Below are 56379 nucleotides of genomic sequence, written 5' to 3' on the forward strand. Positions count from 1 at the left end.
CAGCAGGCCGAGCGTCAAATAGCTCAGCAGCATCGACGAGCCGTAGAACCTGATATGGGCAAAGGTGAACGCCGCCATCGAGGCTGTGATCAGGGTCAATGTCACCGTGAGCGTCGAGATGATCAGCGAGTTGCGCAGGAGCTGCCAGTAACGCCCGGAGAACAGGATGTCGGCATAATTCTGCCACTCCCAGTGCGTGGGCCAGCCGAACGGATTGACGCGCAATTCGCCGAGCGATTTGAAGCCGCCGAGCAAGGTCGCGAGCAGCGGCACCAGCACGAAGATGGCAACGATAGCAAGGAACACCGTCTTGAACAGCACGGCGGGATCGAACGGCGCGCGGGTGACCTCTGTACTACTCATCGCGCATGAACCATCTCTTGTAGGTGAAGGCAAAGGTCACGCAGATCACGAACAGGATGACGCCGATGGCGCTGCCATATCCGACCCGCATGCGCGAGATGCCGTTGTTGTAGAGGAAGCTCACCATGGTGTTGGACGAATCCGCCGGCCCCCCGCGCGTCAGCGGCATGACGAGGTCGAACAGCTGCAGCGAGCCGACGATGGCGAAGAACACCGAGAGCCGGATCGTTGGATAGAGCAAGGGGATGACCACATGGCGCAGGGCTTGCACGCGCGTTGCGCCGTCGATCCGCGCCGCCTCGATCAGGCTCTTGTCGAGGCTCTGCAGTGCCGCGATGAACAGCATCATGTGGAAGCCAAAGTACTTCCAGACGATTACGATCAGCACCGCCAGCATCGCGGTGTCGGTCGAGGCCAGCAGATGCGGCGCCTCGGCGCCGAAGGTACGCCAGATCGAGGCGACAAGGCCGTAGTCGCCGTCATAGACGAAAGAGAAGATCAACCCGGTCGCGATCTCGGCCAGGATATAGGGCATAAAGAACAGCATGCGCAGCGCGACCGCGCCGCGAAACTTCTCGGCCAGCATCAAGGCCAGCGTGAGCGCGAGCGGCAGCTGTATCGCGAGCGAGACCGCGATGATCAGCCCATTGTTGCGAAGCGCGAGCCAGAACGCGCGCGTTTCCAGCACGAAGCGATAATTATCGAAGCCGATCCAGTTGGTCGGCCTGCCGAAGCCGTTCCAGCTGAAGCCCGAGTACCAAGCCGCCTCGCCGATCGGCAGCACCACGAACAGCGTGAACAGCAGCAGCGCCGGCGGCAGGAACAAGATCAGCACGGTGAAGCGGCCGTCCCAGCTCGGGCCGCGGACCGCGGCTTGCGGGGCCGTCTCGTCAGCAACGCCCACCGCCGACACGATCGCCATCCGCCGCGCCACCGTCAATTGCCCTGCTTAAACGCGGCTTCGATCGCTTTGGCTGCGTCCTGCGGGCTCATGCTGCCACCGGCGATCTCCGCGGTAACGTCGTTGACGACGCGACCGACCGAGGGACCGAGGCTCTGGTCATAGAAGTTCTGGTGGTAGTTCGACTTGGCGAGATTGGCCGCGATCAGCTTCATAAAGGAATTGTTGAGGCCGGCGTCCGCGCCCTGGACCACGGGGATGATGTAGTTGCCCGCCGCAAGCCGCGTCTGCACGTCCTTGGAGACGAAGTATTTCAGGAAATCGACCGCCTCCTTCGGCGAACCCTTGGTGACCAGCCAGCCGGTGATACCGCCGAGCGTATCCGTTGGCGCGCCCTTGCCGCCCGCGACGACCGGAAAATCGAACCAGCAAATCTTGTCTTCGCTCAATCCGACCTTGTCGGCGGCAAGCGCGCGCTGCAAATGATAGACGGTCGAGATCGCGAGCGTCATCGCGGCCTTGCCATCGCCGAAATAGCCGACGGCCTGCGGGTTCTTGAAGCCGAGAAAACCGTTCTGGAACGGCTGGAGATCGACGAGCTGCTTGAACAGCTCGCCGGATTTCAGGAAGGTCTCGCCGGCGAAGCCACCGTTCTCGCCGCGCAGCGCCGCGTCGAACGCCGCCTTGCCGCCAACGCGAACTGCGAGATGCGTCCAGTAGAAGTGCAGCGGCCATTTGTCGGCGCCGCCGACCACGATCGGGGTCACGCCTGCTGCCTTGAGTGTCTTCACCGCGGCGAGCAGATCATCCCACGTCTTGATGGCCGCCGAATCGACCTTCGCTTTGGCCATCAGCTCCTTGTTGCAGAGGAAGCCGACCTGCGACAGCGCGGTGGGCAGGCCATAGACGCGGCCATTGCTGGTGAATGCGGCAAGCGCTGCCGGCGTGAGGCTATCGCTATAGCCTTTCACCTGATCGGTGATGTCGTCGAGGACGCCGGCCTCGATCTGCGTCTTCAGGACGCCACCGGCCCAACTGTAGATGATGTTCGGCCGATCCTTGGATTGCAGGATGGTCGGCAGCTTGGCCTTGTAGGCCTCGTTCTCGAGGAACTGCATCTCGACTTTGACGCCCGGATGCGACGCCTCGTAGCTGCGCGCGACCTCCTCCCAGATCTTCACCTGGGCTGGATTGGCCTCGATGTGCAGCCATTTCACCGTGGTGTCGGCTGCAGCAACGTTGGCGCCAAACAGGCATGCGGCGGCGGCGAGTCCCAGCTTCCCGAGCAGTCTCATCACATCCTCCCAATCGGCTCTTATTCTTTGACTGCAATCCTGCCTTCAATTTTTGAGGTACGCAACTTAAAATCTGACCTATGCACCTCACGCAAGGAATGGCTAAGGTCCGGAAAAGAGTCGGGGCGGCCCATCGCGCCGCCCGCAACAAACTGGGAGGTGCCCATGGCTGCCATCTATTCCGACCTCGCCGGCAAGGTCGTGCTCGTCACCGGAGGCGCGGCGGGAATTGGCGCTGCGATCGTGAGGCGCTTCGCGGAGCAGAAATCCAAAGTGGTGTTCTTCGACATCAAGGTCGAGGAAGGGCAACGCCTGGCGCGCGAACTGTCGGATCAAGGTCTCAGCGCGCACTTCCAGCACGTCGACCTGACCGATATCCCCGCGCTACGCGCCGGCGTGACGCAGGCACGCGAGGCGCACGGCGCGATCAACATCCTGATCAACAATGCCGCGCATGACGAACGGCACAAGACCGAAGAGATGACGCCGGAATACTGGGATGACCGCATCGCGGTGAATCTGAAGCACCAGTTCTTCGCGTCGCAAGCCGTGCTGCCGGACATGAAGGCCGCGAATGCCGGGGCCATCATCAATTTCGGTTCGGTGTCGTGGATCGCCGGACAAGGCGGCATGGCCGCCTACACCGCCAGCAAATCAGGCGTGATCGGCCTGACGCGCTCGCTGGCGCGCGACTACGGTCCCTACAATATCCGCGTGAACGCGATCGCGCCGGGCTGGATCATGACAGAGCGCCAGCTCGAGAAATGGATGACGCCGGCGGGCGAGATCGAACTTCAGCAGCGACAGTGCCTGAAGCGCAGGCTGGTGCCGGACGAGGTCGCGAAATTCACCGTCTTCCTCGCCTCCGACGAGGCCTCCGCCTGCACCTCTCAGCACTACATCGTCGATGGTGGCTGGGTGTGATGCTTTGAGGATGGCGGGCGCACCAACTTCAAGCCGGGACGCTTGATGATGAGGCGTGTTGACTTGTCAGCGGATTCAACAGTTATTCCGACAAACGTCCCGACAACGTCAAAAGGTGGCACCATGATCAAGCGCGTCCTACCGTATGAGGGATTGCTCCACGAGGTTGTCGAGCACAACGGCGTGCTCTACATCGGCGGAATTGTCCCTGAGGACACAAGCCTGGATATGGCCGGCCAAGCAAATGATGTACTTGGCCAGTTGTCGCGCTTGCTCGAAACCCTCGGATCTGACCGGTCACACGTCCTCCAAGTGACAATCTTCGTTACGAAGCTCAGCGAGAAAGCCGCATTCAATACGGCCTGGAAAGCATGCTTCGCGGAGTCTTCTCTACCGGCGCGCGCAGTGATCGGAGTGGCCGACCTCGGTCCCGGCGTCAAGCTCGAGATGACCGCAATTGCGGCTCGTCGAGCTTCGAGTTGAAGGCGCTCATTTGATCCGAGACGAACGGCCCGACGAAATCACCGTCACCAACGGCCGGCATACGCCGAAGGCGCGGCAATCCGCCGGCATCCCGGTGGTAAGGCCGCAATTTCAAGCTGGTCCGTCGTCTTGCTCGAAAACGCCCTCCACTCTGGGGTGAAGCAACGCAGCAAGCTTGCCGACGTCCGCAAGCTCGTCCAGCGAAAGGACGATGCGCTCGATCTCGGCCTGCCGCTCGGAGTCGATCAACCCGCGCGTGAGGTGACGGTACTTGGCCACTATTTCAGCACTGCTCATCGGCTGCAGGATAGCGCGCGAGGCCTGACGCTCCGCCTCCAGCACCTGTCCATCAATGAACTCCACCCGCAGCCGGGTCTTGCCGCGGGCCAGTGGCCCGGCCCGGTCGAACTCGGGATCATGGTGCGCAGTAATGCGGGGGATCAGCGACCAAACGTCATCCTGATTGATCCGCTGCGGAGCGAACTGCTGAACCAGCGCCTCGCCATCGAGAACCGCGACGGCAAGCGCATAGCCAAGGTTCATTTGGGCCGCGATCGGCGTCACGGGACGTTCGAGTTGCCACCAGCCATGATGATAGACGGCATGGGAGACGTAGACGTCGATACACTTGATCTCCTGTGCGCGAAGCGCGCGCTCGTTGTTGATTTCAAACAGGGCATCAAGCGGCGCATGCAGGCCGCCCATCGCAGCGTAGGGCTTGATCACGATACGTTCGGTTTCCCAATGCATGCCGAGACCGGCTGCGATCTGGGTCGCGTCTGGCGCGTGGCCTTCGCCGAACGTCGACAGGAAGCCACCATACTCGCGCTCGAAGACGCGTTTGATGCCGGTGTAGCGGCCTGCCGCGAGATAGGCCGCGTAGAGGCCGTTGCGGGCGCTGAAACCGTGATGCATGCGCTTCGACATGGCCTCGAACTGGGCAGCCATGAGGCCGGCCGACTGTGTCGCGGCAAGACCGAGCGCATCCTCGAAGCCGGCAGCGTCGAGGCCGAGCATGACACCGGCTGTGGCTGCGGCGGCATGCGTGCCGAACACCGATCCCGAATGCCAGCCCCGCGACAGCATTTCGCCGCCATGAAGCGCAAGGCCGACCCGAGGTCCGACCTCGAATCCGGCGATGATCGCGAGCAGCGCCTGCTTTCCGTCCAACCCGGGCGTCTGGTCCGCGCAAGCGAACAGCACAGGCAGAACCAGCGATGCGGAATGAAGCGGCGCACGGGGATGATAGTCGTCGAGTTCGAACCCCTGAATGAACGTGCCATTGAGCAACGCTGCTGCCGGGGCCGTGGTCGTGCGGTCCCAGCCGATAATCCCGCATGCGCCCCTCCCCTCGAGACCAGCGACGATCTCGACGGCTCTGCGCGACCATGGAAGCTGCGCACCGACGATGGCGCAAGCGATGCCATCGAGCATGATGTGCTTAGCGCGCTGCTGCACGCTCAACGGAACGTCTTCGAGCCGAAGATTCTGTAGCCAGGTCGCAAGGCGTCCTGTTACGCCCTCTGGATTTGTGGCCGGCCTGCGAACTTTGGTCGTGTCGTTCATTCTTGCGAATCCTTACATGTTGGCGACCTAGGCAGGCCCCTTGGCTTCGTTTCCGTCGATTGCCTCTATCGGCGCTCGAATGTCCCATCCAGGCGCCCTCGCGCGATCACGTTGCCGGCAAGCGCGGCCAGCAAGTACTTTCGATCAGGCGGACGACCGAATGCGAGCTTCCGGCGCAGCGCCAGTATTTGGAACACGTAATTGTGCGGACCGTGAGCAGGCAGCGCTCGCGGCCCGGCATAGCCTATTCGCCGGAAACTGTTGTAGCCGAGCATTACGCTTGCGGACGGCAATTCAGAGAGCGCGCCTTCGGCGAAACCAGAGACATTGCACGGAATGCCGGCGGCAACGGCGTGCACGAACGGACGCGGCAGCGGCGCGTCGGGATCCTCGAAGATGAGTGCCAATTCCGCAGCCTCCCGGGGCACGCCGCTCCACGCGAGCGCCGGCGATACGTTGTCGCCAACTCCTGAGCCAGCGTAACGAATCGGGATGGGACCGCCCGCTGAGAACGACGGACTTGAGACGGCGATCGATGCCGGTGCGCTCGCGATCGAGGGATGATACCACGCAAGCTTCGGCTCACCGGCGCGGACATTGCGCAGCAGGCGCCCAAGCAAGCTGGTTACACTCATGGTCAAATTCGCGGTTCCTTTTGCTCGACAAGTTTTCGGAGGACTGAGACTCAGGCCGCGGGCAAGTCCCAGATCCATGACCTGCTTTCGCGGTCCATCGTTTGCCACGCGATGATTTCGCTTCTCTGTCTAAGCGTGAGGCCGATGTCGTCGAGACCTTCGATCAGGGCCTGCCGCCGCGAGGCGTCGAGCGCGAAGGTCAGTTCGTCTCCTTCGGCGGTCTTGATCGAGCAGTCGACGAGATCGACGCTCAGCGGCGCCTCGTCGGCGGACGCGGCGGCAAGCCGCCTGACATCCGTTGCGGGAAGCACGACCGGAAGCAGCCCGTTCTGAAAGCAGTTGTTGTAGAATATGTCGCCAAAGCTCTCCGCGATGATGCAGCGTACCCCACGCGCCATCAATGCCCATACCGCGCCCTCGCGCGACGAGCCGCAGCCGAAATTTGCGCCGGCGATAAGTATCGGCGCGGCGCGGAACGCGGGCCGATTGAGCACGAAGTCGGGATCCTCAGTCCCGTCCCGGCGGAACCTCAAGGCTTCGAACGCATAACGGCCGAGCTGTTCGCGCTCGACACTCGTCAGCCGTTCGATCCGGATGATGACATCGGTATCAACATTGTCGCGCGGCAAATGCGCCGCCGGCCCTACGACCTTGCTGAATGGCTGCATCTCAAAGCCTCCTCACATCAGTGATCGTGCCGCTCACCGCGGCGGCCGCGGCCATTGCCGGGCTCGCAAGATGGGTGCGGGCGCCCGGCCCCTGCCTACCGACGAAGTTGCGATTGGAGGTCGAGACGCAGCGCGCGCCGGACGGCACCTGCTCCCCGTTCGCCGCGACGCACATGCTGCAGCCCGGTTCTCTCCATTCGAAACCGGCTTCTCGGAAGACGGCATCAAGTCCCTCGGCTTCGGCCTCGCGCTTGACCGCCTCCGAGCCGGGGACGATCCAAGCGTTCACCCCCTCTGCCACGCGGCGGCCGCGCGCGACCTTCGCAGCCTCGCGAAGATCGGAAAGGCGCGAATTGGTGCAGGAACCGATGAAGACCCAATCGACCTTCGTCCCTTCGAGAGGACGCCCGGGCGTCAGTGCCATATAGTCGAGGGCCTCGCGCCAGGCCTGCCGATGCGCGGAGTTGGAAGCAACGGCAGGGCTTGGCACCGGCTGATCGATGGCAATCACGTGTTCGGGACTGGTACCCCAGGTGATCGTGGGCGCGATGTCCTCGGCACGAACCACCTCATCGCGATCGTATTGCGCATCCGCATCGGCAGGCAGCGACTGCCAATGCGTCAGCGCCCGTTCGAAAGCCTCTCCCTTCGGCGCGAACCGGCGTCCATCCACATAACGGAACGTCGTCTCGTCGGGTGCTACGAAGCCGATCTTCGCACCCAGCTCGATCGAAAGGTTGCAAATCGTGAGCCGTCCTTCGACCGGCATGGCTCGGATCGCCTCGCCGGCATATTCTACGGCGTACCCCGTTCCGGCCGACGCGCCGATCCTGCCGATCAGATGGAGGATCAAATCCTTAGGCGCAACACCTTGGCCAAGCCTGCCCTCGAAACGCACGCGCATTGCTTTCGGCTTACGCTGCCGCAGCGTCTGGGTCGCGAGCGCATGGGTCAATTCAGACGATCCGACGCCGAAGGCCAATGCGCCGAGGCCGCCATTGGTGCAGGTGTGACTGTCGCCGCAAATCAGGGACACGCCGGGCAGCGTGATACCGAGCTCGGGGGCCATCACATGCACGATGCCCTGACCGGGCTGGCCGAGCTCGAAATAGCGAATACCGGCCTTCTGCGACAGTTGCTTCAGCCCGGCCCAAAGCCTGGCCCCCGGTTCGTAGGTAGTTCCGCTCCGGCCGTTCGCCGTGGAAACGGCATGATCGGGGGTCGCGAATGCGAGTTCGGGATTGGCAACAGTGAGCCCTTTCTCCATGAGCGAGAACAATCCGGCGGTCCCAGACAGATCGTGCAGCAGATGTCGATCGATATGAAGCAGCGACCAGCCGTCGCCGAGATCGGAAACGACGTGCAGGTCCCACAATTTATCGAGAAGCGTCTTGTTCTGAGCAAGCCAGTTCACGCAATCACTCCGCAGCTTGGTCGGCGCTATCGCGAAATCGAGTAGCAAGCGCGATCCATTCGTCCGAACCCAGGCGGCGGAAACGCTCGCTCACGGGCAGGCTGCCTGCCGCGCTTGGCGGAGCGTTGCTCTCCTTCACACTGCGCAAGGCGGCCATGCTTGCCTCAGCCACCGCAACCAGAAGCAGGCTTGGCAGGATGGCGAGCCTGTAGCCCATGGCTTTTGCAGCGGCAAAATCGATTTCCGGGGTCTTGCCGCCGCGAACGACGTTGAGGAGACAGGGTCCATTGACCCGCTGAGGCACGGCTTGCAGTTCCTCCATGGTTTCGACGGCTTCAACAAAGGCCATGTCGGCCCCGGCCTTCATCGCCGCATTGGCGCGCCTGATCGCTTCATCGAAGCCTGCGACCGCACGTGCATCGGTCCGCGCGATGATGACGAAATCCGGGTCGCGCCGGGCGGCGACTGCGGCGCGGACCTTTGCGAGATATTCGTCGATCACAATGATCTCCTTGCCGTCGAGATGGCCGCATCGCTTCGGCGCCACCTGATCCTCGATATGGATTCCGGCGACCCCGCTGGCCTCGTATTCGCGCACGGTGCGCGTTACGTTCAGCTCGTTTCCGTAGCCGGTATCGGCGTCGGCGATCACCGGAATAGCGACCGAGCGCGCCAGGGTCGTCGCGTTGGAGACCATCTCGGTCATTGTGAGCAGGCCGAAATCCGGATAGCCCAGCGTGGCCGCGGTACCCGCTCCGGTCATATACACGGCCGGATAGCCGCTCGCCTCAACCAGCTTCGCGGTCATCCCGTCGTAGGCACCAGGCGCGATGACGATGTCCGTGCCGGCCAGCAGTTGCCGCAGTCGAGCGGTCGTTTTCATGATGGGCTCCCTTACTTTGATCGTGCTGAAGCGAGGATAGGCAGATCGTCGGTTCGCGCGGGTTCGTCGGCCGCTGCTGGCTCGTCCTCGCCCGTTAGCGCTTCGAGAGACTGTCCGCGCGTTCTCGGCCCGAGCACGCCGACGGAAACCGCCACGACGCCCATGCATCCCGCTATCAGCGTCAGGGCCGAGGAGACGCCGCCGCTTGCCAGCGCGAAGGAGATCAGGAAGCCGCTAAAAATTCCGGATACGCGGCTTGCCGAGTAGACGAAGCCGATTGCAAGGGCCCGGACCCGCGTTGGATAGAGTTCGGACTGGTAGGCGTGGAAGTTGAGCGACATGATTGTCGCGCCAAGGGTGACCAGCGATCCACACAGGATGATCGCACCCGCTGCGCGCACTTGCGCGAAACCGAGGCCGGCAAGGGCCACCAGTACCGCAGCGCCGACGATCTGCCATTTGCGCTCGATGCGGTCGGCGAAGGCAAGGGCCACAAGCGGTCCGAGTGGGGTCACCAGCGCGATGAAGAGCGTGTATTGAAGACTATGCGCGAGCTGGACGCCCTGATGCATCAGGAAAGTCGGGACCCAGTTCGAGAAGCCGTACAATCCGACCGACTGCGCCACATGGAACAACAGCAGCATGATGGTGCGACGGGTGTATTTGCCGCTCCAGATTTCAGCGAATCGTCCCCTGGAATGGTCGAGGCGATGGAGCACGGGAAGATCGAGGGGCTTTCCGTTCTCAATGACGACCCGATGCTCGATCTTATCGACGATCTCCTTGGCCTGCTCGATCCGACCGACGCTTGCAAGCCAGCGGGGGCTCTCGGGCAAACCATAGCGAATGGCCCAGACCGCCACCGCGCCGGTTGCCCCGATCAGCAGCACCAGCCGCCAGCCATCGATCCCAAAAGGAGCCAGCGGCACCAGTAGCCATGCCAGCAGTCCGACCACCGGAACCGCTGAATAGGTGATGGCTTGATTGACAGCGAAGGCGCGGCCCCTGACTTGCGGGGGAACCAGCTCACTCAAATAGGCGTCCATGGTGACGAGTTCGACGCCGAGCCCGATCCCCGTAAGCATGCGCCAGAGGTTCAATCCCGTGGCATCGGTCTGCAATGCAGTTATCGACGCGCAGGCGCAATACCACAGCAGCGAATAGGTGAAGACGGCGCGGCGGCCGCATTTGTCGGCGATGAAGCCGAAGATAAAAGTCCCGATGAACAAGCCGGCGAAAGTCGCCGCGATGTAGCCCGCGATCCCGTCGAACGCCAGAAATGATGCCGAGGTCTCCTTGAGGATGCCGCTGCGTACGATTCCGGGGATCACGTAGGCGGTCGAAAATAATTCGTAAAACTCAAAGAAGCCGCCAAGCGAAATGAGGATCACAAGCTTCCATATCGTTCGCGTCGCGGGCAGCCGGTCCATGCGAGCGGCCAAGATTGCGCGGTCATCCTCCCCGATTGGTGGAAGGTTCTGCTTCTGCATATGCGCTGCCTCCATCGCTCTCTCCCCGAGTTCTCTTGCTTATTCGTACTGAGGTCATAACGTTATGATGATGGAAAATCAAGCGCGGATGTGCTAGGCTGCAGCGAGTTCGGGTTCGGATTGCTATCTTCATGAATAATCAGATCAAAACGGATGTACTGCTCGCGCGCGCGCCTGGCACGGCGCTACATCGGCAGCTCTTCGTTATCCTGCGTGACCAGATCCTGCGTGGCCTGTACCCGCCGGGCACCGCCATTCCAAACGAGGAGGCGCTTGGCTCGGAATTCGACGTCTCGCGAATTACAGTCCGCCGCGCCGTAGCCGACCTCGAGAGCAGCGGCTTCCTGCACAAGCGGCATGGACGCGGCACCTTCGTCAGTGACCGGCTTCCTCTGGCCCGCCCGTCGGCGACTCTGAGCCTGCTCGATTCACTGCGGAAATCGGCGACCGAAACACAAGCCGAAGTGCTCGGCGTCGAAACCGCCGCGCCGCCCGCCGATATCGCGCGCCAGCTTGATCTCGTCGACGGCATGGCCGCCGTTCATGCCGTTCGATTGCGCCGGCGTCAGGCAACGCCCGTCATGGTGACCGAAGCTTGGGTCCCCGAGGCCATCGGGCACGGCATCACACGACGGGAGCTGCAAAAGCATGCGCTTTACGAGATTCTGATCGCGCAGGGTATCCGCTTCGGACGCGTGGTGCAGGAAATCAGCGCGGTCGCCGCAAATCCCTTCTATGGCAAGCTGCTGAACACCGAGCTCGCCGCTCCCTTGGTGAAGGTCACCCGGCTGCTTTACGACGTCAAACGCCGCCCCGTACAGCACCTGACCATTCACATCTCGCCTGAACGCAGCCGCCTGTTGATGGATGTCTCGATCGACAACGTAAACACGCTTGCGGCCGGCTCGATCTTTCACGATCTCGATGCCGGCCTCTTACCTGACGGCAAACCATGAGGTGCGGATCGACACCACGGACTTCCTCCGCGACCATCTTGCGAAGACCGGTCGATGCAATCGGGATTTGTCAGAATAGCCGCTGACCGCCTGTCGGATTGGCAGCTGCGAGATTGTCCCTAAGCTATTGAAAATTTGGTGGGCGCACCAGGGCTCGAACCTGGGACCCGCTGACTAAGAGATTAAGGTCCGCTTCCAGCGGTCACGTCCGCCACGCGTTCCAGCTTTTGCAAACACCTAGTCGCGCGGACCACGGCCGGCATGTCCTCGTCGGGAAAATTCGTCTTCCAGTCGGTAACGCCGACCTCACCGACATACATGTCGCCTCTGGAGTCCAGCGCGATGCCGTGCGGCGCGAGGAATTTTCCGCTTGCAATGCCGGGGCCATCCTCGCCGCCGAGCCGCGCGATGCGCTTTCCCTTGGCGTCAACGATCGACAGCCGCGGGCCGAGATTGGGCACCTTGCGGTTGACCGGCATGGCGGGGCCGAGCTCGCCGACCACGAAGGTCGGGTTCTTGCCGCCACCGCAGCAGCACAGCGCACAGGGCCGGTGCAGGTTGTTCCACTGCGTCTCATATCGGCCGTTGCCGTCGAACACCTGCACGCGATGGTTCTCGCGATCGGCGACATAGACCCAGCCTTCGGCATCAGCGACGACATTGTGCACGATGTTGAACTGGCCAGGATCGGTGCCAGGCGCGCCCCAGCTCTTGATCAGCTTGCCGTCTGGCGTGAATTTATGGATGCGGGCGTTGCCATAACCGTCTGAGACGTAGATATCGCCCTGCGGCGACAAAGCCGTGTGGGTGCAGCGATGGAAGGGATTGCCGCTCATGAAGGCTGTCGGCTTTTCCGGGACGCCAATCGTCAACAGCACCTTGCCGTCGGTCGTGCATTTTCGCACCGTGTGGTCGCCGTCATCGGTGCAGTAGAGATTGTCGTCGGCATCGATATGCAGGCCGTGGGCGCGGGAGAACAACCCCTCGCCCCAGCTGCGCAGAAAATTGCCGTCACGGTCGAGCACGACCATCGGATGGGCGCCGCGGTTGAAGACGTAGATGCGATCCTTGCTGTCGACGGCGACGGAGGCGACGTCGGTGAGCTGCCAGCCATCCGGCAGCTTCGCCCAATTGTCGACGACGCGGTAGCGGTGCTCGCCAGAGCCGAGAATGGCTGCCACCCGATCTCCCATCATTGCGGTGTACGACGCGGGGGCGGCTAGCCGAACGTGCAGCCCTTGGATTCCAGCACCTTGCCGATGCCGGAGAGTTCGAGGATGTCGCCGCCGGCCTTGAGCGCCTTCATCACGCCGGCTTCCTTGTCCTCGCGCGCCGCCGACTTGACGCAGACGTCCGCGATGTTCTCCTTCCGCACGATCACGACGCCGTCGTCGTCGGCACTGACGATATCGCCGGGGCGGACGGCAATGCCGCCGATGACGATCGGTTGATTGATGGTGCCAAGCGTCTCCTTGACGGTGCCTTTCATGCAGAGACCGTAAGAGAAGACGTTGAAGCCGGTGTCGCGCACCGCAAGGCCATCGCGAACGCCCGCGTCAGTGACCAGGCCGACGATGCCCTTGGCAACGCAGGCCGTCGCCAACACCTCGCCGAAACCGCCCTGCTCGGGATGATCGCCCGCGCTCACCACGAGCACGTCGCCGGGCTTGGCTAACGAAATCGCCGTGATCAGCATCATGTTGTCGGCTGGATGGCAACTCACCGTCAGCGCCGGTCCGCAGGCGCGCATCCCGGAATAGATCGGCTTGATGCGGGACGTCAGCGCGCCAGATCGCCCCTGCGCCTCATGAAGGGTGGATGGAGGAAACTTCTTGATGCGGTCGACAAGCTCGGCGGCGGGCCGATCGAATGTCCTGATCACATGCACCATGATAACCTCCTTGCGGTCGCGATCTCCGTTACACCTCCATAGCCAACCGCCTCGAGGCAGCAAATTCAGATTTTAGGATTGCCGCATCGTGTTTCGTTATGGCTCGTCCTTCGGCTCAACCAGAGGCGACGTTGGGCCGTCCGTGACGATGGCAGAAGGGCCGAGGTGGAGATCAAGCGGCCCCCACGTCTTGACGATGATCTCGAGCAGGATCTTGTAGACAGCGAATGCCGCATCAGACAACGCAGCGTTGTCGGAAATGCATAATGACATCTGCTGCGAGGCCGACGGTGCATTGATCCGCCGAATGCAGAGTTCGTCGAGGTTCGGTAACTCCTTTGCGATCGACATCGGCAGCACTGCCGCCCCCACTCCGGCTGCAATCGCCGAAGAGAGGGTCGATTGGGAATGGATCTCGGCGACGATGCGCGGGCGAAGTCCCACCTCGGCGCAGACCCGTTCGACCGTTTGTCGCAGGAAAGATTCCCGATACGGAAGAAGCAGGTCGAATTGCGCGACCTCCGCCGCCGAAACTTCCTCCAGAGGCATTTGCTCGGGATACATGGTGCGGGGCGCGACAAGATAGAAATACTCACGCATCAGCGGCTTGTAATCGAGGCCGGTCACCGGGCGATCGCCGTAGAGGACAGCCATATCCATGCTCCCCTTCAGCATCATCTCGCTGAGCATGACCCCGGAGCTGTCGTAAATGTGCGGCACGATGCCGGGATAGCGTTCACGCACCTGCATCAGCAGCGGGGTCGCCAGCAATGCCGCCGAACTGAGCGGAGCCAGACCGATCGTCACGTTGCCGGTCAGTTCCGGCTTGTTGTCCAGAATGGTGCGCCTGGCCTCTTCGATCTGCCGCTGGATCGACTTGGCATAGCGATAGAGGATTCGTCCGGCCTCGGTGGGCTTGACGCCACGGGCGCTGCGGTCGAGCAGCTTGCACTTGAAGTCCGCCTCCAGGCTCGCAATGTGCTGGCTCAGGGCTGGCTGGGCGACATTCAGCACCTTCGCCGCGCTCGTCATGCTGCCGAGATCCACGACCTTGATGAAAGCCTCCAAGCGTTTCGTATCCAATACGGCGTCTCCAGATAGGGAGCAGTCCAGCAGCAATAGGCTGAAGCTATGGGATCAGAAGGAATTCTTCTTACCACTGGGAACTTGAGGGGCCTATAGCTGGTGCTGAACTCGTCCGCCGCTCGCGTTGCAGCCGAAGCCGCCAGCGGGTCGGACGGTAGCAGAGGAGCCCTCGCGGATGGGATTTTCGGACTATCGGACGGCCCTGGTGACGGGCGCATCCTCTGGAATAGGGGCTGCGACGGTTCGCCGCCTGCGTGCGGAAGGGCTCGAAGTCTACGCCGTGGCCCGCGACGCCACACGCCTGACCGCCCTGTCTGCGGAGACCGGATGCCGCCCCTGCGCCGTCGACATCAGCGACCTCGATGCACTTGCGGCACTGGTGAAGTCGGCCGAGTTCGATGTCCTGGTCAACAACGCCGGCCAGTCCCGGCGCGGCAATATCCTGGACACGACACCTGAAGACGTGGACGCACTCATCGACGTCAATCTGCGCGCAGTCCTGCATCTGACGCGACTGATCGTGCCGGGCATGGCGCACCGTGACCGCGGCCACGTCGTCAACATCTCCTCCATCGCTGGCCACTACGCGTTTGGCGGCGGAAACACCGTGTATCACGCCACCAAAGCGGGCATTCATTCGCTGTCGCAGCAACTGCGCGTCGATCTCTACGGGACCAGGGTTCGTGTCACCGAGATATCGCCGGCCCGGGTCGAGACCGAGGTTTTCGGCCGGCTGCTCGGTGATCTGGCCGAAGCCAAGCGTCGCTTCTTCGACGACTATGATGCACTCCAGCCTGAGGACATCGCTAATTCGATCGCATTCGCGGTCGGATCGCCGGCGCGCATGAATGTCGCCTTCATGGAAGTTCTGCCGACCCAGCAAGTCGTCGGCGGCCTCAATTTTGCACAGAAGAGCCGACCGGCCGAGTAATGCATGAACGCCCCGAACACGATAGGCCGTCAACGCGGAGCGTGACCGTGGACTTCCCCAAGATCGAACAACTTGTGGATCTGGTCGCCCGCTCCTCCATCTCGGAGCTGGAGCTGACGCAGGACGGAACGCGCATCCGCATCCTCAAGCGTCCGTCCGCGGAAGCACCGCCGGTCCTGGCTCCCCCTGCAAGCGGAAGCGGCCCGCAGGCCCCCGCGCCCGATCATCGGGACAGTCCTCCATCGCAGGCAACCGCCGACCTCATCGTGCCCGCGCCGATGCACGGCGTCTTCTACAGGTCCGCGGCGCCGGACGAGCCGGCGCTGGTCGAGGTCGGCGCGAGGATCGAGGCCGGGCAGAAGATTTGCATCATCGAGGCGATGAAAACCTTCATCGACATTGCCGCCGAGGCACCCGGTGTCGTGCTTGCGATCCTCGCCGAAAACGGTGACGAGATCGCAGCCGGCCAGGCGCTGTTCCGGATCGGTCCTGCGGGTTCATCCTGATGTTCGACAAGGTCCTGATCGCCAATCGCGGCGAGATCGCGCTTCGAATCCAGCGCGCCTGTCGGGCCATGGGTCTCAAGACGATCGTCATTCACTCGGAGGCGGACCGCGACGCGCGCTATGTCGCGCTTGCCGACCAGGCCCTCTGCATCGGGCCGGCGCCTGCGAGCAGCACCTATCTCAATATCGCGGCGATCCTGCTCGCGGCCGAAGTCAGCGGCGCCCAGGCGATTCACCCCGGCTACGGGTTTCTATCGGAGAGCGCAGAGTTCGCCGAGCGGATTGCACGCGCCGGCCTCACCTTCATCGGCCCTCCGGCGGACTGTATCCGCACCATGGGAGACAAGGTTGCCGCGAAGCGCGCGATGCGGGCCGCAGGCGTACCTTGCGTGCCCGGTCCGGACAGTGCGTTGCCGGATAATCCCTCGGAAGTGCGCGCGATCGCCCGGGACATCGGCTATCCCGTCATCATCAAGGCCGCCGGCGGCGGCGGCGGGCGTGGCATGCGGATCGTGCGCAGCGAAGGCGCTCTGGACGAGGCGCTGGCGCTGACACGCGCGGAAGCCAGCAAGGCCTTTGGGAACGCTGCGGTCTATGTCGAGAAATTCCTCGAAAAGCCCCGCCATATCGAGATTCAGGTGCTGTGCGATCAGCACGACAACCATCTCTGGCTCGGCGACCGCGACTGCTCGCTTCAGCGCAGGAATCAGAAGGTGGTCGAAGAAGCCCCGGCGCCCGGCATCGACCGCGCGCTGATCGAGCAAGTGGGCGCCAGCTGCGTCGAAGCCTGCCGGCGGATCGGCTATCGCGGCGCCGGCACTTTCGAATTCCTTTACGAGGACGGACAGTTCTTCTTCATCGAGATGAACACGCGCGTCCAGGTCGAGCATCCCGTCACCGAGATGACGACAGGGATCGACATCGTCAAAGAACAGATCCGCATCGCGCGTGGCGAACAGCTCGAGATCGCACAAGGCGACATCGCGCGCGTCGGCCATGCCGTCGAATTTCGCATCAATGCCGAAGACCCCGCGACCTTTGCGCCCTCGCCAGGCACCGTGACACGCTGGGACGTTCCGGGCGGCATCGGCATCCGCGTCGATTCACACATCGCTGCCGGTGCCACCGTGCCCCGTCACTATGATTCGCTGATCGGTAAGCTGATCGCCCACGGCAGCACCCGCGACGAAGCGCTGGCCCGCGCGCGCGTCGCCTTGTCAGAATTACGTGCCGAAGGCATCCGGACCAATGTACCATTGCATCAGGCGATCCTTGCCGATCCAACCTTCTGCCGCGGCGGCTACGACATCCATCATCTCGAGCACTGGATGAATGCGAAGGTGGCCGCGCAATGACGGCGCCCGACCGGCCGCGGATCAGCCTGCTCGGCACATCGGCTCTCCTTTTCGAGGCTCCTGGAGCGTTCGACCTGCCGCATCAGCGACGGATCTGGGCACTGGCGGCCACTGCATCAAAATGGCCAGGAATCCGCGAGGCCATTCCCGGCATCACCAACATGATGCTGACCTTCGAGACCCCTCCCCGCGAGCTCGACACCCTGATCGCCGCGCTCCACGACGGCTGGGACGCGGCGGAAGGGCTCGCGATTGGGGGCCGCGAAATCAGGCTGCCTGTCACCTATGGCGGCGAGATCGGGTCACAACTCCAATCCGTCGCCGAGCATTGCGGCCTGTCCGTCGACGATGTCGTGGCGGTCCACGCCGCGCCGCTCTACACGGTGTTCGCACTCGGCAGCCATCCCGGCTATTGCTACCTCGGCGGCATGGATCCGCGCATCACCATGCCGCGGCGACAGACACCGTTGCAACGTTCCGCGGGCGGCTCGGTGTCGATCGGCGGATCGCAAACCGGTGTCTCGGCCTCGGCCGGCCCCAGCGGCTGGCACGCCGTCGGACACACGAGCTGGACGTTCTTCGACCCGTCCTGGCCGACGCCCGCCGCGCTCGCACCGGGCGATACCATCCGCTTCGAGATCGAACGGGTGATCCGGTGATCGAGATCCTGTCAGTCACAGGTCCCGCCAGCATCCAGGACCTTGGCCGCTTCGACCAGTATCGCTTCGGGGTCGGCACGTCGGGAGCGATGGACGATGTCGCACTGCGCTCCGGCAACATCCTGCTCGGCAACGACGAGAACGCGGCCGGCATCGAGATTCCGATGCTGCCGTTCAGGCTCCGCTTCGGCCGGGACACGGCATTCGCGCTCACTGGCGCCGGGGTCGAGTCCGAGATTGCAGGACGCGCCATCCCATCCTGGTGGCGCTCGCATGGGCGCGCAGGAGACGTTCTGACCATCAAGGCGATGTCCCACGGCGCACGCCTCTATCTGGCCATCAGCGGCGGCATCGACGTTCCTGTCGTGCTGGGCTCGCGCAGCACGCAATTTCGCGGCGAGTTCGGCGGTTTGCACGGGCGGCCGCTTCAGCCCGGCGACGTCCTGCCTTGCGGTGTAGCCACCACGACTATCAGCGAACTCGGGATCGAGCCGGCCGATATCACGCTGGCACGGCCGAACGCCGCTGCGGACGAGACCATTGTCAGGGTTGTTGTCGCCGGCGAATACGACGCGTTCGACGCCGCCACACAGGCGCTGTTCTGGTCCAGCAGCTGGAAGATCACGCCCCAGAGCAACCGCTACGGCTATCGCCTGCAGGGCCCTGCGGTGAAGCCGGTGGCGCCGGTCGAGAAACGCTCGCACGGCATCGTCCCCGGCGTCATCCAGATTCCGCCCAACGGACAACCCATCATTCAGATGCGCGACGCACAGACATCGGGCGGCTATCCGAAGATCGCGACCGTGATCCGGGCCGATCTTTGGCGCGTCGGGCAGGCGCGGCTCGGCAGCAAGCTGCGGTTCGAGCAAACCGCCTATTCCGACGCGCTGGCAGCCGAAGCCGAGATGTCGGCCTATCTCGACCGGCTGAGGACCAATGTGCGTCTTGTCGAGGAAATCAGAAGATGCCGATAGAGATCACCGATATCGAGCGCCTGGCGCAGATTCTCGCAAAGTCCGGCGTCGACACGATCGAGATCGAGGAGCCGGGACTGATACTGAAGCTCGTCGTCGACACCGGTGCCAGGATCGCGGCGTCCGCAACGCCTGCCCCGGCGACGGATCACTCCGTCATCGCCAAAGCCGACGTCGCGGGACACTTCCTTGCGGCCCATCCCTGGCAGGACAAGCCGTTCGTCGCGCCCGGCCAGCGTATCGAGGCCGGCGCGATCGTTGGCCTGATCAAGATCGGCCTGTTGTACGCCCCCATCGTTGCGCCAGCCGCCGGCACCGTCGATGCCGTGATTGCCGAGACCGGCGCCACGGTCGGCTATGGCACTCCGATCGTGCGGATCCGCTCGCTCAACTGAGCAGGACGGTTGCGGGCGTGACCTCGCCGCCGCCCTCTTCGATCACGCGGCGCACCGTGCCGGCAAGATTGACCGATCCGGGCGTGTCGCTGTGGATCAGGATCGAACGGGCCTCGACCTTGATCGACTTGCCCTCAATGGTCTTCACCGTTCCACTATCAAGGAACCGCTTGACGCGTTCCGCAACCGCTTCGGTCGAGGTGATCACCGAGTTGGGAAGCTTGCGCGATACCAGATGACCGTGCTCGTCATAGGCGCGATCGGCCAGGAGCAGCGTCAGAATGCGCAGCCCCACCTTGCGCGCAGCGTGCACGATCGCGGCATCCGGCTGTGAGAACACGATGAAATCGCGATTGATGGTCGCAATCGCGCGGGCGACGATTTCGGCCATATCAGGGTCGGCATTGACCATATTGCCCATCGCGGCGTGGAAGCTGACATGGGTCACGCGATGGCCGGCATTAGCCGCGATCGCCTGCAGGGCGCCGATCTGATAGACCATATGCTTCTCGAGTTCGGCGGCGTCCATCTGGATCACGCGGCGGCCAAATCCAAGCAGATCGGGCAGGCCCGGATGAGCCCCGACCTCGACTCCCTTTTGCTTGGCGAGGCGGACCATGCGATCCATCATGATGGGATCGCCGGCGTGGAAGCCACACGCCACGTTGGCGGACGAGACGATGCCCATCAGCGCCTCGTCGTCGCAGATCCGGTAATTGCCGAAACCTTCGCCCATGTCCGAATTGATGCCGATTTTCATGTTCGCACCCTGCTCTTGTTTTTGCCGACGTCCACTTTTGTTTTGAGCATGATCTTTTCGGAAAACCGCTTCACACTTTTCCGGATCATGCTCTAAAGCGCTCGATAGAGATCCGCGGTCGCGCGCAACTTCACGAGATAATCGCTGACGGGAGCCATGGCCGCGACTGCGTCCTGGTAGCTCACCTCGCTGAAGGCGATGAACGATCCCGGCGTCGCCTGGCCGAGGCGCCAGAGATCGGCCTGGATCACAGCCGCCATCTTCGGATAGCCGCCGGCCGTGTTGGCATCGCTCATCTGGATGATCGGCTCGCCGCCCGGCGGCACCTGCACGACGCCAGGCACGACGCCATGCGAACGCATCTCGACCGGCGCATCCAGGATCAGCTTGTCTCCAGTGAGACGGTATCCACCGCGGTCGCTGCGGGCGCTTATCTTCCACTTGGTGGACCAGAATTTCGCCTGCGCCACCTCAGAAAATAGATCATATTCGCCGGCCCGCATGAGGCGTATCCGCAGCACGCGGTCATCAGCCAGGCCAGATTTTGCGATCGCGACATCCGGCGGCACCGCGCCGAAGTCGAAGCGGTGGCCAGCCTCGTGCGGCGGTGTCCCGACCGGAATGACATCGCCAACCTGCAAGGTCCGTCCCTCGAGCCCGCCGAAGCCAGCCCGCAGATGCGTGCTGCGCGAGCCCAATACGGGGGGAACGTCGAGGCCGCCGCCGAACGTTGCGTAGACGCGCGCGCCGCGGCGCGGCGTCCCGATCGCGAGAATGTCGCCAGCCCGCGCCCGCGTGCACCACCACGGACGAACGGATGATCCGGCCAGCGTCGAGTCGTGATCGGCGCCCGTTAGCGCAAATGTGGCATCGGCCTGGAACCGCAGGCGGAACGGAAAGGTCTGGATCTCGATGCCGGCCGCATTGTCGTCATTGCCGAGCAGCGCATTTCCACCCGCGAGCGCGACGGGATCCATCGCACCTGATGTGCTCACGCCGAAACGACGCGCGCCGTGGCGACCGATATCCTGGATCGTGTTGAAGGCGGCGCTGGTCAGGATCTCGATCACAGCTCGATCCGATCGATCCTGAATTTGACACGATCCCCCGGAAGCATGAGCGAGGGCTGTTCGGACCGCGGGTCGAACATCGCGACCGAGGCCCATCCGATGGCGTTCCATCCATTCGGGCTTGTCAGCACCGCAACGCCGGTCTGCATCCCGCCGATCGTGACCGAGCCTGCGCGCATGTTGAGTGACGGCACGGATTTGCGCGGCATGTAGATGCGCGGATCAAGGCCATGGAGATAGCCGAACCCCGGCGAGCTCGCGACGGCGCAGACGGTGTAATCGCCTTCGCTGTGAATCCTGATAATTTCGCGCGCGGGCAGTCCTGCATGCTGTGCGACCGCCGGCAAATCGAAGCCGAACTCGCCGCCATAGATCACGGGGATTTCGATCACCTTGCCATCGGCCTTGCGGCCGGGCACGCGGTGCCACAGCTCGACGATCTCGGCGCTGAGCATGCCGATATCCGCGGGCGGCTGATCGAATACAAGCATCACATTGGTGACACCGATGACGGCCTCCTGGACGTTGGGCCAGGACGACACTGCATCCGCGAGTGCCCAGATGCGACCCTGCTGAACGAGGTCAAAATCGCCCGGCGCCTCGACCAGCATCGCAAGCGTGCCGATCAGGCTGATCTTCGGGCTTCTCTCGATCGCGCCGACAAGGGGAGCGCTGGGCTGATTAATCGACAAAGGGGCCTCACTGGTCCAACGCCTGTGGCGCCGCCGCCTCCTGTTCTAGCCACACAGTCCAGGCCGATCCAAGACGATGTTCGTCTGCGGGTATAAGTGATGTCGATTGCCCGCGAGACGCCAAGCTCATCCCGAGCTTCACTGACGGGCGATGACGTGATTACTGGGTGCCTCCCACCGCGCGACAACCTCCTCGCCCACCGCGTATCGAAGTCCCGCTTCCTGCGATTGATTCTGCTCGAACACGATGATCTGCCCGCCGCTCGGCGTCTTGAGGTAGTAGTGACTCATGAACCCGCGATAGATGGCCTGGTCGACGCGCGCCGTCACGCTATTTGCGCGCTGCGCTGCCGACGTCTGGCCAACTCTCTCGACGACGATTGCTTCGGGCCTGATCGAGACCATTACGTCGCTCGCCGATACCGGTATCTGATCGACCTGAAGGCTCAATTCGGGTGAGACACGAATGAGAGCGCCGCTTCCGTTACGCTGCTCGATGGGACCCTCAAACAGATTTGACGCGCCGATGAACTGCGCGACGAATTTCGAGGCCGGCCGCTGGTAAATCTCCGTCGCCGAACCGACCTGCTCGAGCTTGCCGTCGCGCATCACCACGATCTTGTCCGCCATGGTCAAGGCTTCGTCCTGGTCGTGAGTCACCATGACGGTGGTCAGGCCGAGCCTGCGCTGAAGCGCGCGCAGCTCGACCTGCATGCTCTCGCGAAGTCCCTTGTCGAGCGCGCCGAGCGGCTCGTCGAGCAGCAGCATCGCCGGTTCGATCACCAGGGCACGGCCGAGCGCGACGCGCTGTTGCTGACCGCCGGAGAGCTGGGCCGGATAACGCTTTCCGAAATTTGACAGCTGGACGAGGCTGAGCGCCTCGCTCACCTTTCGCGCAGCATCGGCCTTGGCGATGCCGCGCATCTCCAGGCCGAACGCGATGTTCTCCTCGACGGTCAAATGAGGAAACAACGCGTAGTTCTGGAACAGCATCCCGACGTTGCGGCGATGCACGGGAACGTCCGTCATCCGTTTGTCGTTGACGAAGACGTCGCCGGATGTCGGACGGATCAGCCCCGCGATCATGCGAAGGCAGGTCGTCTTGCCACATCCGCTCGGACCGAGCAGCGCCACCATGTGGCCCGGCTCGATCGTGAGCGACACGTCGTCGACCGCGACGGTGCGGTTGTATTCCTTGCTGAGGCGATCAAGCCTGACTTCGGAGGACCTCATGGCAACCTGCCTAGCTCGTGAACACCTGATTGTACCGCTCCAGCCAAGGGCCGCGGCGCGGAACGATGAAATTCCAGTCGGGCGTAAACAGCCCGAGATCGGTCGCCTTGGTGTCGGGATAGGCAAGGAATCTGGCTGTCTCCGGCTTGAAGTCGATGCCGCCCACCGAGGGAGCGCTGAGGGTCTGCTCGGACAGCATCTTGGCGACCGAGGGCTCCAGGATGCGGTTGATCAGCGCGCAGGCGAGCTCGGGCTCGGGCGCATTCTTGACCAGCGTCATGCTGTTGATGCCGGTGAACGCGCCTTCCTTCGGGAAGGTCATGTCGATCGGCATGCCCTTCGCCGTGTGCGGATAGATCGCCTTCGAATATTCGATGCCGCCGATCGTCGCCTGGCCCTGGGCCACCTGTAGCACCTGGGCTTCGCTATCGTAGATCGTCAGGACGTTGGGCTTGAGAGCGGCAAGCTTGTCCCAGCCGCTGTCGACCAGATATTGCGCCTCCTTCAGCGGCTTGCCCGTCGTCAGCGCCGTGGCGACGATGAGCATCAGAACGCTCTGGGTGTTCTTGGGCGTGTTCAGCAGGATCTGCTTGCGATATTTCGCGTCGAAGATCTGCTCATAGCTTTCGAGCGGCTTCGTCACCTGCGGATTGATGAACATGGCCGCGCTCGAGATCGAGAAGCCGACGCCATAATCCTCTTCGAAGAGATAGCGCGGATAGACCTTAGCGAGATTCGGAATCTTGGCGGCATCGAGCTTGTCGATCAGCCCTTCTTGCTTGGCCTGGGGGATGCCGACGTCATCCATCATCATCATGCTGAAGCGCGGCGTGTCGCGGGTGGCGCGGAGAGCGGCGATGTTGGAGAGTGTCGCGCCCTCGATCGTGAAGACGCGGCACTTGTACTCGGCCTCGAACTTCGGAATGACCTCCTTCTGGATCAGCTTGCCCAGCGCGGAATTGTAGACGCCGACATGCAGCTGCTTGGCGTCTTGCGCCCACGACCGGCTGATGATGGTCGGGAACGCAATCGCGGATGCACCGGCTTTAATGAGAGTCCTACGTGTCAGCTTCATGAGTCCAATCTCCATCTACCAATGCACATCATGCGGCCAGCGCGCGGCGAAGGCCGACCAGTTTCTCAAGCAGCAGCACGCCAACCATCGCCATCAGGATGATGATCGTCGACATCGCGGGCACGGAAGGGTCAAAGACGTTAACCAGTTGCCGCATCAGGACGAGCGGCACGGGCGAATATTCGGAGTTCGCCAGCCACATCGTGACCGGGTAATTGTCGAAGGACACCATGAAGGCGAACAGTCCGCCGGCGGCGACGCCGGAGGCGATCTGCGGCAGGGTGACGCGCCAGAAGGTCCGCAAACGGTTGGCACCGAGCGTGCGCGCGGCGTCCTCCAGATTCTCGTCCACCAGTTGAAGGCTGGTGACGACGGTACGGATGACATAGGGCGACGTCACCACCACGTGCCCGATCAGCAGATTGAGCCGCGCATCCTGGGAGCCCAGCTTGGTCAGAACCTGAAGCAGCGCCAGGCCCGTGACCAGCGCCGGGAAGATCAGCGGCGACAGCAAAAACCCCTTGATCGCCGCGAGGCCAAAGAACCTGCCGCGGACCAGGGCAAAGGCCGCGGGCACGCCCAGCAGGAGCGATCCTGCCGTCGTGCCGAGCGCCAGCAGGATGCTCAGCCTCATCGCCTCGAGGAAGTCGCGGTCCTGGAGAACCTTGGCGTACCATTTCAGCGTGAAGCCTTGCGGGGGGAAGGTCACGAAATAGGAGTCGGAGACCGACACCGCCATCACGAGAAGAAGCGGCGCCAGGATGAACAGCATCATGCCAGCGGTGATGGTGTAGAGAACGAAGGCGCCGAAGCCGGAAAATCGCTCGTCCATCACTCGGGCCTCCTGAGACGCCGGCCTTCCAGAAGCCACATCGAGAGGCCGTTCACCGCCAGGACCAGCCCGACCAGAACGGCGGCGATGGCCGCACCGAACGGCCAGTCGTACACGACGAAGATCTGCTGCTCGATCAGGTTGCCGAGCATGATCGCCGAGGCCCCGCCCAGGATCGCAGGAATGACGAACGAGCCGGCGGTGAGCGAGAAGACCAGCGTGAAGCCGGCCACGAAGCCCGGCATGCTGAGCGGCAGCGTCACCCGGAGGAACACCTTCCACCAGGGCGCGCCGAGCATGCGGGCCGCATCTTCGAGATTGGGATCGATCTTGCCGAGCGCCGAGGCGAGCGGCAGCACCATCATCGGGAAGAACACGTGCAGCGATCCGATGACGACGGCCACTTCGGTGTAGAGGACCGAGATCGGGGCATCGACAATATGCAGCGTCATCAGGATCCAGTTCAACATTCCCTTCGGGCCGTTCTGGAGCACGAGCTGCCAGCCATATCCGCGAACGACCACGCTGACGATCAGCGGCGCAATGACGATCAGCGTGATGATGCGCGTGACCATGGGACGGCTCTTCACCATCACCAGCGCGACCGGATAGGCGAGCACGGTCGCGAGGGCCGAGGTGATGATGCTGATCCGCAGCGTCGTCCAAAGCACGCGTGCGTAGAGCTCGACATTGATGAGGCGCGCGTAGTGCGCGAGCGTGAACGGACGGCCGATGATGCCGCGGCTGTCCTGCGTCTGGATGCTCGAGAGCAGCAGTCCAAGGGCTGGGTAGAAGAAGAAATAGGTCAGGAACGCCAGCATCGGGACGGCAAGCAGCCCGACAGGCAGCGCCATGCGCCAAGGCGACCGCCGCCGGGCGACCGGAGGTGCTTCAACAGTCAAAACTGCCACCGGATCGTCGCTGGTGGTCATCGCTGGCTGTCCTCGACTGCGCAATACCAAGGCAATCCCCTCTTTGCACAAAGCTTATGCGTCGCCATGCTACAGGACCAAGAACATCTTCGTTTAGGGGCATCAGGAACGATTATGACAATTGGTTCGGCATATTGCTCCGATCTTGATCGACAAATGCCGCTGGACGCATCTTTCATTCTCCGTCGGGTCAGTCCTCCTGTCGTCTCAAGCCCGGTCAGCGCAGCCCTTCGCAGAAGCTCGCAATGCGCCGGCAGCCTTCCCTCAGCGCTTCAGTATCGGTCGCGTAGGAAATGCGGAAATATGGGCTCATGCCGTAGGCGCCCCCGGGCACCGCGGCGACATGCTGCTCTTCCAGCAGCGCCGAGATGAAGTCGGCGTCAGTTTCCAGCCGCCGACCGCCCTTCGTGGTCTTGCCGATGCAACCGGCGATGTTCGGAAACACGTAGAACGCCCCTTGGGGCTTGTGGCAGGTGATGCCGGGAATCTGGTTCAGGAGCTTGACCACCAGGTCACGTCGGTCGCGATAGATGTCCGCGCGCTCCATCAGGAAATCCTGCGGACCGTCCAGGACTGCCACCGCCGCCGCCTGGCTTACGGTGCAGATTCCGCCGGTCGCCTGGCCGTGGACGTTGTTCATTGCCGCGATCAGGTCCTTGGGCCCGCCGCAATAACCGACCCGCCAGCCCGTCATGGCGTAGGCCTTCGACGCGCCGTTCACGGTCACGACGCGGTTCTTCAGCCGCGGCTCGACCTCCGCAATGGTGCAGAACTCGAAGCCGTCGTAGGTAAGATGCTCGTAGATGTCGTCGGTGAGGATCCAGACATCAGGGTATTTCAACATGACGTCGGCGATGGCGCGCATCTCGTCACGCGTGCAGGCCGCGCCGGTCGGATTGTTGGGAAAATTCAGGATCAACCACTTCGTCCTCGGCGTGATCGCAGCCTCGAGGTCCGCCGGGCGGAGCTTGAACTGATTGTTCTCTGGACAGGGCACGGCAACGGGCGTCGCTTCTGCCAGTTGCACAATGTCGGCATAGGTGATCCAGCCCGGCGCCGGAATGACGACCTCGTCGCCGGGATTGCAGGTGGCGAACAGCGCATTGAAGATGATCTGCTTGCCGCCGTTGGCGATCAGGATCTCGTCGAGGGCGTAGTCGAGATTGTTCTCCCGCTTGAACTTGCGTTGGACCGCGGTCCTCAGCGCGACCGTCCCCGGCTGCGCGGGATATTTGGTATCGCCAGCCAGCGCCGCCCGGTGTGCGGCCTCGATCGCATGCGGCGGCGTCGGAAAGTCGGGCTCGCCGGACGACAAGCCAACAATCCTGACGCCTGCATCACGGAGTTCCCGCGCCTTGTCCGTCATCGCCGCGGAGGCCGATACCTTCACGGTCTTGAGGCGGTTTGCGAGTTCAGGCATTGTCAGCTCCACTTCTCATTTCTTTCAATCGCGCGGCCTCGGATCGGCTCGCGAAGCGCAATTCGCCGACGACCTGGAACGTGGGGACGACCTCGATCATCGCGACGTTCATCCGCGCCGGCGCCCCCACCGCGAATGCAATGGCATCTGCAATGTCGTCGGACTCGAGCGTCTCGAACGCGCCGACGAAGCGGGCATTCGGGTTGTCGGCAGCATTCTGGTTCTGGAAGATGCTCGTCGCCACGCGTCCGGGCGAGATTTCGGTGACGCGAACGCGGGTCCCGTAAAGATCGACACGCAACTGCTGCGACAGCGAATGAATGCCCGCCTTGGTGGCGTGATAGGCCACGGAGGAATTGAATGTCGTCGCGTTCTCGCCAAAGGCGTAATGGCCGGCGATCGACGAGACGTTGATAACATGGCCGCGGTCGCGCTTTGCCATGCCTGGCACGACGAGCCGTGTCAGATGCAGGACCGCGCGCAGATTGACGTCGACCAGCGCATCGACATCATCAGGCGCCGTATCCAGGATATTGCTGCGCCGCGATTGACCGGCATTGTTGACGAGAACGTCGAACTCGGCCGAGCCCACCAGCCGTGTCAGGGCCTCGAGATCGTTGACGTCGACTTCGCATATGCGACATCCGGTCTCGGCCGACAGGCTTGCCAACCGCCGATGGTCGCGCGCCAGCGCATGGACCTCGAGCCCCTCGGCGCGGAGGCGCCGAACCGCCGCGGCCCCGATACCCGAGGATACGCCCGTCACCAACGCCGTTCGATAGTCCGAAAATCCCATCCGCAGGGCTCTTTTGCAGGCAGCCAATCTTTGCAGGCAGCCAGGGCGGCGGGAAAATTACGTGCATGCGCCGATGCCGGCATACAGCGGATTTGTTCTGCCCTCATAAGGACATCCAATATCCCGACCGGGCGGTGCGGGGCCCGCGGGCCATAAGCGCCCCCAATACCGCCAGAGTGAATTTCTCTTACTCGCCATCGGTCCCGTCCTCCTACATTTCGCGGGTGCCCCTGGCTCACCCATAGGAGACGGACGGAAATGTTAGAGGTCGGCAATCGGATCGTCATGGTCTCGGGGGCATCGCGCGGCATCGGACGCGCCGTCGTCGAGCGACTGTTATCGGCGGGCTTCAGGCTATCGGCGGGGATGCGCGATCCAAGCCGGCTCGTGGAGAGCGAGCGGCTGATGACGCACCGCTATGACGCCGAAGACGCCAAGAGCCCGCTTGCCTGGGCCAATGCAACGGTCGCGCGGTGGGGCGGCGTCGATGCCATCATCAATGCAGCCGGGATCAACCCCAGAGTTCGCGTCTCCGACGAGGGCGAAAGCGAACTAGATGACATGTGGCGCGTGAACGTCAAGGGTCCTCTACGCCTCGTCAGAGCCACCCTGCCGCATCTCGCCGTCTGTGGTCATGGGCGAGTCGTCAATCTGGGGTCGCTTTCCGGAAAGCGCGTGGGAAGCAACGTCGGCTACGCCATGACCAAGTTCGCGGTGGTCGCGCTCACCCACGGCATTCGCCGGGAGGGACGCGCGGCCGGCATTCGGGCGACGGTGATCTGCCCGGGCTACGTTGCCACCGACATGACGCTGAACGACGATGAGATTCCCCGTCACGAGATGAGCCAGCCGGACGACATCGCCCGCCTGGTGGAAACCGCACTCATGCTGCCGAACAACGCGTCCGTGTCCGAGATGCTCGTGCACTGCCAGTTCGAGCCGATGCTCTAAAGCGCGGGGAGACGGCCATATTCGTAGCAGAAGAGCGAATCGTCGGCCGACCCGAACTGTCCAATTCTGGTTCTCCGGCGACATCCTTATCGAAGAACACCTTTATATGGTGGGCGCACCAGGGCTCGAACCTGGGACCCGCTGTTAAGAGACAGCGACGGGTAGAGAACAATCAATGACTTACCGGTCGCACCACTGGGCTTATTCGATCGAAAGTGGGCATTCGTCGCACGGTCAAAGCGAAGCGCCGATGTTTCGGATCGGCGTTTCGAGCAACTTCGTTGAGCCGACAGGCCGCGGTGTCTTCACGCACGACGGCGGGCTCTATCTCCCACCGACGCATCCGACTTCGGGCCGTAGAGGTTCACGGTCATATTGAACCCGCCCCACGGGGCGGCAACCAGTTCGCTAGCCGGCCCTCATAAGGACTCTCATTTATGGAAATAGAGATCCAGTGGCCCATGGCCATCAAGCGGACCTTCGCGCCGCGCCAAGTACCTCCTCGTCAAAAGACGGAAGCGGCTTGATCAAGGGAGCGAGCGCCTTGCCGGCCATCTCCGTGGTCACCACATCGGCCGGGTCCAGCTTGGTGATCACCGCCTTGTCCGGATCGGGCTCCCAGACGTCTTCGCCGACCAGCCGTCCGCGATCGTCATAGGGCCAGATCATCTGAATGACATTTGTGTAGAGATACATGGAGTTCTCGTCCGCCTTGAAGCTCTTCGCGGCGAGAACCCGTTTCAGGATCGCTTCGGACAGAAAGCCGGGCAGGTGCGACATCGCCTTGTTCGCCAGCAAAGACCGGCCAGCGACTTGCTGGTGGGCCACCGTCACGGACGCGATGAAATTGTCCGCGACCGCAACCTGCTCGTTCTCGGTGTAGAAGATTGACTGGTTGGTTTGCGCCCACATCCGGTAAAGGCTCTTGACTGCTTCCTGGCCTTCAAGCTTCGCGTTGGTATCATCGGCATGGACATGATAGACCGGGTGTTCCGACATCATCTCCGGCGCAAAAATCTCTTCGTAGCGTCCGGCGACCTCCAGATACCGGTGTCGGCTGTAAGCTTGCAGCATGAACCGATGCCGCGGATTCTGGGTCACCGCAAGCAGCCGATCAATCGCAACGTTAAGCCTTGTGATGTCATACTTGGCCATTGCTCTCTCCTCATTTGCCAGTTTGGTGGTTTAGGCGGTGACTTTCGTTACCGGCGGCATCTTCCACGATCCGTTGATGATCGACGGGTCTCTCTCACTCGGCCAATAAAGGCGCAGCATCAAAACGAAATCTCCAGCCGGCGCCGGAAGCCAGTTGGACTCCTTCTCTTTGCCCGGCGAGTCCTTCTGGATGTACAGATCAGTCGATCCATCCGGATTGGATTTCAAATCCTGCCGGGCACTGATCGAATAGCGATTGAGCGGATTGTTCACGAAGAAATAGCCGCTGTCGTACATGGTCAGCGACCAGAAGCCGAGCGCCGGCGGCAAATGTCCCTTCGCGAACCGCATCACATAGTTGTTCGCGCCGTTGTACTTTCGCCCTTCTGCGTCCTTCTGAGAGGTCGGATAGACGGCGTCCTGAGGCCGGTTGGCGCCGAGTCCGATGGCGGTGACGAGCGCCCGCATGAGATAGTCGGTGCCGTAGATGCCTGTCTTGGTCGTGAAGCTCCAGCCATTCTCGTCGTTGACGTCTTTATTGACCTTGAACTGGATCATGATCCGGTCGATGGCGACCTCGGGCACGCGCTTGAGGAAATCCGCTTTGAGCTTGCTCGGATCGAAGTCCTGACCCGGGACGATGCCTATCCTGGCGAACTTGGCGAGCTGAGGCGCGTCCGCGGCCATCGGCGGATTGTCTTTCATGAGTTTGCAAAGCAGGGTGAAATAGGCCACCGCATCCATGCGGTTTACCTGCTCGCGTACTGCCGTTTTCATATCGATCGACGGATCGACCGTGCCGGCCGGCGGTGTGTAGGATTTTCCGTACGAGCTCAGCGGCACCAGTTTGAATTCGTCCTGCAACTTGTGAACCTCGGCATAATCCTCTGGGGTTCCGGTGCAGTAGATGCGACCAAGCAGCCATACGATGTTGGTCGGAGAGTTGTACTCCTTAACTCCGGCCGGCAATTCGCCCTTCCATCCCGGTCCAGTGATCGCATAGGTCTGCGCGCCGGTCCCGGTGGTACGTTTGCCCGGGACCTGAAACACAGAGGTCCAACCGTCCAGCATCGGAAAGAGTGCGTAACGGTCTTTCATATCGGGGATACTGAGCACCCAGGGCTCCTTGCCGACGTCGAAAAACACAGTCGTGTAAAGCGTGTCGGCGTTCGGCGCCGTCACATCCCGATAGGATGCGTTCGGATATTCCCGCATCTTGATGATGTGGCCCATCGGCCCGCGGGTGCCTTGAACGCTTGCGACATTGGTAATGACCCTGCGCGTCATCTCCATGGTCACCAACGGATAGCCAAAGACATACGCGTCGGTGGCGAGCCAGAAATCTTCAAGTCCTTCGCCGATACCGAGAAATTCACCCAGTTCGGCACGGCTCAAGGTGCTCATCGAGGCGCCCGCAAGCAGGCTCATACCGCCAATCGTTAGATTGCGACGGGTGATGTTCATGACAAGTCTCCTCAGTAACAGGGGGGATAGGGGTAATAGCCGCAGGCCGGACGGCCGTAGGCGTAGGGGGCCGCGTACGCGGCCGCTCCGACCGCCGCGGCGGCGCCTGCGTACATCGCGCCGCGGAAGGCGGCGCGGCGCCAGACTCCGAAAATGTCGATGAAGATCGAGGCCGGCCCGTCGCCACCGTTGAGGTCGCCTTCAAGCGTTTGAACATTGAAGGTCAGCTTATCGCCATCGAGCTTCGGATTCTTCAGCACGACCACGGCATCCTTTACCGAGCCGTCCTTGTTCAAGACGGACACGGTAGCGTTCGGCGGATCCTTGACGAAGCTGTCGTTGCCGGGTGTGCTCGCGCCCCAATCCGCGATGAGGTTGGCGGTAAGCTCGTGGCCGGCGGCGCGGACCGGTCGGTCAGCGAATATGATGGAATTGGACGTGACGCCGGTCAGCGTCAGCACATCCCCCTGAAGCGTCGCCCCGCGAGAATTGAGAACGATCAACGAGGGTACGACCTCGGGCTTGGCCGCAGTGGAAGGTGTCCCGATCGTCTTCATGGATGACGGCGCCGGAGCAGTCTGTGCGATGGCTGTTCCCGCCTCGCCGAGCACCGAAATTACAGCCAGCAGCCCCGCAATCTGAACCAACTTTGCACGCTTCATGTCTGCCTCTCATGTTCGCAACTCGGTGACGCCCTCTCGCAGGGACAGTCACGCACGTTGGCAACCATGAAGCCGCAATGCATCACTGACTATGCAAAAACGAGCAGCGCCCGAAATTTCGGCGGATCAGGCAATGACGCATACCGTCGTGTTCGCGTTCGCCGATCACCAGCACGATCTAGCCGACCGATGCGCATATTCGCTAACTCGCTCGCCCGACGCTCAGGCCGTTCGCAAAGCTGAACTTGCGGTCAACATGGATGGTGCCGATGCTTCGGCTGCAGCAACCAAGCCACAGTCAGAGAAATTGAAAGCAGGCGTCAGATTCTGCATAGCAGGTTGCGCGCCTTCGATGCGATTTGATGCCGCATCAATTTCTTCAATCAATGAGGTGCGGCAATGAACAAGATTGGAAGGTTTGCAGTTGCGATCGCAGCTTCGGGGATGATGGGCGGCTACGCAGCTGCGGCGGACTTGCCGGCGGCGCCCGCCTACAAGGCGCCGGCTCCGGTTGCCGCCGTCTATAACTGGACGGGATTCTACGTCGGCGCCAACGGTGGCTATGGATGGGGCAACCAAGACCCGCTGGTGCTGTTCTCCAACAGATTCGATCGTGCCGGTTTCGACATCAATGGCGGGATGATCGGCGGTACGTTTGGCGGGCAGATTCAGCAGGGATATGTCGTGCTCGGCCTGGAAGGTGATTTGGACTGGGCCAACATCAAGGGCTCGTCCGTCGTAACACCCAGCATTCTCGGCCTCGGCCAGGGCCTTACGTTGAACACCTCGTCGAGCATCAGCGCGCTGTCGACGGTGAGGGCGCGCATCGGTGTCGCCATGAACAACGTGTTGCTCTACGCCACCGGTGGCGCAGCCTTCGTCAAGTCAACCGCTAGCGCGTCGACCGTCGCGGGCGTACCCTGCGGTACGCTCGGCGTTCTGCCGGATTGTTCGGGCTCGTCCTGGCGGCCGGGCATCAGCGCAGGTCTGGGCCTGGAATATGGCTTCACGCCGAACTGGTCCGTGAAGGCCGAGTATCTCTACACGAAAGTCGCCGGCACCGGAGTCAGCTCGGATCGATTGAATATACTGCGTGGCGGCATCAACTATCGGTTCTGAACAGAGTTTGGCCGCGGGAGCAGCGGTTTCTATCGCGCCCGCATGCGTCCGATGCCCTGCTTCGTGCCATCCAGTTACGTTGCACTAATCCTGATAGCGCATCCGAGCCGATGGTCTCAGCTCGGATGCCGGTTGCCCGCGAAGGCGACCGGATTCTGAAAGCCGGATCGTCTGAAATCTCTCCACATTCGATTTTCATGCCAAGGGATTCCCCAATGCGTTCAAAACTGCTGCTTTCCGCCGCCCTGCTTGTCGCCAGCATGGCTTCAGCCAAGGCCCAGGTGCCGCTGTCGTCCTATGTCGATGCGAACGGATTCATCGACGTCCAGAAGCTGACCTGCGCGCAACTCGCAGGGACTTACCAGGAAGATGCCGATGCGCTGACGGCTTGGTACAGCGGGTGGTACAACGGCCTTGCCAAGAAGCATTTCCTCGACTTGCGCAAGGGCAAGGTCGCGGAGCACGAAGTCATCGTCTACTGCAAGGCCAATCCCGACAGGCGCATCATCGATGCCATCGCCGTCGTGTTCAAAGCGGAGCGGGAGCTCATGGGCATCCAGATGAAGTAGATGGTCTGGACGGCGTCGGTGGCGGCATCACTGATCCGAATTTGGCGACGGTGATCATCCAGTCGTCCAACTTTGACGATCGCATCCTGCTCGACGGCGTGCCATACTTGGTGGCGGACCTGGTCCCGACGTCTACCGGAGCGGATGAGGTTTGAATCGTTCTGGCTGGGAAGTCCTGCATTGGCAGTTGTATTCGTATGGCGTGCCTCGAGCTGATCGTGTCGATCGCAATGGTAGCGTTGGACGGTCGCTTCCTTGATCGCGCGGTTGATGCGCTGGACCTGACCATTGGTCCCGGGATACTTGAGGAGCAGAGCCTACATTGTCGCGGGGCGATTCAAAGGTAACCTGAATGAGAACACCGCGCCCCGGGCGCGGTTCTCTGCCCAGAGTTCGCCACCGTAGCTTTCAACTATCGTGCGCGCGATAGGGAGTCCCAGCCCGGTCCCTTGCGGTTTCGTTGTGACGAATGCATTGAAGATGCTGGCCAGCTTGTCGTTGGGGATACCCGGGCCCGAGTCCACTATCTGGACTTCGACGCCATCCGCGTCAGCCAGCGTCGTCCGGATCGAAAGATTGCGCGGGACCACCTCGTCCATCGCATCCGCGCCATTCATCACGAGGTTCATGAGGACTTGCTGCAGATGGATCGGATCACACCGCACCCGTAACGGCTCGGGCGCGAGAATGGTACGCAAGCTCACCCCCCGCCTTGTAATTTCTGGAGACACAATTTTGACGACGTCCCGCACTGTATCGTTCAAATCGAACGTTCGTAGATCGGAGTCCGTCCTATTGTTCAGCAGATTTCGCAACCCGCTGATGATGTCGCTGGCGCGTTGTTCGTCGCGGACAATGTCGGAAAGGATCTCGCCGAGCTGAGCAACGTCAGGTGGATTCGCCTTCAGCAGCATCTGCGCAGCTTCAGTATTGCTCAAAATCGCTCCGAGCGGCTGGTTGAGTTCATGCGCTATCGATGACGACAGAACGCTGGCGGTTGTAACGCGGTTCAAGCGGACCACTTCCTGACGACGGCTGCTAGCCTCGGCTTGAGCGACATGGCGCCGGCGCCGCTCGACCAGCAGCAATCCAATGATCCCGGCCTGCAGCAGGATAGCAGCTGCAGCGGCCGACACTTCCAGCCGATACTGCTCCCACACGCTCGGCACGCGAAACATGATCTGACTGCCTGGCGGCAGCTGGCTCTCGCTGATGTTCCAGCGCTTCAGCTCTCTCCAGTCGTATCTCGGCGATGCAGCGGGGATCGGAGGCGTTTTAATGCTACCCGGTGACTCCCCGCCCAGGATCCGCACCGCAACTGCGGCGGTCTGTCGACTGACGTCGGCGATGTCGGTCATCCGGCCGCCGATGATCCCTCGGCCGAAGAACGCGTCCTGTTCTGAAAAGATTGGCGCATTGGCGACCGCGTGAATCCGGTCTATGGCTCGATTGCCTTCGTGCACGACGCCGGCGGCGTCCACCAACATCTGCCCGTAGACGATGAAAGTCCGGGGTGGCAGGACAGCCACCTGCTTGAGGATCTGTTCCAGCGACAGTTCATTGGAATAAGTGATCTCGAGCCGGCTTGTCAGCGGTTGGAACGCCTTGCGCATCTCCTCCAGCCATAGCTTCTCGATCGGAGAACTTCCCATCACGACGAAGATCTTGGTCGTCTCCGGAACCAGCTTCAGTATCTGGTCGGGAGTGCTTGATACATCGACAGATACCGAAACCATCGCATCGGTCGCCGGGGCGTTCGAAGACATCTGCTGCGCGAAGGCCGCGTACAAGGTTGGGACCGAAGGAAAAATCCGCGCTCGGTTCTGCTGAAAGAATCGTGCCGCGGGACCGCCGATCGTCATGATCAGGTCGAGTTTGCGCTCGGAAAACACCGCATTCAAATAGCTGACAAAGGTGTCTTCATTCCCGTCGGGGAAGCGGGCCGTCGACAGCGACACCTCGAAGATATCGATGGGATCCTTCGACTGAAGCCTTAATTCCTCGCGGATCTTTCGTGCGTAGTCATCCCACGGCGAAAAATCGCGACCGACGGAATGAACGATCAGCACCCGCTTCGGCTGAGAGAACGCCGCACCGGTCATCGCCAGGAGCAGAACGATCGAACCGAGAAGTACCCGAGGTATCATGCGACAAAGCGGCCGTTTACGCAGGATGTCGAACTTTCAAGACCTGGGTCGCACACTACCCGACTTACCCGGCTTGCGGGAGAGCAATTATGACATCAACTTCGGCTATAATCTTCAGCGATCGTGAAAATTGGCCGCCCGTTCCTCAGGGAATCCTGCTGATGGCATCGATGAGAAGTTTTGCCAGAAACGGCTTCCTCAAATAGGCGACGCAACCGGCGTCAAACGCCTCCTGCCGGGTGACCTCATTGTCGATGGCCGTCATCACAATCACCGGTAACTCGCTCCCCGATGAGGTCAATCGCCGTTGCAGGTCGATGCCTGAAATTCCGCCAAGGTGAATATCCAGGAGAAGACAGTCAGCTTCGCACTCGGCAAAGGATTCCAAAAACGACTCCGCCGATGCAAACGTCCGGACCCGGAAGCCATGGGCCAACAAAAGGCGGCTTAGACCCTGCAGCAGGCCGGGATTATCATCGACGACAGCTATGGTGCGCATACCGAAGCCATCATTGGCCGTTTCCAGATCCTGTAGCAAAAAAGGGCAATTGCCAAGTCGCTCGTCGCGATCAAGATCAGCGCGCGGCGTGCAAACGGTTGTTCTGCACCGGCGCCACTTTTGGTGCTATGCAAAATCCGACCGAAGGACAGGTTCGCCCAGACCGTTGTGAGCATAAGCCGTTAGGTTTTAGGGCTTCATTTCAATCCCCTGCTTCGCCCGCATGTCCTTGAACACCACGGCAATCGCCTCGATGACCGGTTGGCCCGGGTTCGGCTTGCAGTACACGATTACCTCATGATCCCCATTCCGCGATGACGTCCGCAGTGGGTTGGTGCCCCACAGATCTGACCGGACGATCGGCAAAGATAATCGCATTGGGCGCAATGCCAGTCAAAACGAACACGTCGCCCTGCAAGGTTGCCCCGCGGGAATTCAGGACGAACAGCGATGGCACGATGTCAGGCTTGGCCGCTGCACTCGGCGTTCCAATCGTTTTCATCGATGACGGCGCCGTAGAACTCTGAGCGATGGCCGTTATCGGGCCGAACGCAACCGCAACAGCGAGCACTCCTGCAATCCGAACCATTCTTGTAGACATCATAGAGGCCTCACTTGTCGCGAATCCGGCGTCCCCGTCTCATCGAAGGAAGTCACACTTGGTGACCATGGAAAGGCCATGCTGTGCCGACTATGCAGAATCCGGCGAACGGTGAAATTAAAGCGCAAAGATCCAATCGAATGGATCTCTGCTGTACCGATTTTGCATAGCGCGTGATGACCACCTGCCAACAATTGGAGATTTCGCTTCCGAACGAAGAGGCTCCGTCGTGGTTATCATCCTGTGCCTTTACGTTGCTGCGCTGTGGGCAGTATTTCTAGCAAACTTAAGCCCCGACATCATCCGGGGTGTCTTTTGCTCGGTGCACGTTTCAGAGAGACCCGACAGATCAGCCATAGTGGCCATCCCGCGCCAGCCTGGCGCAATGAGCTGCTTTGCGCTGGCAATGTGAGTTCTGTGGCACGCCGAGACTTTCTTGCTCACCGTCCGCTTTTGCATAGTCGACGCAACGAGGCCTCTGATAATCACGTCAAGCCTGATCAGTACAATGTAGGGCGATAGCGCCGGAGACGAGAATGTCACCGATTATTCGTGCCATGGCTTTAAGTCTCACCGTAATTCTCGGTCTCGTCACCTTTGGTGGCGGTCGGAGTGAAGCGTACTATCGGGCAGGCGCTGCGGGATGTGGGCCAAGAGGTTGCGCTGCAGCTCGTTGCGGACCACGGGGATGCGCGGCGGCTGGAGTTGGCCGATATGGATACCGCAGAGGAGCCGTTGGAGTGCGTCGATACTGACGGGCGTACGGTTGGAGTTATCTATCGAGCGAGACACGACCGCGTGTTAGGCTCACGAGCTTCCCTCGCGAAGCGGTAGAGACGACGGCGCTTGTCCATGTGATCGAACCATCGATGTTATTCTCTACGGTGCGCTATCGCCGTGTCCGGGCAGAAGTAGGAGCACTAGTATGAACTCCCAAGAGGAGTTGGCGGGTTGCCTGCTGCAATTGATAGCCGCCCTGGCGCGTCGGCCTTCAATCGTGCGGGATGGCAACAAACCGTGCGTCGCCCAACACGCGCAGGAGCGCGATGAGGACGGGATAACGCCGGCAATCCGCGGCCCAGCGCTCTCCAATGACACCTGCGGAGTTCGTCGCTAGCAAAGAGATGAGCCGCGACTCACTGCGACTGAGATGTCCGGAAATGCCACGGCATGTGCCGCGAACCTGGCGTCATCGGCGCGGTGGCGTCAATTCTGGAATGGTCAGCTCCTACACGGCGGACCTGTAGCCCGCCTCGCCCGCTTGGCACAAACTGCATATTCCAGCAGTCAGGCACAGACTTGTACATTCCATACATGTACGCTCCGCGTTGACTGCCCGGGGGCCACCCAATTATTCTCGCGTTTCCGGTTATTCCTTGCTGCGGTGCTTAGTTGAGCCTTGGTCTGCCCACAGCAATCGTTTCCAGAGATCTTTCGGGATTTTGCCGACGAGCCACGACGAGGGCGAGAGATTGGTAGCGGGCGCACCCATAGTTCATATCGTGGACGATGACGCATCGTTTCGCAGCGCGATTTCCCGAGTGTTGAAAGCTTCAGGCTATGCCGTTGCCGGCTACGATTCGGCAGCGAGCTTTTTAGAAGCCGCCGACGCCGAGCCGGGCTGCCTTCTCCTCGACGTGCAGATGCCCGCACTCGGCGGCCTGGAGCTTCAGCAGGAGCTGGCAAAACTGTCGCATCACTGGCCGATCATCTTTATGACCGGTCACGGCGACATTCCCACGAGCGTTCGCGCCATCAAGGCCGGCGCAGAGGACTTTCTCTCCAAGCCGATCCTCAAGCAGACGCTGCTGGAAGCGATTGAGCGCGCACTGTCACGCTTCAGGGAGGTCCAACAGAGTCAGAGCCGGCTCGATGCGTTAAAGGCGCTGATCTCCCAACTAACTCCTCGCGAGAGCGAGGTGTTCGCGCTGATGGTCCGCGGCAAGATGAACAAGCAGATTGCCCATTCGCTGGGTACCTCAGAGCGAACCATCAAATATCATCGGCAGATGATCATGCAAAAGCTTCAGGTCGGCTCGTTTGCAGAGGCAGTCTCTGTGGCGGAGCGCACCGGGATGCTGACGTCTGAGCCCTCGCCTGACGTCAAGGACGCTTCATGACCATCGTCGGGTGAGTGCCTAGGCCGCTCGACTAGGCACCGTTTGCCCCCAAGTACAGTAGCGCACCCCCGCGGCTTGATGCTGTGTTGCTCACAGGTCAAGCGCTTTTACCGCGATCGTAAAGTCGGGGGCACTAATGACTATCCGTTTTTGGTCAGAAAACTTTTCAGACGTTTCCTGCCAATCAAGCAGCAGAACCTGGCGCAGTCTCGTCGACCGGGCCGAAGAGATCGCTCTCGCAGAGCCCGACTCACCGCTGCACATTTCAGCTCTCTGCGACGCTCTCGCCGTCAGCGAGCGCACGCTGCGCAAGGCATTTCATACTATTCACGGCGCGCCCCCCTGCCGCCATCTTCGTATGCAGCGGCTGGCGCAGGCCAGGCGCGCGCTTCTGTCCGCCGGCGGTCGTCTTGCAACGGTAACCGAGATCGCCACCCTTTTCGGCTTTGTGGAATTGGGCCGCTTCTCGGTCGAATACCGTAGGGTGTATGGCGAAAGTCCTTCGAAAACCCTGCAGCGGAGCGCCACAGGTCAGGCCCATGCCGACGGCAGGGAGCCTTCAGCGAAATCCGGAATAATACAATTCCAGCGCGATCTTGCTGAGACAGATGAGGACGAAATTCAGAACCGGACCGAATTTGCATAGCATTGGCCCGAGACGAGACGTCCGATCGTTGCGCTTATCCTCAACCCGAAAGCGCGTCGCGAGTTCGAAGCGCAGAATCGGCCATCCGGCTGGAATGCCTGGACAACGTTCGCGGTCTCGTCGATGGCGCCCACTAGCATCGACGCGGCGGATCGTGACGAAGTAAGCGATTTGCCCGAAGATGGGTCGGGTCACCCGGCCGCAATGCAGGCTCGCAGATAAGGCGTGCATTTTCCACGATCAAGTTTCGAAGGCTATACCATGAATGTCGGTCCAGGAGGACTCGGACGCCGCTATCTACTATTTCCAGCGGCAGCGATCGCTTGTTACGTCGCGATCAGCTACCTGATTCTGCCTGCGACACGGTCACGGATCGAACACGAGCCCGGACTCTCACATAGGCCGATGCTGACTGCGACGGCGCAGGGAATTCCAGGCGGTCCCATCAACGTCGGCCTCGTTGGAAGCCGTTAAGACGTCGTTTCTGCATTTCATGCCGCCGGTTGGTATCCCGCAGACCCGATTACGTTGCGGACGAGCGCAGAAATCGTGCGCAGCGTATTATTTGATCGGCCTTACAAGGACGCGCCTGTCAGTCCGCTCTTCTTCGAGGGGCGGCGCGAGGACCTGGCGTTTGAAAAACCGGACGGAGTGAGCGCTGACCGTCGACAACACGTTCGGCTATGGTTCGTGCTTGCCAACGGGGCCGATGCACGTCCCGTCTGGCTTGGATCTGCTACTTTCGACAAGGGAGTGGCACTGAGCCGCGACACCGGTCAGGTGACGCACAAGATCGCACCAAACATTGATGCAGAGCGCGACCAATTGGTTAACGGACTGACCCAAGCGCAGATGGTCAGGGGCATTTATCAAATGAGAGGGATCGGTCCCACGCTCAATGGACGGAATGGCGAGGGAGACCCCTATCATACGGATGGAGAGATATGGGTGGCCAGGCTCGTTCGTCGAGGCGACAAGGCGGACAGGGGTGCCACGGCGCTCCCGCCGCCGGCATTGATTCAGATAAAGGATGCCGTGTTTTCTTAGGCGTCTCCGGCGCCACATTGACCGCTCCGGTGCGCCCTAATTGACCTCCGCAACTCGCTTGGTCGCCGGCGTCGTTCGAAGCAGCGTGCGGCGGTGGCTCATCAGATATTGCAGCCTTTGAGCCGCAAGACCAAGCGCGGCCATGTCAGTGCTGTCGGCACCATCACTACTCGCGTTCCTGGCAAGCTCCGCTTTCAGAATGTCATCAATCTTCTTTTCGATTTCGTCCAGCTCGGCCTCACTCTGCGCGCCCTTGATCTCATGGCCTAGCTCGTAGAGCGGTTCGAGCATACTTGGCGATGCAATGCCCGAGCCGGCAAAGCGCCACGCCGCGACAACGACTGAGATCAGCGATCCGATCAGCAATGACGTGTAGTAGAGCTTGTCATCGTATTTATCGAGAAAGCTCTGCTGATTTCCATTGTAGTAGGTAGCCGCTCCCGGATGGATCGGAATCAGCGCGTCGGTATCGGTGCTCGGCTCGGCGGCTTGCGCCAGTATCGGATATTGCGACAACAAATCCCTGCGAACGTCGACCAGCTCCTGAGTCAGGTCGGTGATAGTGTCGGCGCTCACCGATTTGTTGGCGACAAGGTAGCATGCAACGCGTAGCGACGTCAGATCGTCCGAAGGAACGGGCGGCGCACCGCGCAACGTGCCCTTTGGAATGTCGTAGCTTTCGTAATACTGCGCAACGTTTGCCACAGCGCCGGCCGAGTCGATCTCGATCAGTTTTGGAGCCGATCCCTTGGCGCCACTTTGCTGGAAAAACTGCCGGACTTTTGCGAGATATTTCTCGGTGAGAGGAACAACGACAAGGAGCGCGTGAACCTGTCCCGAGAACAGTGCCGAGGCTCCCTCCCCTATGGCTACATCCTGGAAGCGGACATTGGCGCGATCGAACGGATAGACTTGCTTCAAAGCTTCGACCGCGGGCCGGTTGATGGCCCCTCCAACGACGCCAATCGTGGTGTTTCGCAGATCAGCGAGACGATCGGCGTTCGCAGACGAAGGCGCCATGATCAAGACCACACCGTGGGTCAGAAGAAGAACGCTCCGCGCATCCGACAGTCCTCCGGTATCACCGCGAACCACGGCGAGGTCGGCTTTGCCTCCAGCCAGCATTTCAGCAGCATTCGCGGACGTCCCTGCATCGACGACCTTCAAGCGAACGTGCACGCCCGATGTCGTCAGGCGCGCAGCGATCGCTGAAGTGACCACGAGCGCTTCACCGTCGGCCGACCCAGCGGCGACGGTGAGGAAAACCGGCTTTGCGAAATAGCGATATGCGAACCAGCCGGAGCCTATGACGGCGGCGGCTACGACCCCGACGATCATGATCCTGAGCCATCGCGGCCATAGATGGACTGGAAGGCTCGTCATGACGTTCCTGGCATGGTCAATCACTTTTTCCGGGCCCTACACGGTTCACCGCGAAGGTGAACCAGGCCAGCGAACCATGTCTATTACGAACGCGCAGGATGGCCTGGCTATGCAAAATCCGGCGACGAGGCGGGAAATATTTGCGCTCATTCTGGGAGTTTTGCGAACTTGTTTCTCGAAGTTCAGCAGACGCACTCGCATTGTCTGATTTTGCATAGTCATTCGCGCAGGGTCGACTTACCTTGGCAAACTGGACTTCGCACGTGGCGCGGCATGGCGGCACCGCCTACATCCAGATGCGGGACAGCGGCGCACGCCCACCCACGAGATGGTTTGACGCATAGGCTCAGCTCGATGTTGCCAGATACCCCCAATGTCAGTCAGCTCTCGCATGTGATTTCGCAGGCGGCGGCGCCGGCGTTTCTTCTCGGTGCATTGGCGGCTTTCATCGCGGTGCTGATATCGCGGTTAAACAGGATCATCGATAGATCAATCTTCCTGAACGGGATCCCCGACGAAGACACGGTCAGAAGCCGGCTCAAAGCCGACCTGCCACGTCTTGTTCAACGCGCCGTCATGATGAACAGGGCCATCTTCTGGGCGGTCGTCGGCAGTATCTCAATAAGTATTCTCATCATCGTCGCGTTTGTGACCGCGTTCTTTGAGGTTCAACACGAGCGCGGGGTTGCTATCCTGTTCATTGTCTCGCTCGGCGCTTTCACGGTATCGCTGGTTGATTTTGCCCGAGAGGTCCGCATTGCGCTAAGCGAGTACGATCATTACGGCTAGCGCACCCGATCGGTTACCGAGCCCATTGGCTCATCTGGAGGCATGTGAGCAAGCCGACATAACTCGGCGTACCTCCAACGCTTTCATTCGTGGTGCAGCTTGCCCTATTTGACGCCGGGAATTTGGACCACTGGCTTGCGAGCTGCTGCCGCGCTTTCTGTTCATCGCTTATGCAACGCTTTATTGGTTGATCGACAGTAAGCCCAGCCGTAGCGGCAACATCGAGCTTGCAACTCCGCGCGACATCGAACCTCGGCACATTGTCGGCCACGGCGACGACCAATTGGGAGCTCAGAATAATCATTGAAAATGAGATGGGCATTCGTCCCTCCCGATTATCACGGCGGCTAGCAGGGTTCTCAAACGGGCCTGCAAACGCTCGTCCGATTCAATTTGTACTTAAGGTGGGCCGCTTTCGTCTATGCAGAATCCGACACCAGGGCCCTCGCTTCCGGTCCTGGTGGAACGCTAGGCCAATCCGCCAGCGCAACCGACGCACGCAGCCGATTTCGCATAGTCTAGCGCGTCAACTTTGATAGTCTTGCGCTTCAGGATCAGCGCCCCAGGGACATGCGCCGCGCCTAAGCCGTTTCTGGATGCGCCTGTGAACTTGCCGGGTTTGAGCGCCGCGCGCGAAGACAAATTTCTGCCCTGCGACGCGACCGGCAACAACCGGCGGGAGGCATTCGTTGTCCAAGAATCCGAGTGGCGGTGTGGCTGCGATGCAATCGTCGTCTGTCGTGCTGTTTCCTCAGCAACCCGTTCTGCAACTGATCTACGACACGGCGCCTATCGGCCTCGCCTGCCTTTCACCCGACTGCCGTTATCTGCAGATCAACCAGCGCCTCACCGAGATATGCGGCATCTCTGTCGAGGATCATCTGGGACGCTCGGTTAGGGATTGCGTACCGGCTTTGGCCGAGGCAGTCGAGGGCATTGTCGGCTCAATCATGCAAACTGGCGAGCCGGTGACAGGTATCGAGGTTGCGGGCCAGCGCGCCGACCAGGCCGACGAACGGTTTTGGATCACCTATTGGCATCCGCTGCGCAGCCCGAGTGGTGAAATTGTTGCCGTCAACGTCGCGGCCGAGGAGATCACCGAGCGCAAGCGTGCCGAGGCCGCGCTGCGCGCGACCCAAAACAGCCTTATTGAAGCAGAAAAACTCGCGGCACTCGGACGGCTGGTGGCGGGTGTTGCGCATGAAATCAACAATCCCGTTGGCACAAGCCTGACTGTCGCCTCTACCTTGGAACGCAAGATTGCCTTGATCGCGGCGGAACTTGCGCGGGATAGTCTCAGACGATCAAATCTGAAGGAATTTCTCGAGATCAGTCGCGAGGCGTCATCGCAATTGGTCGCCAATCTGAAGCACGCGGCCGAACTGATCGAGTCGTTCAAGCAGGTAGCAACCGACCGGGGCTACTCGAATCGACGCGTTTTCGACCTTGGCCATCTGACCGAACAACTCGCGGTAAGCCTCCGGTCGGGACTTGGGAAGCATGATCTGATCCTGAACATCGAGTGCCAGCCCGATCTAACGATGGACAGCTATCCCGGACCGTACGGACAGGCGCTCACCAACCTTTTTCTCAACGCAATTGCGCATGCATTTCCCGAGGGCAAGGGTGGCACCGTCGACGTCGAGGTAACGGCGTCGGACAATGACTGCGTTGAAATTGTCTTTTCTGATAATGGCTGCGGCATGAGCCTTGATGTCAGGCGCAAGGCGTTCGATCCGTTCTTCACGACGCGCCGCGATCAAGGCCACACCGGCCTCGGCCTGCACATCGTCCACACCGTCGTTACGAATTGCTTGGGCGGCAGGCTGCATCTCGATAGCGAACCCGGCGCTGGAACGAGAATTCAACTCGTCCTTCCGCGGGTGGCGCCAGCTCAGCTTGGCCAGGACGGTCGCCAAGCCCACACGTCGATCGATCCGCGCGCATGACGCGCCTCCGGCGGCAGGACTTGGTTCGCCTGATGCGACAATAAGGTGGCACCTTGCCAATGGCGATGCGTCGCCGGCGATTGCGCGTTCGATAATGCCCAGTGAGCGCTATAAAATCGTAACCCGAGGTAGCGGGAGGAGCGAATAGAACCCCCGCCTCGAATAATCGGGCTGTGGTTATGCAGCGAGCGATCCCCGGCGACGGGCAGAACAGATTGTCCGTTTTGCCCGCTCAAATATCCTATTCTACGAATATGGTCTCATCCACCAGGCGCCAGTATTCTTCAATGGTGTCTCTGTCTTGCGCGCATCGCCCGCTGGTCACATGCATCTCAGGGCCGAAGCCCGATAACGTAGCGGTGAGACTGACCATCATGTAGTGAAAAAGAATGGGATCGACGGTGGGCAGCACTCCTTGCTGCTGGGCCGCGACGATCTGGGGGATCAGTCTCGCCAGCAGCGGTGTCAGGACGGTATCCGCCACCCATTTCAGACGCGGACTGTCAGTCAGCGATTCCTGCCGCATGAAACGGTGAAACTCGGGAAAAGCTACCGTGTAGCGGTAAAGCGTCGCGTACTCTTCCCGCAGGCGGACCAGCGGCGGCAGCTCGGAATTTTCCGGTGCCGAAAGATCCCATCCAGACTTGATTTGCGCGAAGGCGTGCTCGGCCGCCGCACGCCAGAGGATGTCCTTGCTGCGATAGTGATAGGTGATAAGAGGATGTTGCAGACCGAGCCGTTCCGCGATCGCGCGAATGCTGGCTCCTTCAAAACCTCGCTCGGCAAACTCCGTGATCGCCGCATTCAGGATCGCAGTCCGCGTCTCCAGCGAACGCTGCTGCTCAGCCCGCTTGCGTGGCTGCTTCGCCCCCCTTACCGTTGATACTGGCTTGGCTTTCTTTGCCATTCGTATTGGCTAACACGATTGTCAGCGAGATGCCAAGAGATAGCGCCCCTCGAGGAGGAGAGCCCTAGCGCCGTCGACTTTAGCTGGTCTTCGCGCCGGCAAATTCCTCGATCATGACCTCGCGCATCGCGAACTTCTGGACTTTGCCGGTTACGGTCGACGGAAAGCTCTCGACCAACCGGATGTACCGCGGAATCTTGTAATGCGAGATCCGGTCCTGACAGAACCGGCGCACGCTGACCTCGTCGAGCGAGGCGCCGGCTTTCGCGATGATCCAAGCACAGAGCTCTTCCCCGTATTTGGCGTCCGGCACACCGAACACCTGGACGTCCTGGATATCAGGATGCTGGTACAGATACTCCTCGACCTCGCGGGGATAGATATTCTCGCCGCCTCGGATCACCATGTCCTTGATCCGTCCAACGATGCGACAATATCCGTCGTCGTCGATGGTCGCGAGATCGCCCGTATGCATCCAGCCGGCAGAATCGATCGCTTCCCTGGTGCGGACTTCATCGTTCCAATAGCCGAGCATCACCGAATATCCTCGGGTGCAGAGCTCACCGGCCGCGCCACGCGGGACGATCCGGCCCTCACGATCGACGATCTTCACTTCGAGGTGAGGCTGGACCCGGCCGACTGTCGAGACCCGCAGATCGAGCGGATCGTCACGCCCGCTCTGAAAGCTCACCGGGCTGGTTTCGGTCATCCCGTAGGCGATGGTGACTTCGCCCATGTGCATGGCCGAGGCGACTTCCTTCATCACCTCGATCGGACATGGGGCCCCCGCCATGATGCCGCGACGAAGCGAGCTCAGGTCGAAACGCTTGAACTCAGGATGGTTCAGCTGGGCGATGAACATCGTTGGCACGCCGTAGAGCACGTCACAGCGTTCTGCCTCGACCGTCTCCAACGTCTTGAGCGGCTCGAACGCTTCGGACGGATAGACCATCGTCGCAGCATGAGTCACGCAGCCGAGATTGCCCATCACCATACCGAAGCAGTGGTAGAGCGGGACCGGGATGCAGACCCGGGAGCCCGGCTCGACCCCCGTCGCCTCTCCCACGAAGAATGCATTGTTGATCAGATTGTGATGCGAAAGCGTTGCGCCCTTAGGCAAGCCGGTGGTGCCGCTGGTGAACTGGATGTTTACGGCGTCGTCCATTTGCACGGTGGCAGCGACGGCCTCCAGCCGCGCATAGCCGGCCTGCTTTCCGCGTTCCGATACCCAGTCGAAGGAGAGGCAACCATGGTGCTTGCCTCCGATCGAGATGACATATTGCAGTTCCGGCAGGCGCGCACTGTTGAGCTCGCCGCTTCCGTTAGCGATCTCCGGAACCAATTCGCGAATCATGGCGATATAGTCGCTCGTCTTGAAACGCGCCGCTGTAATCAACGCGCGGCATCCCACGGCACGCAAGACATGCTCCAGCTCACTCAGCCGATAGGCGGGATTGATATTGACGAGAATCAGGCCGGCCTTGGCCGTCGCGAACTGCGCGATAACCCATTCGGCACAGTTCGGCGACCAGATGCCGACCCGGTCGCCCGGCGCAAGGCCGAGAGACAGGAGGCCCGACGCAAACGCATCGGAACGTGATTTCAGCTCGGAATAGGTCCAACGGATCCTCTGGTGCGCGACGACCAGCGCCTCGCGCTCGCCTTCGGAAACGCTGACATCGTCCAGAAGCGCACCGATGGTCTTCCCGATCAGGGCCGGACCGCGGTATCCATGCACATAGCTATCGCGCGGCATGACTCCCTCCCGCTCCCTTGCGAGCCGTTGGGCGATTGCGGCACTTCTCGACAATCGCCCGTGTTGGTTCATTTTCCTTCGAATACGAGAGTTGGCGGCTCGATGTCCTTGTCGAAGGCCGCCGCCGTATTGGCAAAGCCACGCTGCGCATCGGCGCCGTCGTAGAGCTCCATCGCAATGTCGAGCATCATGAGGTCCGCGGCAGCCACGCCACCGCTCGACCATGCCTTGAGGAGCGTGCGCGTCGCGGCATAGGATCGAGTCGGTCCCGTCGCGAGCTGCTTGACCAGTGCGGCAGCGGTAGCGGAAAGCTCGGTCTCGGGCACCACATGTGTCGCGATGCCGAGTTGTCCAGCCTCCTGTCCCGAAATCGGCTCGCCGAGCATGGAGAGCCGTGAGGCCCGCGCCCGGCCAGCGCGCTCCGCTATCCGCTGCAGGGCGCCTGCGATCGGCAGCATAGCCGTGGTGACCTCGACGCAACGCAGCGTGGCGTTGTCGGCCGCAATTAAGAAGTCGCAAGCCAGCGCCAGCTCGAAGCCGCCGCCGAACGCGATACCCTGCACCACCGCGACCGTCGGGATCTTCAGCATCTCGATGGCCCGGTAGGCGATATTGACGTCTGCCACGAATGTCCTGAACCAGTTGACGTCCTTGCCCGGCCATTCGCGGACCTCGCCACCAAAGCTGAAATGCGGCCCTTCGGAACGGACCACCAGCACGCGGATATCACTGACGCTGGCCTGGTGCACCGCGGCCCGCAGGGACTCCGCAAAGCGCAGGTCGAGACGGTTGAATGGCGGATTGGCCAGCACGATGCTGCCGACGGCGCCGTCCCGTTCAAATCGGATCGTCATGGTCACGCTTCCTCCTGTGTGCCGACGGTCAGGTCGGGCCGTGGTTGCTGGCTTGGGGGATGATCGGCAGCAGCAAGTGCGATGGCCGCTCCGCGTCGCGATAGATGCGATGCGTCACGGTCTTGCTGCTGCAGACGTGATAGGGAATGTACTCGACATTGGTCATCGCGCCGGTCCCCGTCGGAGCGTCCAGGGAGGTGATGTCGAGACAGATGCGATGTCCGGCCTTAAATTGATTCGCGGTCGCAAGGATCTGGATCTGGTACTCGACCACTTCGCCCGGCTTCACGGGAGAGACCGAATCGCGGGTGAGCTTGTGGAACGGCTCCCAGGGCTTTGAGCGTTTCTCATCGAGCGCGCGGTAGGAGGCCTTCAGCCAACCGCGCGTCAATTCCCGTTCCGGCAAATTCGCAGGGACGTCACGTTCCCCCTCTCGGGCCGTGCGAACCGAGACGTCGGGCCCTACATCCTTGAGGACTACGATCCAATTTGTGTCCTCTTGGTCGATGGCCGCGTAGAGCGTAAGCGTGATCGGACCAGCGACCGTGACGTCGTGTGGCAGCGGCTCGGTCATGTAGCGGAGCCGTTCGACTTTAGTCGTTCGCGTCACGGGCATCTGGGTGAAGACGTCGGGCTCGCGCGCCGCGGCACCGACCTCGGCGGCGGGGCGCGGCGGCTCGGTCGTCAGTCCGTCCCAGTGCGAGAGATAGAATTTCGTCCACTGCGTTTGTGGCAGCGGCCAATCCGCGCCGGTGCGCCATTCATTGGCGCCCATCAGCCAGTATCGCACCGGCGGCTCGTCCATGATGCCGGTGTCCTTTCCCTTTAGCCAATGGTCGTACCAGCGGATGATCTCGTCGTGATATTGATGGAACGGCCGCTCCAGATGCGCCGGTCCGGTAAAGAGCAGCTTCTTCGGCGCGTCGACATTCTGGAAGTAGTGCTGCGCGCCGAGCCAATGGAGCTTGTAGGTGTAGGCGTAGGCTCCCGAGCCGGTGTAGTATGGGATCTTGATCTTCTTAAAGGTCTCCTCCGCACGCTCGACGGTGCCGTCAGGCTCCCAGGGATGCGTCATCATGAGATACATGATGAATGTGCGCTGCCCCTTCTGGGTGAGGATGTTGTAGAGATTGATATACTGCTTGAAATCCGGGTTCTGCATCGCCTGTCGCCAGAGCGCTTCCTCGGCGGTAGGCAACTCTGTAGGCCGATCACGCGACTCATGAACCGTGCTAAAGACGTCGAGTAGATACGGAAAGCTGTGCAGGACGCCGCCGGGATTGAAGTCACGGAACCCGAACATGCCGCCATAGGCGCTGCATGCGTCGTAAGGAAAGATCGCCTTCAGCGCCGGATGGCCTTGCGCGGCTGCCCGCCATTGCTCGCCGGCAAAGCCGGAGATGCCGACCATGCCGACCTTGCCGTTCGACCATGGCTGCTGCGTGATCCATTCGATCATGTCGTAATGATCGGTATCTTCGTGGCCGTAATGGCCTTCGGACTTTGCTGATCCCCTCGGCTGCGCGATGACATGAACATAGTCGTTGGCGATGAAGCGCCTGGTGTCGCCAGCCTCGATCGGTCCGAACCACAACGGCGCGTGCGCCGGTTGTGGCGGCAGGATGTCCGCAATATCGGGACCCTGGATATCCTTGTTGTGCAGCGCTGATGCGTACAGCACCGGGTATTTGGCCGCCGCATCCGGGCGATAGACGTCCACGGCCAGCCGTGTGCCATCCCGCATGGCAACGCTGATGTCACGCTCCTCGATCATCGTTTCAGCTCCTGCTTGTCGTGACGCTTCTGGTCGACGTTCAGCAATCCAGGGCAGCCGCATCGGGCATTGCCGCCGACTGAACGGACTATGCCACTCTACTTTACGATCGTAAAGTATAATCGCCGAGCTATTGCGGCTGTTGTTGCAACGGAGCGTTCCGCTGGCAGGACAATCGGCGCATCGTTGAAGGGAGTTGCCGCCCGCTGTCCGACCTCGATCAGGTGCGGCAAGACCGACCGGCGCGACTAAAGAGCTTGGTTAAATCGGCAGGAACGATCTGGCGCGGATGCCGCTCGCGAGTCAGCCAATGACTTTCTCCGAGTATGAAGATCGCCTTGTAGCGTAACCGGAACTGGAAGGACTATTTAGCCAAGGCCCCATCGATGGCAGGGCCAAATCGTACCCAGTTCTGCCCGTCGAACTTCTGCAGTTGCATTTGCTCGATCGGATAGTGGTCCGCCGGCGAGGTGTTCAACGTCACGTCCGGGAGCAGCATGTCGAGATGAACCTGACGCAACGCTTCGGCCTGCCTCATGATGTTTGCACGTGTAAGGTCGTCGTTGCACCGCCTGAGGACTTCGACCAGTGCCTGCGCGGCATTGTAGCCATAGGTCACATAGAAGTTAGTTTTGTCCTCTCCGGGCATGTACCTGTCGATGAACTCGAAAAACCTCTTGAGACCGGGATCGTCCTTCCAGACCGCATCGGTCGGGTCCTTGCTGTAACTCGCCGTGATGATGTCCCTGGCATTCTCGAGGCCTGCGGGTTTCAAGACCGCGCTGATCGACTGCGAATTACCATGCAGGATATGCACGGGCTTCCAACCGATCTCTGCCGCTTTCTTGATGGCTTGCGCCGCGAACTTCGCCGAGGCAAAGTTGACGAAGATATTTGCACCCGAGAATTTCAGCTTCACCAACTCGGAGTCGATGGTCGGCGCGCTGGTCTCATAGGTGACTTCGGCGACTATGTTGTTGACAGAATCGCCGAGCCCATCCTTCAAGCCCTTGATATTGTCCCGCCCGAAGTCGTCGTTGGACGAAAGAATGGCAATCTTTCCTTCGGGATAATTGTCATGCAGATACCTGCCATAGACGCGTGTTTCGCTCTGGTAGCTTGGCTGGAAGCCCATCGACCAGGGATTCGTCTTCTGATCGCCGAAAAACGTTCCACCGGCCGCAATGAACAGCTGCGGCACCTTCTTCGCGTTGACATATTTGATAACCGACATGGTGGTCGGCGTACCGAGCTGATTGAAAAGTAGAAGAACCTCATCACTTTCGATCAGCTTGCGGGTCTGCTCTACGGTCTTCGGAGGACTATAGGCGTCGTCGTAGGAGATGAATTCGATCTTGCGGCCGTTGATCCCGCCTTGATCGTTGATCATCTTGAAATAGGCAGCTTCCGTTCTGGCGATAATTCCATTCGATGACAGCGGACCGCTATAGTGAGCGGTATTGCCGATCTTTATGAAAGTGTCGCTCGCGCCAGGATCATATCGCTTCTCATCAGCCGCGCACGGCGTTGCGATGGCCACACCGACGAGGATTGCCGCAGCGATCCTCAAACAAACCACGCCCGGGCTACGCTTGCTTTGCGACATCTCTCTCCCCTCGACTTGTTTCGTCAATCGCTGGCCGAAATGATCAGGCCGTCTTCAGGTCGAAGTCGAACCGGGTTCCCCATGTCGTCAACTGCTCGATCGTCCACACGCGGGGACGCTGGGGATACGCCTCATGCCAGGGCCGCGGCTCGAAAATGTTGAGCTCCGGAACGAGCACGTCCATGTCGGAATACAGCTCGATCAAAAAGCGGCTCGGGTCGTAATGATAGGACGCGAGGTTGTGGCCTGCGGTATGCCGTGTCGGCCCCCAGAGGATCGGATGGCCCTGCGTCGCCAGAAAATCCGCCACGTCATGATGCGCGGCGCGGCTGCGCAGCTCGAAGGCGAGGTGGTGAAGGCGGGTCTCCGGCGCACCGATGACATTCAGAACGTGGTGATCGTGGTTACAAGTCAGGAACGTCGCGATCCCCTCGAACCAATCGGTCGTACGAAACCCGATGGCCGAACAGAATTCCACGAATTTGTCCGCCTCCGGCGTGATCAGGGCGACGTGTCCAAGACGCGTGGGCACGATCCCGGAGGCGCGAAAGCCGGGGCCGGGCATGGCCATCTCCGGCAGCAGGTGAAGCGTATGTCCGGCTACGACGACCTCCACCAGGACGGGGACACCCGGCCGCACGTCGCTTTTCTTTTCTGCAGACAGACCGAGGCCACGGAGCGACTTCATCGTGTCGTCGGCCGATTCTTGCTCGATCCTCAGGCCAAGCGCCGAGAGACGCTCCTCGGGCGCCGGCTTGACAGTGATGTTGTGGTGATCGAGGCCGAGACTAAAATACGCGCGGCCATCGGACCCACGTTCGACAGGCGTCGCGCCGAGCACGCGGTCGTAGTAGACGGTCTCCTGTTCGGCGGACGGCGTATCGAGATCGACATAAGCAATTTGGAAAGCGCGGGTCATGGTTTTTCCTCCAGCGTCGCCGCGACGGCTTCGGCGTCGTAGCCATAAAGTTTGTTCATTGCCTCAGCGCTGCCACGCACACCGCGCGTGGCGAAGAGCTGATCCCTCTCGAGCTGTTGTGGTCCATCGCGCAGGTGGAAGCTCATGGAATTGGCGCGTGATCTCTCCTGCACTTCGGTCGCGCGCGGCTTGCGCAAAGTGACGTAAGCCCGTAATGCCGACGGAATGTCGAAGGCTGCGTGTTTCAGGCAGGCCGCCAGCGCTGCACCGTCCTCGATGGCCTGCGCCGCCCCCTGCGCCATGTAAGGCAGCATGGGATGGCACGCGTCGCCCAGCAGCGCGACGCGCCCCAGCGTCCATTCCGGAAGTGGATCGCGATCGAACAACGCCCATTTGTATGTCTCGTCGACGGCGTTGAGGATAGTCGCTATCTGCGGATGCCACCCCTCATACTTCCTTGCGGCATCGGAGATCGAACCGCGATCGGACCATTGCTCCCGGGTCCAGGTCGCCTCTTCGCTGACGGCCACGAAGTTCAGGAATCGACCTGAGGAAACGAAGTAGTGGACGAAGTGTCCGCCCGGACCCACCCAGTTCGTGACATCGAGCGGGAGACCAAGATGCGCGATCCGTTCGGCAGGCGCGAGCCCCCGATACGCGATCTGCCCCGAGAACCGCGGCTTTTCCACTCCGAACAGCCGCTCGCGAACTTGGGAGTGAATTCCGTCGGCCCCGATCAGGAGATCGCCGCGCTCGGACGTGCCGTCCTCGAAGCGGGCGGTCACGCCGCTTTCGTCCTGCTCGACATTGATCAGGCGTCGTCCAAGCTTGATCGCCTTGCGACCGAATGCGTCTGCCAGAAGGGAGATCAGGTCAGCTCTGTGGAAATGGTAGTAAGGCGTCCCATAGCGATTCTCGATCGCGTCACCGAGCTCTTCGCGTCCCAGGACGCGGCCGTCCTGCCAACGACGGAAGACGACCGCGGAGGGGCGGACCGCGGCCCACGCCATGACGTCGCCAAGCCCGTAGCGGCCGAGCAGCCTGGAGGCATTCGGGCTGATCTGAATGCCGGCGCCGACTTCGCGTTGCTCCACAGTCTGCTCGAACAAGGACACGTCGAGACCGGCTCGACGCAACGCGATGGCTGCCGCCGTGCCGCCGATGCCGGCGCCGATCACCAACGCATGCAACGGTCTCATTGTCCCGCCCCCCAGCCGAGCGCCGTCGCAAGGACGGCATCGGCATCAGGCGTCTTGCTGCCCGTTCCGCGCCAGGCAATGTGGTGGTCGGGTCGCACCAGCAGCATCTCCTGGCCGTAGACACCCTTCAGGTCGGGCTCGTCGAGCTGCAGGACTGACAGCGGTATCCGTCGTCGCGCCGCAGCGTCGACAAAGGGCGACGGATCACCCCGTCGGAAATCGATCAGCGTGAAATGCGTCCCGAGCCTATCGTAGAGCGCCGTGCCGTCTTTCAGGATCGTACTGGGCAAGCGAGCGCCCGGCGTGGTCGTCGGCTTGTAAACAGCGGGATCGAATGGGAAGCGAGCCGCCGAGCCGCCTGCGACGATCGGTGATCCCTCATAGATGAAGCCGTGCTCGATCCCGAAACTTTCGTTCTCGATATTGCCAAGCTTGGCGATCGCTGCGCCGACTTCCGCCCGGCGCACGGGATCTTCGCTGTTGTCGCTTTCCAACAGGCCTCCATAGGCTTCGGCAATCTGCATTCGAACCTGCATATGGCGTCCGGATGCGTCGCGATTTCGTGTTGCCACCGGACGCCGCTCGACCTCATACGATTCGAGCAAGCCGGGCCCGCCGAAGCCCTGCAACGTTGCCGCCAGCTTCCAACCGAGGTCGGCGGCATCGCCGACCCCTGAATTCATCCCATAGCCGCCTGTCGGGATGAATTGATGCGCGGAGTCGCCTGCGAGCAGAACGCGTCCTTTGCCATAGCTTTCGGCGACCAGCAGGTGCGGCGTCCACGCATTCGCGACCAGAATCTCGAACGGAAAGCTCCGGCCCGCATAGGCCTCGACGAGCGCACGCGGATCGAGCTTGGTCGCGTCCTGGCCGGGGAGCACGGGCACATGGACGGTCCAGATGTCATCATCGTTCTGGGCGATCATCGTTCCGAGCGGTGACTGGTAGTGCCAGGCGAGGCCCCAGCGCTGCAACAGATCGCGCTCGGTCGATCGGAAGTGGATCATGTAGAGTTCGCCGACGCGCGACTGCCCCTCGAGCTGGATGCCGAGCCCGGCCCGCACGCGGCTGGAACCGCCATCGCAGCCAATCAGATACTGACAGCTGACCTGTTCCTGAGCGCCACTGCCCTGCTCCCGCACCACCGCGACGACACGATCATCCTTAGCTTCGAAGCTTTCGAAGGCGACACCGAACCGCACGTCGATCTCCGGACGCGCATCGATGGATTTCTTCAGAACGGGCTCGATTTCGACCTGCGAGACCCGCATCGGAGGCTCGAGCGGCTGGGTGCCATCATTCTTGACGCGTATGTGCTTTCGAAACTCGCTCGGGGACATGTAGCGAAAGCGATGCAGCTCATATCCCGCAAGACTTGTGATCCAGGAAACGTCGAAGGGATGATCTTCCGGCACCGCGGCTCGTCGCAAGGCGTCCGCCAGGCCGAACCGGCGGAACAGCTCCATGCTGCGGCTGTTGGTGATGTCCATCTTCGGATGGCGAGTCGTCGTCGCATTCCGCTCGACCAACATGGAGCGGATTCCAAAGTGGGCCAGGACATTGGCGAGTGTCATCCCGACAGGACCACCGCCAGCAATCAAAACCGGAACCGATTTCATTGTTTCCTCCCAGTACAGCCGGCGAACGATCTACGTCGTGCTACCGGCACCGAATGACGCCCGATCAGAACTTCGCGATGCACCTATCGAATCGGGTCAAGATATCTCTCCACGGCGACTCGCCGGCACCTCGGGATCAAGCAGCCGTACGCACTGTGCCTGCGACTTCCTGCACGATCGGATTGCGAAGAACTCCCAATCCCTCGATCTCGATCTCGCAAACGTCGCCAGGCTTCATATAGAGAGGCGGCTTGCGTGCAGCGCCGACCCCGGACGGAGTGCCCGTGACAATAATGTCTCCCGGGAGCAGCGTGACGCCGACGCTGATCAGCGCGACCAGGGTTGCGACATCGAAGATGAGATCGGAAGTCGACGCCTTCTGCATCACCGTCCCGTTCAATCTCGTCTCGAGTTTCAGATTGCTGGCGCCGGACGGCAGCTCGTCGGCAGTCACGAATG

55 protein-coding genes (2 of these 55 cut by a window edge) are annotated in these 56379 nt (G+C 61.3%); 18 read left to right on the forward strand and 37 right to left on the reverse strand.

What is annotated here, in order from left to right; genetic code table 11:
• The 3 genes in view from ACLFLU_RS30530 to ACLFLU_RS30540 are tightly spaced (at most 2 nt apart) and all read right to left on the reverse strand, a layout consistent with a single transcriptional unit that may run on beyond the window.
• Positions 1-363, reverse strand: partial view of a carbohydrate ABC transporter permease gene (locus ACLFLU_RS30530; protein WP_426408439.1) — the start only. The gene continues 486 nt to the left of window position 1, outside the view; 363 of the gene's 849 nt are visible here — the first part of the coding sequence; the start codon lies at positions 361-363; its stop codon lies beyond the left edge, outside the window.
• Positions 356-1297 carry a carbohydrate ABC transporter permease gene (locus ACLFLU_RS30535; RefSeq protein ID WP_426408440.1) on the reverse strand — a complete coding sequence of 314 codons (942 nt, stop codon included), beginning with the start codon at positions 1295-1297 and terminating at the stop codon, positions 356-358. Before ACLFLU_RS30535 ends, ACLFLU_RS30530 begins: the two co-directional genes overlap by 8 nt.
• 2 nt (positions 1298-1299) lie before the next feature.
• A complete protein-coding gene (locus tag ACLFLU_RS30540; RefSeq protein WP_426408441.1) occupies positions 1300-2559 on the reverse strand; it encodes an extracellular solute-binding protein in 1260 nt (419 codons plus the stop codon).
• A 165-nt stretch (positions 2560-2724) separates the two neighbouring features.
• Here ACLFLU_RS30540 and ACLFLU_RS30545 point away from each other — a divergent pair, with 165 nt between their 5' ends.
• Complete coding sequence (locus ACLFLU_RS30545) at positions 2725-3483, forward strand: SDR family NAD(P)-dependent oxidoreductase (RefSeq protein WP_426408442.1); 759 nt, start codon at positions 2725-2727, stop codon at positions 3481-3483.
• Positions 3484-3606: 123 nt separating this feature from the next.
• On the forward strand, positions 3607-3966 hold the full coding sequence (locus tag ACLFLU_RS30550; RefSeq protein WP_426408443.1) for a RidA family protein: 360 nt from the start codon (positions 3607-3609) through the stop codon (positions 3964-3966).
• Between the two features lie 111 nt (positions 3967-4077).
• On the opposite strand, the gene ACLFLU_RS30555 is transcribed toward ACLFLU_RS30550, so the two are convergent.
• From ACLFLU_RS30555 to ACLFLU_RS30580, 6 genes are all read right to left on the reverse strand, one after another.
• On the reverse strand, positions 4078-5532 hold the full coding sequence (locus ACLFLU_RS30555) for an MmgE/PrpD family protein (protein WP_426408444.1): 1455 nt from the start codon (positions 5530-5532) through the stop codon (positions 4078-4080).
• 65 nt (positions 5533-5597) lie between these two features.
• On the reverse strand, positions 5598-6245 hold the full coding sequence (locus tag ACLFLU_RS30560; protein WP_426408445.1) for a YbhB/YbcL family Raf kinase inhibitor-like protein: 648 nt from the start codon (positions 6243-6245) through the stop codon (positions 5598-5600).
• On the reverse strand, positions 6218-6835 hold the full coding sequence (leuD, locus tag ACLFLU_RS30565; RefSeq protein ID WP_426408446.1) for a 3-isopropylmalate dehydratase small subunit: 618 nt from the start codon (positions 6833-6835) through the stop codon (positions 6218-6220). Before leuD ends, ACLFLU_RS30560 begins: the two co-directional genes overlap by 28 nt.
• A 1-nt stretch (position 6836) precedes the next feature.
• Entirely contained in the window at positions 6837-8249 is a 1413-nt protein-coding gene (leuC, locus tag ACLFLU_RS30570; protein ID WP_426408447.1) for a 3-isopropylmalate dehydratase large subunit, read from the reverse strand.
• Positions 8250-8253: 4 nt separating this feature from the next.
• Positions 8254-9132, reverse strand: coding sequence for an isocitrate lyase/PEP mutase family protein (locus tag ACLFLU_RS30575; protein WP_426408448.1), 879 nt, complete (start codon positions 9130-9132; stop codon positions 8254-8256).
• Between the two features lie 11 nt (positions 9133-9143).
• On the reverse strand, positions 9144-10637 hold the full coding sequence (locus ACLFLU_RS30580; RefSeq protein ID WP_426408449.1) for an MFS transporter: 1494 nt from the start codon (positions 10635-10637) through the stop codon (positions 9144-9146).
• Positions 10638-10753: 116 nt separating this feature from the next.
• Between ACLFLU_RS30580 and ACLFLU_RS30585 the strand changes: the two genes are divergently transcribed.
• Entirely contained in the window at positions 10754-11578 is an 825-nt protein-coding gene (locus ACLFLU_RS30585) for a GntR family transcriptional regulator (RefSeq protein WP_426408450.1), read from the forward strand.
• A gap of 182 nt (positions 11579-11760) precedes the next feature.
• On the opposite strand, the gene ACLFLU_RS30590 is transcribed toward ACLFLU_RS30585, so the two are convergent.
• From ACLFLU_RS30590 to ACLFLU_RS30600, 3 genes are all read right to left on the reverse strand, one after another.
• Entirely contained in the window at positions 11761-12759 is a 999-nt protein-coding gene (locus ACLFLU_RS30590) for a peptidyl-alpha-hydroxyglycine alpha-amidating lyase family protein (protein WP_426408451.1), read from the reverse strand.
• A gap of 38 nt (positions 12760-12797) precedes the next feature.
• The gene (locus ACLFLU_RS30595; RefSeq protein WP_426408452.1) at positions 12798-13469 is read right to left on the reverse strand and encodes a 4-carboxy-4-hydroxy-2-oxoadipate aldolase/oxaloacetate decarboxylase; all 672 of its coding nucleotides are present in this window, start codon (positions 13467-13469) and stop codon (positions 12798-12800) included.
• Between the two features lie 96 nt (positions 13470-13565).
• Positions 13566-14552, reverse strand: a complete 987-nt coding sequence (locus tag ACLFLU_RS30600) for a LysR substrate-binding domain-containing protein (protein WP_426408453.1) — start codon at positions 14550-14552, stop codon at positions 13566-13568.
• A 178-nt stretch (positions 14553-14730) separates the two neighbouring features.
• Here ACLFLU_RS30600 and ACLFLU_RS30605 point away from each other — a divergent pair, with 178 nt between their 5' ends.
• Genes ACLFLU_RS30605 through ACLFLU_RS30630 form a run of 6 tightly spaced genes read left to right on the forward strand, consistent with a single transcriptional unit; the run spans position 14731 to position 19375 of the window.
• On the forward strand, positions 14731-15486 hold the full coding sequence (locus ACLFLU_RS30605; protein ID WP_426408454.1) for an SDR family oxidoreductase: 756 nt from the start codon (positions 14731-14733) through the stop codon (positions 15484-15486).
• A gap of 47 nt (positions 15487-15533) precedes the next feature.
• On the forward strand, positions 15534-15992 hold the full coding sequence (locus ACLFLU_RS30610; protein ID WP_426408455.1) for an acetyl-CoA carboxylase biotin carboxyl carrier protein: 459 nt from the start codon (positions 15534-15536) through the stop codon (positions 15990-15992).
• Entirely contained in the window at positions 15992-17347 is a 1356-nt protein-coding gene (gene accC, locus ACLFLU_RS30615) for an acetyl-CoA carboxylase biotin carboxylase subunit (protein ID WP_426408456.1), read from the forward strand. The genes ACLFLU_RS30610 and accC overlap by 1 nt, the downstream gene beginning before the upstream one ends.
• The gene (pxpB, locus tag ACLFLU_RS30620; protein WP_426408457.1) at positions 17344-18006 is read left to right on the forward strand and encodes a 5-oxoprolinase subunit PxpB; all 663 of its coding nucleotides are present in this window, start codon (positions 17344-17346) and stop codon (positions 18004-18006) included. The genes accC and pxpB (ACLFLU_RS30620) overlap by 4 nt, the downstream gene beginning before the upstream one ends.
• Positions 18003-18980 (forward strand): biotin-dependent carboxyltransferase family protein, encoded by a 978-nt coding sequence (locus tag ACLFLU_RS30625; protein ID WP_426408458.1) that lies wholly within the window; start codon positions 18003-18005, stop codon positions 18978-18980. Before pxpB (ACLFLU_RS30620) ends, ACLFLU_RS30625 begins: the two co-directional genes overlap by 4 nt.
• Positions 18971-19375 (forward strand): acetyl-CoA carboxylase biotin carboxyl carrier protein, encoded by a 405-nt coding sequence (locus tag ACLFLU_RS30630; protein ID WP_426408459.1) that lies wholly within the window; start codon positions 18971-18973, stop codon positions 19373-19375. Before ACLFLU_RS30625 ends, ACLFLU_RS30630 begins: the two co-directional genes overlap by 10 nt.
• Here ACLFLU_RS30630 and ACLFLU_RS30635 read toward each other — a convergent pair.
• The 9 genes from ACLFLU_RS30635 to ACLFLU_RS30675 form a co-directional block, all read right to left on the reverse strand.
• Positions 19368-20135 carry a 5-oxoprolinase subunit PxpA gene (locus tag ACLFLU_RS30635; RefSeq protein WP_426408460.1) on the reverse strand — a complete coding sequence of 256 codons (768 nt, stop codon included), beginning with the start codon at positions 20133-20135 and terminating at the stop codon, positions 19368-19370. The genes ACLFLU_RS30630 and ACLFLU_RS30635 overlap by 8 nt on opposite strands.
• Positions 20136-20227: 92 nt before the next feature.
• A complete protein-coding gene (locus tag ACLFLU_RS30640; protein ID WP_426408461.1) occupies positions 20228-21205 on the reverse strand; it encodes a biotin-dependent carboxyltransferase family protein in 978 nt (325 codons plus the stop codon).
• On the reverse strand, positions 21202-21897 hold the full coding sequence (gene pxpB, locus ACLFLU_RS30645; RefSeq protein ID WP_426408462.1) for a 5-oxoprolinase subunit PxpB: 696 nt from the start codon (positions 21895-21897) through the stop codon (positions 21202-21204). The genes ACLFLU_RS30640 and pxpB (ACLFLU_RS30645) overlap by 4 nt, the downstream gene beginning before the upstream one ends.
• 138 nt (positions 21898-22035) lie before the next feature.
• Complete coding sequence (locus ACLFLU_RS30650) at positions 22036-23130, reverse strand: ABC transporter ATP-binding protein (protein ID WP_426408463.1); 1095 nt, start codon at positions 23128-23130, stop codon at positions 22036-22038.
• Between the two features lie 10 nt (positions 23131-23140).
• Complete coding sequence (locus tag ACLFLU_RS30655; RefSeq protein WP_426408464.1) at positions 23141-24205, reverse strand: extracellular solute-binding protein; 1065 nt, start codon at positions 24203-24205, stop codon at positions 23141-23143.
• A gap of 28 nt (positions 24206-24233) precedes the next feature.
• A complete protein-coding gene (locus ACLFLU_RS30660) occupies positions 24234-25037 on the reverse strand; it encodes an ABC transporter permease (RefSeq protein ID WP_426408465.1) in 804 nt (267 codons plus the stop codon).
• Positions 25037-25969 carry an ABC transporter permease gene (locus tag ACLFLU_RS30665; protein WP_426408466.1) on the reverse strand — a complete coding sequence of 311 codons (933 nt, stop codon included), beginning with the start codon at positions 25967-25969 and terminating at the stop codon, positions 25037-25039. The genes ACLFLU_RS30660 and ACLFLU_RS30665 overlap by 1 nt, the downstream gene beginning before the upstream one ends.
• A 217-nt stretch (positions 25970-26186) precedes the next feature.
• A complete protein-coding gene (locus ACLFLU_RS30670; protein ID WP_426408467.1) occupies positions 26187-27389 on the reverse strand; it encodes a pyridoxal phosphate-dependent aminotransferase in 1203 nt (400 codons plus the stop codon).
• The gene (locus tag ACLFLU_RS30675; RefSeq protein WP_426408468.1) at positions 27382-28185 is read right to left on the reverse strand and encodes an SDR family oxidoreductase; all 804 of its coding nucleotides are present in this window, start codon (positions 28183-28185) and stop codon (positions 27382-27384) included. The genes ACLFLU_RS30670 and ACLFLU_RS30675 overlap by 8 nt, the downstream gene beginning before the upstream one ends.
• Before the next feature lie 258 nt (positions 28186-28443).
• On the opposite strand from ACLFLU_RS30675, the gene ACLFLU_RS30680 reads away from it, so the two are divergent.
• A complete protein-coding gene (locus ACLFLU_RS30680) occupies positions 28444-29136 on the forward strand; it encodes an SDR family NAD(P)-dependent oxidoreductase (RefSeq protein ID WP_426408469.1) in 693 nt (230 codons plus the stop codon).
• 468 nt (positions 29137-29604) lie between these two features.
• Here the strand turns inward: ACLFLU_RS30680 and ACLFLU_RS30685 are convergent, their stop codons facing one another.
• From ACLFLU_RS30685 to ACLFLU_RS30695, 3 genes are read right to left on the reverse strand one after another with little or no spacing between them, the layout of a single operon-like run.
• A complete protein-coding gene (locus tag ACLFLU_RS30685) occupies positions 29605-30291 on the reverse strand; it encodes a hypothetical protein (RefSeq protein ID WP_426408470.1) in 687 nt (228 codons plus the stop codon).
• A 30-nt stretch (positions 30292-30321) separates the two neighbouring features.
• Positions 30322-31755, reverse strand: coding sequence for a DUF1254 domain-containing protein (locus ACLFLU_RS30690; protein ID WP_426408471.1), 1434 nt, complete (start codon positions 31753-31755; stop codon positions 30322-30324).
• 11 nt (positions 31756-31766) lie between these two features.
• A complete protein-coding gene (locus tag ACLFLU_RS30695) occupies positions 31767-32417 on the reverse strand; it encodes a hypothetical protein (protein WP_426408472.1) in 651 nt (216 codons plus the stop codon).
• Between the two features lie 133 nt (positions 32418-32550).
• On the opposite strand from ACLFLU_RS30695, the gene ACLFLU_RS30700 reads away from it, so the two are divergent.
• The 3 genes from ACLFLU_RS30700 to ACLFLU_RS30710 all read left to right on the forward strand — a co-directional run bounded on the left by ACLFLU_RS30700 (position 32551) and on the right by ACLFLU_RS30710 (position 34105).
• The gene (locus tag ACLFLU_RS30700) at positions 32551-32820 is read left to right on the forward strand and encodes a hypothetical protein (protein WP_426408473.1); all 270 of its coding nucleotides are present in this window, start codon (positions 32551-32553) and stop codon (positions 32818-32820) included.
• Complete coding sequence (locus ACLFLU_RS30705; protein ID WP_426408474.1) at positions 32817-33536, forward strand: outer membrane protein; 720 nt, start codon at positions 32817-32819, stop codon at positions 33534-33536. Before ACLFLU_RS30700 ends, ACLFLU_RS30705 begins: the two co-directional genes overlap by 4 nt.
• Before the next feature lie 215 nt (positions 33537-33751).
• Complete coding sequence (locus ACLFLU_RS30710; RefSeq protein ID WP_426408475.1) at positions 33752-34105, forward strand: HdeA/HdeB family chaperone; 354 nt, start codon at positions 33752-33754, stop codon at positions 34103-34105.
• A gap of 317 nt (positions 34106-34422) precedes the next feature.
• Here ACLFLU_RS30710 and ACLFLU_RS30715 read toward each other — a convergent pair whose 3' ends face one another.
• The 3 genes from ACLFLU_RS30715 to ACLFLU_RS30725 all read right to left on the reverse strand — a co-directional run bounded on the left by ACLFLU_RS30715 (position 34423) and on the right by ACLFLU_RS30725 (position 37322).
• Positions 34423-36207, reverse strand: a complete 1785-nt coding sequence (locus tag ACLFLU_RS30715) for a sensor histidine kinase (RefSeq protein WP_426408476.1) — start codon at positions 36205-36207, stop codon at positions 34423-34425.
• A gap of 190 nt (positions 36208-36397) precedes the next feature.
• Positions 36398-36751, reverse strand: a complete 354-nt coding sequence (locus tag ACLFLU_RS30720) for a response regulator transcription factor (protein WP_426408477.1) — start codon at positions 36749-36751, stop codon at positions 36398-36400.
• Between the two features lie 295 nt (positions 36752-37046).
• Positions 37047-37322, reverse strand: coding sequence for a hypothetical protein (locus ACLFLU_RS30725; protein WP_426408478.1), 276 nt, complete (start codon positions 37320-37322; stop codon positions 37047-37049).
• Between the two features lie 1532 nt (positions 37323-38854).
• Here ACLFLU_RS30725 and ACLFLU_RS30730 point away from each other — a divergent pair.
• The 3 genes from ACLFLU_RS30730 (at position 38855) to ACLFLU_RS30740 (ending at position 41165) form a co-directional block, all read left to right on the forward strand.
• Entirely contained in the window at positions 38855-39472 is a 618-nt protein-coding gene (locus tag ACLFLU_RS30730) for a response regulator transcription factor (RefSeq protein WP_426408479.1), read from the forward strand.
• Positions 39473-39608: 136 nt separating this feature from the next.
• Complete coding sequence (locus ACLFLU_RS30735) at positions 39609-40118, forward strand: helix-turn-helix domain-containing protein (RefSeq protein ID WP_426408480.1); 510 nt, start codon at positions 39609-39611, stop codon at positions 40116-40118.
• 528 nt (positions 40119-40646) lie between these two features.
• Positions 40647-41165 (forward strand): LssY C-terminal domain-containing protein, encoded by a 519-nt coding sequence (locus ACLFLU_RS30740; RefSeq protein WP_426408481.1) that lies wholly within the window; start codon positions 40647-40649, stop codon positions 41163-41165.
• A gap of 36 nt (positions 41166-41201) precedes the next feature.
• Here ACLFLU_RS30740 and ACLFLU_RS30745 read toward each other — a convergent pair whose 3' ends face one another.
• Positions 41202-42548: a TAXI family TRAP transporter solute-binding subunit gene (locus ACLFLU_RS30745; protein WP_426408482.1), complete on the reverse strand. Its 1347-nt coding sequence runs from the start codon at positions 42546-42548 to the stop codon at positions 41202-41204.
• Positions 42549-42902: 354 nt separating this feature from the next.
• Here ACLFLU_RS30745 and ACLFLU_RS30750 point away from each other — a divergent pair, with 354 nt between their 5' ends.
• Together ACLFLU_RS30750 and ACLFLU_RS30755 are read left to right on the forward strand one after the other, a co-directional pair.
• Positions 42903-43337 (forward strand): DUF2721 domain-containing protein, encoded by a 435-nt coding sequence (locus ACLFLU_RS30750; protein ID WP_426408483.1) that lies wholly within the window; start codon positions 42903-42905, stop codon positions 43335-43337.
• A 722-nt stretch (positions 43338-44059) separates the two neighbouring features.
• Positions 44060-45286: a PAS domain-containing sensor histidine kinase gene (locus ACLFLU_RS30755; protein ID WP_426414106.1), complete on the forward strand. Its 1227-nt coding sequence runs from the start codon at positions 44060-44062 to the stop codon at positions 45284-45286.
• Between the two features lie 241 nt (positions 45287-45527).
• Here ACLFLU_RS30755 and ACLFLU_RS30760 read toward each other — a convergent pair whose 3' ends face one another.
• The 9 genes from ACLFLU_RS30760 to ACLFLU_RS30800 all read right to left on the reverse strand — a co-directional run.
• The gene (locus ACLFLU_RS30760) at positions 45528-46193 is read right to left on the reverse strand and encodes a TetR/AcrR family transcriptional regulator (RefSeq protein WP_426408484.1); all 666 of its coding nucleotides are present in this window, start codon (positions 46191-46193) and stop codon (positions 45528-45530) included.
• A gap of 79 nt (positions 46194-46272) precedes the next feature.
• Positions 46273-47949, reverse strand: coding sequence for an AMP-binding protein (locus tag ACLFLU_RS30765; protein ID WP_426408485.1), 1677 nt, complete (start codon positions 47947-47949; stop codon positions 46273-46275).
• Positions 47950-48017: 68 nt separating this feature from the next.
• Entirely contained in the window at positions 48018-48803 is a 786-nt protein-coding gene (locus ACLFLU_RS30770) for an enoyl-CoA hydratase/isomerase family protein (RefSeq protein WP_426408486.1), read from the reverse strand.
• A 28-nt stretch (positions 48804-48831) separates the two neighbouring features.
• Positions 48832-50577: a CocE/NonD family hydrolase gene (locus ACLFLU_RS30775; RefSeq protein WP_426408487.1), complete on the reverse strand. Its 1746-nt coding sequence runs from the start codon at positions 50575-50577 to the stop codon at positions 48832-48834.
• A 364-nt stretch (positions 50578-50941) separates the two neighbouring features.
• On the reverse strand, positions 50942-52183 hold the full coding sequence (locus ACLFLU_RS30780) for an ABC transporter substrate-binding protein (RefSeq protein ID WP_426408488.1): 1242 nt from the start codon (positions 52181-52183) through the stop codon (positions 50942-50944).
• Between the two features lie 43 nt (positions 52184-52226).
• Positions 52227-53102 (reverse strand): VOC family protein, encoded by an 876-nt coding sequence (locus ACLFLU_RS30785; protein WP_426408489.1) that lies wholly within the window; start codon positions 53100-53102, stop codon positions 52227-52229.
• Positions 53099-54280 (reverse strand): FAD-dependent monooxygenase, encoded by a 1182-nt coding sequence (locus ACLFLU_RS30790; protein WP_426408490.1) that lies wholly within the window; start codon positions 54278-54280, stop codon positions 53099-53101. Before ACLFLU_RS30790 ends, ACLFLU_RS30785 begins: the two co-directional genes overlap by 4 nt.
• 17 nt (positions 54281-54297) lie before the next feature.
• A complete protein-coding gene (locus ACLFLU_RS30795; RefSeq protein WP_426408491.1) occupies positions 54298-55920 on the reverse strand; it encodes an FAD-dependent monooxygenase in 1623 nt (540 codons plus the stop codon).
• Positions 55921-56056: 136 nt separating this feature from the next.
• Positions 56057-56379: the final stretch of a fumarylacetoacetate hydrolase family protein gene (locus ACLFLU_RS30800; protein WP_426408492.1), read on the reverse strand. The gene runs 553 nt beyond the window's last position; the window shows 323 of its 876 coding nt (coding positions 554-876); its start codon lies off the right edge, out of view; its stop codon occupies positions 56057-56059.

Origin of the sequence: Bradyrhizobium ganzhouense (assembly GCF_049949285.1) — a bacterium.
Classification (GTDB): Bacteria; Pseudomonadota; Alphaproteobacteria; order Rhizobiales; family Xanthobacteraceae; genus Bradyrhizobium; species Bradyrhizobium ganzhouense.

Bases quoted from the DNA above. Each gene is read 5' to 3' on its own strand.
- ACLFLU_RS30540 (WP_426408441.1), bottom strand. From the start codon at position 2,559: ATGAGACTGCTCGGGAAGCTGGGACTCGCCGCCGCCGCATGCCTGTTT.
- ACLFLU_RS30545 (WP_426408442.1), top strand. From the start codon at position 2,725: ATGGCTGCCATCTATTCCGACCTCGCCGGCAAGGTCGTGCTCGTCACC.
- ACLFLU_RS30550 (WP_426408443.1), top strand. From the start codon at position 3,607: ATGATCAAGCGCGTCCTACCGTATGAGGGATTGCTCCACGAGGTTGTC.
- ACLFLU_RS30555 (WP_426408444.1), bottom strand. From the start codon at position 5,532: ATGAACGACACGACCAAAGTTCGCAGGCCGGCCACAAATCCAGAGGGC.
- ACLFLU_RS30560 (WP_426408445.1), bottom strand. From the start codon at position 6,245: ATGGATCTGGGACTTGCCCGCGGCCTGAGTCTCAGTCCTCCGAAAACT.
- leuD (WP_426408446.1), bottom strand. From the start codon at position 6,835: ATGCAGCCATTCAGCAAGGTCGTAGGGCCGGCGGCGCATTTGCCGCGC.
- ACLFLU_RS30575 (WP_426408448.1), bottom strand. From the start codon at position 9,132: ATGAAAACGACCGCTCGACTGCGGCAACTGCTGGCCGGCACGGACATC.
- ACLFLU_RS30580 (WP_426408449.1), bottom strand. From the start codon at position 10,637: ATGGAGGCAGCGCATATGCAGAAGCAGAACCTTCCACCAATCGGGGAG.
- ACLFLU_RS30585 (WP_426408450.1), top strand. From the start codon at position 10,754: ATGAATAATCAGATCAAAACGGATGTACTGCTCGCGCGCGCGCCTGGC.
- ACLFLU_RS30595 (WP_426408452.1), bottom strand. From the start codon at position 13,469: ATGGTGCATGTGATCAGGACATTCGATCGGCCCGCCGCCGAGCTTGTC.
- ACLFLU_RS30605 (WP_426408454.1), top strand. From the start codon at position 14,731: ATGGGATTTTCGGACTATCGGACGGCCCTGGTGACGGGCGCATCCTCT.
- accC (WP_426408456.1), top strand. From the start codon at position 15,992: ATGTTCGACAAGGTCCTGATCGCCAATCGCGGCGAGATCGCGCTTCGA.
- pxpB (WP_426408457.1), top strand. From the start codon at position 17,344: ATGACGGCGCCCGACCGGCCGCGGATCAGCCTGCTCGGCACATCGGCT.
- ACLFLU_RS30630 (WP_426408459.1), top strand. From the start codon at position 18,971: ATGCCGATAGAGATCACCGATATCGAGCGCCTGGCGCAGATTCTCGCA.
- ACLFLU_RS30635 (WP_426408460.1), bottom strand. From the start codon at position 20,135: ATGAAAATCGGCATCAATTCGGACATGGGCGAAGGTTTCGGCAATTAC.
- ACLFLU_RS30650 (WP_426408463.1), bottom strand. From the start codon at position 23,130: ATGAGGTCCTCCGAAGTCAGGCTTGATCGCCTCAGCAAGGAATACAAC.
- ACLFLU_RS30655 (WP_426408464.1), bottom strand. From the start codon at position 24,205: ATGAAGCTGACACGTAGGACTCTCATTAAAGCCGGTGCATCCGCGATT.
- ACLFLU_RS30660 (WP_426408465.1), bottom strand. From the start codon at position 25,037: ATGGACGAGCGATTTTCCGGCTTCGGCGCCTTCGTTCTCTACACCATC.
- ACLFLU_RS30665 (WP_426408466.1), bottom strand. From the start codon at position 25,969: ATGACCACCAGCGACGATCCGGTGGCAGTTTTGACTGTTGAAGCACCT.
- ACLFLU_RS30670 (WP_426408467.1), bottom strand. From the start codon at position 27,389: ATGCCTGAACTCGCAAACCGCCTCAAGACCGTGAAGGTATCGGCCTCC.
- ACLFLU_RS30675 (WP_426408468.1), bottom strand. From the start codon at position 28,185: ATGGGATTTTCGGACTATCGAACGGCGTTGGTGACGGGCGTATCCTCG.
- ACLFLU_RS30680 (WP_426408469.1), top strand. From the start codon at position 28,444: ATGTTAGAGGTCGGCAATCGGATCGTCATGGTCTCGGGGGCATCGCGC.
- ACLFLU_RS30685 (WP_426408470.1), bottom strand. From the start codon at position 30,291: ATGGCCAAGTATGACATCACAAGGCTTAACGTTGCGATTGATCGGCTG.
- ACLFLU_RS30690 (WP_426408471.1), bottom strand. From the start codon at position 31,755: ATGAACATCACCCGTCGCAATCTAACGATTGGCGGTATGAGCCTGCTT.
- ACLFLU_RS30695 (WP_426408472.1), bottom strand. From the start codon at position 32,417: ATGAAGCGTGCAAAGTTGGTTCAGATTGCGGGGCTGCTGGCTGTAATT.
- ACLFLU_RS30700 (WP_426408473.1), top strand. From the start codon at position 32,551: ATGACGCATACCGTCGTGTTCGCGTTCGCCGATCACCAGCACGATCTA.
- ACLFLU_RS30705 (WP_426408474.1), top strand. From the start codon at position 32,817: ATGAACAAGATTGGAAGGTTTGCAGTTGCGATCGCAGCTTCGGGGATG.
- ACLFLU_RS30710 (WP_426408475.1), top strand. From the start codon at position 33,752: ATGCGTTCAAAACTGCTGCTTTCCGCCGCCCTGCTTGTCGCCAGCATG.
- ACLFLU_RS30715 (WP_426408476.1), bottom strand. From the start codon at position 36,207: ATGACCGGTGCGGCGTTCTCTCAGCCGAAGCGGGTGCTGATCGTTCAT.
- ACLFLU_RS30720 (WP_426408477.1), bottom strand. From the start codon at position 36,751: ATGCGCACCATAGCTGTCGTCGATGATAATCCCGGCCTGCTGCAGGGT.
- ACLFLU_RS30735 (WP_426408480.1), top strand. From the start codon at position 39,609: ATGACTATCCGTTTTTGGTCAGAAAACTTTTCAGACGTTTCCTGCCAA.
- ACLFLU_RS30745 (WP_426408482.1), bottom strand. From the start codon at position 42,548: ATGACGAGCCTTCCAGTCCATCTATGGCCGCGATGGCTCAGGATCATG.
- ACLFLU_RS30750 (WP_426408483.1), top strand. From the start codon at position 42,903: ATGTTGCCAGATACCCCCAATGTCAGTCAGCTCTCGCATGTGATTTCG.
- ACLFLU_RS30755 (WP_426414106.1), top strand. From the start codon at position 44,060: ATGCAATCGTCGTCTGTCGTGCTGTTTCCTCAGCAACCCGTTCTGCAA.
- ACLFLU_RS30760 (WP_426408484.1), bottom strand. From the start codon at position 46,193: ATGGCAAAGAAAGCCAAGCCAGTATCAACGGTAAGGGGGGCGAAGCAG.
- ACLFLU_RS30765 (WP_426408485.1), bottom strand. From the start codon at position 47,949: ATGCCGCGCGATAGCTATGTGCATGGATACCGCGGTCCGGCCCTGATC.
- ACLFLU_RS30770 (WP_426408486.1), bottom strand. From the start codon at position 48,803: ATGACGATCCGATTTGAACGGGACGGCGCCGTCGGCAGCATCGTGCTG.
- ACLFLU_RS30775 (WP_426408487.1), bottom strand. From the start codon at position 50,577: ATGATCGAGGAGCGTGACATCAGCGTTGCCATGCGGGATGGCACACGG.
- ACLFLU_RS30780 (WP_426408488.1), bottom strand. From the start codon at position 52,183: ATGTCGCAAAGCAAGCGTAGCCCGGGCGTGGTTTGTTTGAGGATCGCT.
- ACLFLU_RS30785 (WP_426408489.1), bottom strand. From the start codon at position 53,102: ATGACCCGCGCTTTCCAAATTGCTTATGTCGATCTCGATACGCCGTCC.
- ACLFLU_RS30795 (WP_426408491.1), bottom strand. From the start codon at position 55,920: ATGAAATCGGTTCCGGTTTTGATTGCTGGCGGTGGTCCTGTCGGGATG.